The organism is Pseudomonas sp. Wu6 (assembly GCF_019891515.1).
GTDB lineage: Bacteria > Pseudomonadota > Gammaproteobacteria > Pseudomonadales > Pseudomonadaceae > Aquipseudomonas > Aquipseudomonas orientalis_A.
The window spans coordinates 57,672-115,342 of record NZ_JAFLXH010000001.1; the positions used below are offsets into that span (position 1 = coordinate 57,672).

49 protein-coding genes and 1 riboswitch (2 of these 50 cut by a window edge) are annotated in these 57,671 nt (G+C 61.9%); of the genes, 15 read left to right on the top strand and 34 right to left on the bottom strand.

The features are described 5' to 3' along the window. The 3 genes in view from J1G34_RS00220 to J1G34_RS00230 are tightly spaced (at most 15 nt apart) and all read right to left on the bottom strand, a layout consistent with a single transcriptional unit that may run on beyond the window. Positions 1-1,265 carry the 5' portion of an N-acetylmuramoyl-L-alanine amidase gene (locus J1G34_RS00220; protein WP_065886524.1) on the bottom strand. The gene continues 157 nt to the left of window position 1, outside the view, so 1,265 of the gene's 1,422 nt are visible here — the first part of the coding sequence; its start codon is at positions 1,263-1,265; the stop codon falls past the left edge of the window. A gap of 15 nt (positions 1,266-1,280) precedes the next feature. Then, a complete protein-coding gene (gene tsaE / locus J1G34_RS00225; protein WP_065894498.1) occupies positions 1,281-1,751 on the bottom strand; it encodes a tRNA (adenosine(37)-N6)-threonylcarbamoyltransferase complex ATPase subunit type 1 TsaE in 471 nt (156 codons plus the stop codon). Continuing rightward, on the bottom strand, positions 1,739-2,599 hold the full coding sequence (locus tag J1G34_RS00230; RefSeq protein WP_065894496.1) for an NAD(P)H-hydrate dehydratase: 861 nt from the start codon (positions 2,597-2,599) through the stop codon (positions 1,739-1,741). Before J1G34_RS00230 ends, tsaE begins: the two co-directional genes overlap by 13 nt. A 63-nt stretch (positions 2,600-2,662) precedes the next feature. Here J1G34_RS00230 and queG point away from each other — a divergent pair, with 63 nt between their 5' ends. After that, positions 2,663-3,727 carry a tRNA epoxyqueuosine(34) reductase QueG gene (queG, locus tag J1G34_RS00235; RefSeq protein ID WP_065937000.1) on the top strand — a complete coding sequence of 355 codons (1,065 nt, stop codon included), beginning with the start codon at positions 2,663-2,665 and terminating at the stop codon, positions 3,725-3,727. Here the strand turns inward: queG and J1G34_RS00240 are convergent. Both J1G34_RS00240 and orn read right to left on the bottom strand, forming a co-directional pair. Then, the gene (locus J1G34_RS00240) at positions 3,724-4,341 is read right to left on the bottom strand and encodes a trimeric intracellular cation channel family protein (RefSeq protein WP_170827587.1); all 618 of its coding nucleotides are present in this window, start codon (positions 4,339-4,341) and stop codon (positions 3,724-3,726) included. The genes queG and J1G34_RS00240 overlap by 4 nt on opposite strands. Before the next feature lie 622 nt (positions 4,342-4,963). Continuing rightward, entirely contained in the window at positions 4,964-5,506 is a 543-nt protein-coding gene (orn, locus tag J1G34_RS00245) for an oligoribonuclease (RefSeq protein WP_065886529.1), read from the bottom strand. Between the two features lie 108 nt (positions 5,507-5,614). Between orn and rsgA the strand changes: the two genes are divergently transcribed. Continuing rightward, the gene (gene rsgA, locus J1G34_RS00250) at positions 5,615-6,646 is read left to right on the top strand and encodes a small ribosomal subunit biogenesis GTPase RsgA (protein WP_065886530.1); all 1,032 of its coding nucleotides are present in this window, start codon (positions 5,615-5,617) and stop codon (positions 6,644-6,646) included. A gap of 286 nt (positions 6,647-6,932) precedes the next feature. Next, entirely contained in the window at positions 6,933-7,328 is a 396-nt protein-coding gene (locus J1G34_RS00255) for a type II toxin-antitoxin system PemK/MazF family toxin (protein ID WP_083203225.1), read from the top strand. A 60-nt stretch (positions 7,329-7,388) separates the two neighbouring features. Here the strand turns inward: J1G34_RS00255 and motB are convergent, their stop codons facing one another. Continuing rightward, positions 7,389-8,411, bottom strand: a complete 1,023-nt coding sequence (motB, locus tag J1G34_RS00260; protein ID WP_065894492.1) for a flagellar motor protein MotB — start codon at positions 8,409-8,411, stop codon at positions 7,389-7,391. A 3-nt stretch (positions 8,412-8,414) separates the two neighbouring features. Then, complete coding sequence (gene motA, locus J1G34_RS00265) at positions 8,415-9,266, bottom strand: flagellar motor stator protein MotA (RefSeq protein ID WP_065886533.1); 852 nt, start codon at positions 9,264-9,266, stop codon at positions 8,415-8,417. Between the two features lie 167 nt (positions 9,267-9,433). Between motA and J1G34_RS00270 the strand changes: the two genes are divergently transcribed. Genes J1G34_RS00270 through asd form a run of 3 tightly spaced genes read left to right on the top strand, consistent with a single transcriptional unit; the run spans position 9,434 to position 12,718 of the window. Next, complete coding sequence (locus J1G34_RS00270; RefSeq protein WP_065894490.1) at positions 9,434-10,969, top strand: HDOD domain-containing protein; 1,536 nt, start codon at positions 9,434-9,436, stop codon at positions 10,967-10,969. A gap of 57 nt (positions 10,970-11,026) precedes the next feature. Next, positions 11,027-11,842, top strand: a complete 816-nt coding sequence (rhdA, locus tag J1G34_RS00275; protein WP_065894488.1) for a thiosulfate sulfurtransferase — start codon at positions 11,027-11,029, stop codon at positions 11,840-11,842. 15 nt (positions 11,843-11,857) lie between these two features. Beyond that, positions 11,858-12,718 (top strand): archaetidylserine decarboxylase, encoded by an 861-nt coding sequence (gene asd / locus J1G34_RS00280; RefSeq protein WP_222992993.1) that lies wholly within the window; start codon positions 11,858-11,860, stop codon positions 12,716-12,718. A gap of 45 nt (positions 12,719-12,763) precedes the next feature. Here the strand turns inward: asd and serB are convergent, their stop codons facing one another. Next, positions 12,764-13,978, bottom strand: a complete 1,215-nt coding sequence (gene serB, locus J1G34_RS00285; RefSeq protein WP_065886537.1) for a phosphoserine phosphatase SerB — start codon at positions 13,976-13,978, stop codon at positions 12,764-12,766. Positions 13,979-14,111: 133 nt separating this feature from the next. Here serB and J1G34_RS00290 point away from each other — a divergent pair, with 133 nt between their 5' ends. Further along, a complete protein-coding gene (locus J1G34_RS00290) occupies positions 14,112-15,647 on the top strand; it encodes an AhpA/YtjB family protein (protein ID WP_222992995.1) in 1,536 nt (511 codons plus the stop codon). A 486-nt stretch (positions 15,648-16,133) separates the two neighbouring features. On the opposite strand, the gene J1G34_RS00295 is transcribed toward J1G34_RS00290, so the two are convergent. The 8 genes from J1G34_RS00295 to J1G34_RS00330 all read right to left on the bottom strand — a co-directional run bounded on the left by J1G34_RS00295 (position 16,134) and on the right by J1G34_RS00330 (position 25,054). Beyond that, the gene (locus J1G34_RS00295) at positions 16,134-16,844 is read right to left on the bottom strand and encodes a PqiC family protein (RefSeq protein WP_065894482.1); all 711 of its coding nucleotides are present in this window, start codon (positions 16,842-16,844) and stop codon (positions 16,134-16,136) included. A gap of 173 nt (positions 16,845-17,017) precedes the next feature. Continuing rightward, positions 17,018-19,282: a DNA topoisomerase IV subunit A gene (gene parC / locus J1G34_RS00300; RefSeq protein ID WP_065886541.1), complete on the bottom strand. Its 2,265-nt coding sequence runs from the start codon at positions 19,280-19,282 to the stop codon at positions 17,018-17,020. 70 nt (positions 19,283-19,352) lie between these two features. Further along, positions 19,353-20,348 carry an esterase-like activity of phytase family protein gene (locus J1G34_RS00305; protein ID WP_222992997.1) on the bottom strand — a complete coding sequence of 332 codons (996 nt, stop codon included), beginning with the start codon at positions 20,346-20,348 and terminating at the stop codon, positions 19,353-19,355. Continuing rightward, positions 20,348-22,252 carry a DNA topoisomerase IV subunit B gene (gene parE / locus J1G34_RS00310; protein ID WP_065886543.1) on the bottom strand — a complete coding sequence of 635 codons (1,905 nt, stop codon included), beginning with the start codon at positions 22,250-22,252 and terminating at the stop codon, positions 20,348-20,350. The genes J1G34_RS00305 and parE overlap by 1 nt, the downstream gene beginning before the upstream one ends. A gap of 45 nt (positions 22,253-22,297) precedes the next feature. Continuing rightward, positions 22,298-22,906, bottom strand: a complete 609-nt coding sequence (locus tag J1G34_RS00315) for a YqiA/YcfP family alpha/beta fold hydrolase (protein WP_122462091.1) — start codon at positions 22,904-22,906, stop codon at positions 22,298-22,300. Positions 22,907-23,086: 180 nt separating this feature from the next. Continuing rightward, positions 23,087-23,899: a 3',5'-cyclic-AMP phosphodiesterase gene (cpdA, locus tag J1G34_RS00320; protein WP_128875829.1), complete on the bottom strand. Its 813-nt coding sequence runs from the start codon at positions 23,897-23,899 to the stop codon at positions 23,087-23,089. Between the two features lie 97 nt (positions 23,900-23,996). Then, positions 23,997-24,446 carry a DUF1249 domain-containing protein gene (locus J1G34_RS00325; RefSeq protein ID WP_065886546.1) on the bottom strand — a complete coding sequence of 150 codons (450 nt, stop codon included), beginning with the start codon at positions 24,444-24,446 and terminating at the stop codon, positions 23,997-23,999. Continuing rightward, on the bottom strand, positions 24,437-25,054 hold the full coding sequence (locus J1G34_RS00330; protein ID WP_065886547.1) for an NUDIX domain-containing protein: 618 nt from the start codon (positions 25,052-25,054) through the stop codon (positions 24,437-24,439). The genes J1G34_RS00325 and J1G34_RS00330 overlap by 10 nt, the downstream gene beginning before the upstream one ends. A 194-nt stretch (positions 25,055-25,248) precedes the next feature. Between J1G34_RS00330 and J1G34_RS00335 the strand changes: the two genes are divergently transcribed. Continuing rightward, positions 25,249-25,995 carry an RsiV family protein gene (locus tag J1G34_RS00335; protein WP_122482458.1) on the top strand — a complete coding sequence of 249 codons (747 nt, stop codon included), beginning with the start codon at positions 25,249-25,251 and terminating at the stop codon, positions 25,993-25,995. On the opposite strand, the gene cytX is transcribed toward J1G34_RS00335, so the two are convergent. Then, complete coding sequence (gene cytX, locus J1G34_RS00340; protein ID WP_222992999.1) at positions 25,964-27,253, bottom strand: putative hydroxymethylpyrimidine transporter CytX; 1,290 nt, start codon at positions 27,251-27,253, stop codon at positions 25,964-25,966. The genes J1G34_RS00335 and cytX overlap by 32 nt on opposite strands. A gap of 135 nt (positions 27,254-27,388) precedes the next feature. Beyond that, the gene (gene thiC / locus J1G34_RS00345; protein WP_222993000.1) at positions 27,389-29,293 is read right to left on the bottom strand and encodes a phosphomethylpyrimidine synthase ThiC; all 1,905 of its coding nucleotides are present in this window, start codon (positions 29,291-29,293) and stop codon (positions 27,389-27,391) included. Positions 29,294-29,440: 147 nt separating this feature from the next. After that, positions 29,441-29,546, bottom strand: a riboswitch (TPP riboswitch). A gap of 194 nt (positions 29,547-29,740) precedes the next feature. On the opposite strand from thiC, the gene J1G34_RS00350 reads away from it, so the two are divergent. After that, a complete protein-coding gene (locus tag J1G34_RS00350) occupies positions 29,741-31,180 on the top strand; it encodes a TolC family outer membrane protein (protein ID WP_065886551.1) in 1,440 nt (479 codons plus the stop codon). A 122-nt stretch (positions 31,181-31,302) separates the two neighbouring features. Here the strand turns inward: J1G34_RS00350 and waaA are convergent, their stop codons facing one another. Continuing rightward, positions 31,303-32,580: a lipid IV(A) 3-deoxy-D-manno-octulosonic acid transferase gene (gene waaA / locus J1G34_RS00355; protein WP_222993002.1), complete on the bottom strand. Its 1,278-nt coding sequence runs from the start codon at positions 32,578-32,580 to the stop codon at positions 31,303-31,305. Positions 32,581-32,603: 23 nt separating this feature from the next. Then, positions 32,604-33,494 (bottom strand): LysR family transcriptional regulator, encoded by an 891-nt coding sequence (locus tag J1G34_RS00360; RefSeq protein ID WP_065937255.1) that lies wholly within the window; start codon positions 33,492-33,494, stop codon positions 32,604-32,606. A gap of 102 nt (positions 33,495-33,596) precedes the next feature. On the opposite strand from J1G34_RS00360, the gene J1G34_RS00365 reads away from it, so the two are divergent. The 4 genes from J1G34_RS00365 to J1G34_RS00380 are packed head-to-tail and all read left to right on the top strand — an operon-like array spanning position 33,597 to position 36,982. Further along, positions 33,597-33,932, top strand: coding sequence for a DMT family transporter (locus J1G34_RS00365; RefSeq protein WP_057724331.1), 336 nt, complete (start codon positions 33,597-33,599; stop codon positions 33,930-33,932). A 55-nt stretch (positions 33,933-33,987) separates the two neighbouring features. Beyond that, a complete protein-coding gene (locus J1G34_RS00370) occupies positions 33,988-35,163 on the top strand; it encodes an NAD(P)/FAD-dependent oxidoreductase (protein ID WP_065894467.1) in 1,176 nt (391 codons plus the stop codon). After that, on the top strand, positions 35,160-35,972 hold the full coding sequence (locus J1G34_RS00375; RefSeq protein ID WP_065894465.1) for an aldo/keto reductase: 813 nt from the start codon (positions 35,160-35,162) through the stop codon (positions 35,970-35,972). Before J1G34_RS00370 ends, J1G34_RS00375 begins: the two co-directional genes overlap by 4 nt. 41 nt (positions 35,973-36,013) lie before the next feature. Beyond that, positions 36,014-36,982, top strand: coding sequence for a metal ABC transporter ATPase (locus tag J1G34_RS00380; protein WP_065886556.1), 969 nt, complete (start codon positions 36,014-36,016; stop codon positions 36,980-36,982). Positions 36,983-37,013: 31 nt separating this feature from the next. Here the strand turns inward: J1G34_RS00380 and J1G34_RS00385 are convergent, their stop codons facing one another. The 3 genes from J1G34_RS00385 to msbA all read right to left on the bottom strand — a co-directional run bounded on the left by J1G34_RS00385 (position 37,014) and on the right by msbA (position 42,108). Beyond that, positions 37,014-37,949 (bottom strand): NAD-dependent epimerase/dehydratase family protein, encoded by a 936-nt coding sequence (locus J1G34_RS00385; RefSeq protein WP_065894463.1) that lies wholly within the window; start codon positions 37,947-37,949, stop codon positions 37,014-37,016. After that, positions 37,942-39,366 (bottom strand): bifunctional D-glycero-beta-D-manno-heptose-7-phosphate kinase/D-glycero-beta-D-manno-heptose 1-phosphate adenylyltransferase HldE, encoded by a 1,425-nt coding sequence (gene hldE / locus J1G34_RS00390; protein WP_065886558.1) that lies wholly within the window; start codon positions 39,364-39,366, stop codon positions 37,942-37,944. Before hldE ends, J1G34_RS00385 begins: the two co-directional genes overlap by 8 nt. Positions 39,367-40,302: 936 nt before the next feature. After that, complete coding sequence (gene msbA / locus J1G34_RS00395; protein ID WP_065886559.1) at positions 40,303-42,108, bottom strand: lipid A export permease/ATP-binding protein MsbA; 1,806 nt, start codon at positions 42,106-42,108, stop codon at positions 40,303-40,305. Positions 42,109-42,266: 158 nt separating this feature from the next. On the opposite strand from msbA, the gene J1G34_RS00400 reads away from it, so the two are divergent. Next, on the top strand, positions 42,267-44,123 hold the full coding sequence (locus J1G34_RS00400) for a bifunctional O-antigen ligase/aminoglycoside phosphotransferase family protein (protein WP_222993004.1): 1,857 nt from the start codon (positions 42,267-42,269) through the stop codon (positions 44,121-44,123). Between the two features lie 55 nt (positions 44,124-44,178). On the opposite strand, the gene J1G34_RS00405 is transcribed toward J1G34_RS00400, so the two are convergent. The 6 genes from J1G34_RS00405 to J1G34_RS00430 form a co-directional block, all read right to left on the bottom strand. Further along, positions 44,179-45,060 (bottom strand): glycosyltransferase, encoded by an 882-nt coding sequence (locus tag J1G34_RS00405; protein ID WP_222993006.1) that lies wholly within the window; start codon positions 45,058-45,060, stop codon positions 44,179-44,181. Continuing rightward, positions 45,057-46,205 (bottom strand): glycosyltransferase family 4 protein, encoded by a 1,149-nt coding sequence (locus J1G34_RS00410; protein WP_065894455.1) that lies wholly within the window; start codon positions 46,203-46,205, stop codon positions 45,057-45,059. The genes J1G34_RS00405 and J1G34_RS00410 overlap by 4 nt, the downstream gene beginning before the upstream one ends. A 54-nt stretch (positions 46,206-46,259) precedes the next feature. Continuing rightward, complete coding sequence (locus J1G34_RS00415; protein WP_222993009.1) at positions 46,260-47,660, bottom strand: PIG-L deacetylase family protein; 1,401 nt, start codon at positions 47,658-47,660, stop codon at positions 46,260-46,262. Beyond that, complete coding sequence (locus J1G34_RS00420; RefSeq protein ID WP_222993011.1) at positions 47,657-48,553, bottom strand: antimicrobial resistance protein Mig-14; 897 nt, start codon at positions 48,551-48,553, stop codon at positions 47,657-47,659. Before J1G34_RS00420 ends, J1G34_RS00415 begins: the two co-directional genes overlap by 4 nt. Continuing rightward, entirely contained in the window at positions 48,554-50,311 is a 1,758-nt protein-coding gene (locus tag J1G34_RS00425; protein WP_065886565.1) for a carbamoyltransferase family protein, read from the bottom strand. Positions 50,312-50,444: 133 nt separating this feature from the next. Beyond that, positions 50,445-50,780, bottom strand: coding sequence for a YceK/YidQ family lipoprotein (locus tag J1G34_RS00430; protein ID WP_122737299.1), 336 nt, complete (start codon positions 50,778-50,780; stop codon positions 50,445-50,447). 205 nt (positions 50,781-50,985) lie between these two features. Here J1G34_RS00430 and J1G34_RS00435 point away from each other — a divergent pair, with 205 nt between their 5' ends. Continuing rightward, a complete protein-coding gene (locus tag J1G34_RS00435) occupies positions 50,986-53,067 on the top strand; it encodes a TonB-dependent receptor family protein (protein ID WP_222993013.1) in 2,082 nt (693 codons plus the stop codon). A 170-nt stretch (positions 53,068-53,237) separates the two neighbouring features. Here the strand turns inward: J1G34_RS00435 and J1G34_RS00440 are convergent, their stop codons facing one another. The 5 genes in view from J1G34_RS00440 to J1G34_RS00460 are tightly spaced (each overlapping or abutting the next) and all read right to left on the bottom strand, a layout consistent with a single transcriptional unit that may run on beyond the window. Continuing rightward, positions 53,238-54,689 carry a lipopolysaccharide kinase InaA family protein gene (locus tag J1G34_RS00440; RefSeq protein ID WP_130138737.1) on the bottom strand — a complete coding sequence of 484 codons (1,452 nt, stop codon included), beginning with the start codon at positions 54,687-54,689 and terminating at the stop codon, positions 53,238-53,240. Further along, positions 54,689-55,441: a lipopolysaccharide kinase InaA family protein gene (locus J1G34_RS00445; RefSeq protein WP_065896706.1), complete on the bottom strand. Its 753-nt coding sequence runs from the start codon at positions 55,439-55,441 to the stop codon at positions 54,689-54,691. Before J1G34_RS00445 ends, J1G34_RS00440 begins: the two co-directional genes overlap by 1 nt. Then, entirely contained in the window at positions 55,438-56,172 is a 735-nt protein-coding gene (locus tag J1G34_RS00450; RefSeq protein ID WP_065886570.1) for a lipopolysaccharide kinase InaA family protein, read from the bottom strand. The genes J1G34_RS00445 and J1G34_RS00450 overlap by 4 nt, the downstream gene beginning before the upstream one ends. Then, on the bottom strand, positions 56,172-56,978 hold the full coding sequence (gene rfaP / locus J1G34_RS00455; protein ID WP_065886571.1) for a lipopolysaccharide core heptose(I) kinase RfaP: 807 nt from the start codon (positions 56,976-56,978) through the stop codon (positions 56,172-56,174). The genes J1G34_RS00450 and rfaP overlap by 1 nt, the downstream gene beginning before the upstream one ends. Next, positions 56,975-57,671: the 3' portion of a glycosyltransferase family 4 protein gene (locus tag J1G34_RS00460; RefSeq protein WP_130138738.1), read on the bottom strand. The gene runs 428 nt beyond the window's last position; 697 of the gene's 1,125 nt are visible here — the last part of the coding sequence; its start codon lies off the right edge, out of view; its stop codon occupies positions 56,975-56,977. The genes rfaP and J1G34_RS00460 overlap by 4 nt, the downstream gene beginning before the upstream one ends.

The following is a 57,671-nucleotide window of genomic DNA, read 5'->3' on the forward strand; positions in this document are numbered from 1 at the left end:
CGCGGGCCCTGGGCAATTTTGCCGGAATCACGTAACCAGGCAATGTAAGTGCCCGGGGGCGGGTTCTGTTGGAAGAACTGACGCACACCGGCGCTGATCGAGCGCGCCAAGGCCTGCTGGTGGCTGGCACTGGCGAGCTTGGATGCCTCGTTGGCGTTGGAAATGAATCCGGTCTCGACCAGGATCGACGGGATATCCGGCGACTTCAGCACCATGAACCCGGCTTGTTCCACGCGCTGTTTGTGCAGCGACGTGACCCGGCCGATATTGCTCAGGACCTTCTGGCCGACGTTCAGGCTGGAGGTCAGCGAGGCGGTCATCGACAGGTCGAGCAGTACGCCGGCGAGCATTTTGTCCTTGTCGTCGAGGGACACGTTGCCGGCCCCGCCGATCAGGTCGGAACGGTTTTCGCTGTCGGCCAGCCAACGGGCGGTCTCGGACGTGGCGCCACGATCCGACAGGGCAAACACCGACGCACCGAAAGCGGCGCTGGAAGGTGCGGCGTCGGCGTGGATCGAGACGAACAGGTCCGCGCCCTTCTTGCGGGCGATTTCAGTACGCCCGCGCAACGGAATGAAGTAGTCGCCGGTACGGGTCAGTTCGGCGCGATAACCTTTCATGCCGTTGACCTGGCGTTGCAGTTCGCGGGCGATGGCCAACACCACGTCTTTTTCATGCTGGCCGCGCGAACCGGAGGCGCCCGGGTCTTCGCCACCGTGACCGGCGTCGATCACCACGATAATGTCGCGCTTGCCTGCCGGAGCGGGCGGCGGCGGTGGCAGCTTGACCTGCGGTTGCGAGGGGTTGACCGGCACCGCAGGCACCGTCGCCACGCTGGGCGTCGGCACAGGCGGCGGCGCGGCATCGGCAGGGTTGTCGAACAGGTCGACCACCAGGCGGTTGCCATATTGAGCGTTGGGCGCCAGGGAAAAGCTTTTGGGGGTCACGGCCTTTTTCAGGTCGATGACCACGCGCAGGTCGGTCGGCGTGCGCTGGGCCGAACGCATGGCGGTAATGGGTGTATTGGCGGTGGAGACCTTCAGCGGCGCAGCCAGGCTCGCACCGTTGATGTCGATCACCAGGCGATCAGGCGCCGTGAGGGTAAAGACGCTGTGCTGGACCGGGCCAGACAGGTCGAACACCAGTCGCGTGTTATCCGGCGCTCGCCACAGGCGAACACTTTTCACCTGTGAAGCAGCCAGAGCATTGACAGTCATTGCCGCAAGCAACACCCCCACGACAGCAACCAACGCGCGAAAGCGCATACCTAACCCCACCAATTATTTGAATTCCAGTGCCAAAGCGGCGCACCACGACTGGCCGCGCACGCTCTGGGGCAACAACTTCAACTGACGTCCGTGCTCATGCGGCGTAATGGTAATGGTCATGTCCGGCTTTGGCAAAAAGCCTGTGCCTTTATTTGGCCACTCGATCAGGCATAACGCGTCTTCGTCGAAATAATCACGGATGCCCATGAATTCCAGCTCTTCAGGGTCCACCAGGCGATAGAGGTCGAAGTGGAAAGCGCGAATATTACCGATCTCATAGGGTTCGACCAGGGTGAACGTCGGACTTTTTACCGCGCCGGCATGCCCCAAACCGCGAATGATGCCCCGGGACAGCGTGGTCTTGCCCGCCCCCAGGTCGCCCTCGAGGAAGATCAGCCCCGCCCCGGCCGTGACCTGGGCAATGCGCCGGCCGAGGTCGACCATGGCCTCTTCATCGGCCAGGAAAAAAATCACTTCAGACACGGCGACTGCTCCTCCAACAATTGACGAATGGCCGGTATCAGATCACTGGCGGCCAGGCCGCGGCCAAACGTGCCCTGGCGATCCCCTGCCGTGGCGTGCAACCACACGGCCAGGCAGCTTGCCTCATAAGCGGGCATGCCCTGGGCCAGCAGTGCGCCTACCAGCCCGGCCAACACATCGCCCAGCCCTGCCGTCGCCATCGCGGGATGGCCTTGGTCACAGCGCGAAACACGTCCGTCCGGGCTGGCGATCAAACTGCCGGCCCCCTTGAGAATAGTCACCGCGTTGAATCGCTGGCTCAACGCGCGCGCCACCTTAAGGCGGTCGGCCTGAACCTCGGCTGTCGAAATGCCCAACAGGCGCGCGGCTTCGCCCGGATGCGGGGTGATCACGCAGTTGGCCGGCAGGCTGACGCTGCCGGTCGCCAGTTGATTCAAGGCGTCGGCGTCCCAGACTTGCGGCTGCGGCGCGTTGGCGGCGACGGACAGCAGGCTTTTACCCCAGGATGCGTCACCCAGACCGGGCCCGATAACAATGACCGAGATCTTTTCCAGCAGGCCCATCAGCTGATTGGCCGAACTCACGCCCTTTGTCATCACCTCCGGCAGACGCGCCAGCGCGGCGGGAACATGCTCCACGCGTGTCGCCAGCGACACCATCCCCGCCCCACTGCGCAATGCACTTTCGGTACTGAGCAGCGCTGCCCCGCCAAAGCCTCGGTCGCCGCCAATCACCAGCAGGTGGCCAAACTGACCTTTATGCGCGTCCAGCGAACGCGCAGCCAGTTGCGGCAAGTGGCCCGGCAACAACAGCTGAACGTCGGTTATTTCATGTTTTGTCTGAGGCATGCGTCTTCAAGCTCCGATGTCTGGCAGAATTATACGCATCTAACCTGTGGTTTCCCGTGTCTCATGCCCGCTATTACCTCCGATCTGCCCGCCCTCGCCCAATCGATCAAAGACTGGGGCCGCGAGCTGGGCTTCCAGCAAGTCGGCATCAGCGGCCTGGACCTGGCCGAGCATGAACAGCACCTGCAACGCTGGCTCGACGCGGGCTACCACGGCGAGATGGACTACATGGGCGCCCACGGCAGCAAACGTTCGCACCCCGACGAGCTGGTGCCGGGCACCTTGCGCGTGGTGTCGCTGCGCATGGATTACCTGCCCGGCGACACCCAGATGGCGCAACTGCTGGCCCAGCCGGAAAAAGCCTATATCTCGCGCTACGCCCTGGGCCGGGACTATCACAAGCTGATCCGCAAGCGCGTGCAGCAACTGGCCGACCGTATCCAGGCGCAGATCGGGCCGTTCGGCTTTCGTGCCTTCGTCGACAGCGCGCCGGTCCTGGAAAAAGCCATCGCCGAACAGGCCGGCCTCGGCTGGATCGGTAAAAACACCCTGGTCCTCAATCGCAAGGCCGGCAGCTATTTCTTCCTCAGCGAACTGTTTGTCGATTTGCCATTGCCGGTGGACCCACCCCACGCCACCGAACACTGCGGCCGCTGCACCGCGTGCCTGGACATCTGTCCTACCAACGCCTTCGTCGGCCCCTACGTGCTGGATGCCCGGCGCTGCATTTCCTACCTGACCATCGAGCTCAAGAGCGCCATTCCCGAAGACCTGCGCCCGCTGATCGGCAACCGTGTATTTGGCTGCGATGACTGTCAGATCGTTTGCCCGTGGAATCGTTTCGCCCGCACCACCGCCGAAAGCGATTTCAAGCCACGGCACAATCTGGATAACGCGGAACTTGCCCAATTGTTTATGTGGGACGAGGATAAATTCCTCAGCAGCACCGAAGGCTCACCTTTGCGCCGCGCCGGTTACGAGCGCTGGCTGCGCAATTTGGCGGTGGGCCTGGGCAATGCGCCGTCGAGCATTGCGGTGCTGGAAGCGTTGAAGGCGCGGCGCGATTACCCGTCGGAAATGGTGCGTGAACATGTGGAGTGGGCGCTCAAGCAACACGCCGCACGCTAGTGGACGTCGTCGTTGTAGACGAACTTGGGCATTTCCCAGTGAAAACGGATCGCCAGCAGGCGCAGTAGAAAGCCGCTGAACAGGGTCAGCAGAATCGCCTGTTCGCTGGGCAATTGCAGATACAGGCACAGCAAGTAGAACCAGGCGGCCAGGAACGACACGCTGGCGTACAGCTCACGGCGAAAGATCAGCGGGATGTCGTTGCAGAAGATGTCTCGCAGGATGCCGCCAAATACGCCGGTGATCACGCCGCTGACCGAGGCCACCAGCATGCCATGCCCCATTTCCAGGGCGGTCATGCAGCCGATCAGGGTGAACGCCACCAAACCCAAAGCATCCAGCGCCAGGAACAGCGAGCGCAGGCGGCGCATCAGCGGTGCGATAAAGATGGTCACCAGCGCGGCCACCGAGGTCAGCACCAGGTATTCAGGGTGCTTGACCCAGGTCAGCGGGTAATGCCCCAGCAGCACATCGCGCACCGACCCGCCACCCAGCGCCGTCACGCAGGCAATCAGCACCACGCCAAACCAGTCCATGCCGCGTCGACCGGCGGACAAGGCGCCGGTCATGGCTTCGGCGGTGATGGCGATGAGGTAGAGCATCAACAGCATGATGGCGATCCTTGCAGGGAGGTCGGCAGTCTAATCATTTGCTGATGGCACCAAAAGGGGGCGCTCCGAGATAAACCCGGTCGCCCTTCAACACTTGGATTTGCAAATCCATTCCAATGTGGGAGGGGGCTTGCCCCCGATGGCGGCCTCAGGGCCGACCAGGATGTTGAATTGGGTTGAGTACATATCCGTTTCTGCGGTCACGGCTGCTAATGGTTCCGCTTTTACAGCGGCTCACTTTTGAAAAGCGCAAAAGTAAGCAAAACGCTCTTGCCCCACCACTCGGCACCTCGCCTGGGCTCGGTGTGCCCTCTCTCCGGCTTGAATCCGTGGGCCGCCGCAATGGGCCATCCTTGGCCCAGTGCGGCTAACCCGGCGTCCTGCCGGGTTACCCACGGATTCAAGCCTGCGTTCGGCCAGCGTGGTTTAACGGGGCGCCTGAGATCAAAAGCAGATCAAGATCAAGGTCAAGAGCGGCTCGCTTCGCATCGTGGTTACGGTTGAGCGCTACAGAGTTGTGTAGATACCTATGCCCCGATAAGGGAGTGTCAGTCAATGCATCCGGGCCTGACACACCGCCATCGGGGGCAAGCCCCCTCCCAAATGTCCAGCGGTCGCGTCGATTTCACGCCTTGATGAAATGCTTGCGGTAGTGCTGCAATTCGGCGATCGACTCGCGGATATCGTCCAGCGCCAGGTGCGTGCTGCCCTTATGGAAGCTGTCCTTGACCTCCGGCGCCCAGCGCGCGGCCAGCTCCTTCAAGGTCGACACGTCCAGGTTGCGATAATGGAAGTAGCTTTCCAGCCCCTTCATATGCGTATAAAGGAAGCGCCGGTCCTGGCAGATGCTGTTGCCGCAGATCGGCGACTTGCCCCTGGGTACCCATTTTTCCAGGAAGGCGATGGTTTCGGCTTCGGCCTCGGCCATGCTGATGCGGCTGTCGCGTACCCGCTGGGTCAGGCCCGAGTTGCCATGGGTGCGGGTATTCCACTCATCCATGGTGGCGAGCACGGCATCGCTGTGGTGAATGGCGATCACCGGACCTTCGGCCAAGGTGTTGAGGTTGCTGTCGGTGACAATGGTCGCCATCTCGATGATGACGTCGGTGTCGGGGTTCAGACCGGTCATTTCCAGATCGATCCAAATCAGGTTCTGTGGGTTTTGCATGGCTTGATTCTCTTGGCACCTTGGCGTAGCTGCGCAGTTTAGCAGGCGGCGCCGTGCTAGACTCGCGACCGTTTTACCCAACTTTTGCATTATCGACACGGAACACCAATGGCCAAACGCCAGCTCAATCGTCGCCAAAACTGGCGCATCGAAAAGATTCAAGGTGAACGCGCAGCGCGCGCCGCCAAACGTGAATCCTCCGCCGTGGAAGCGCTCGAGGGCGGCGACCTGGGGCCCGAACAAACCGGCCTGGTGATCGCGCACTTCGGCGTGCAGGTCGAAGTCGAGGCGCTGGAAGGCGAACTCGCAGGCACGGTGTCCCGCTGCCACCTGCGCGCCAACCTGCCCGCGCTGGTCACGGGCGACAAAGTCGTGTGGCGCGCCGGCAACCAGGGCATCGGCGTGATCGTCGCCCAGTTGCCACGCAGTACCGAACTGCGCCGCCCCGACAGCCGCGGTCAGCTCAAGCCGGTGGCGGCCAACGTCGACATGATTGTGATTGTGTTCGCGCCGCTGCCCGAGCCCCACGCCAACCTGATCGACCGCTACCTCGTCGCCGCCGAGCATGCCGGTATCCGCCCGCTGCTGCTGCTGAACAAATTCGACTTGATCGATGAACAGAATGCTCCGGCGCTCAACGCTTTGCTGGCGGTCTACCGCACCCTGGGCTACCCGGTGCTGGAAGTGTCGGCCCATCACGGCAACGGCATGGAACAGCTGCAACAGCAGTTGGACGGGCGCATCAGCGTGTTTGTCGGCCAGTCGGGCGTGGGCAAGTCGTCGTTGGTCAACAGCCTGCTGCCGGAAGTCGACACCCGCGTCGGCCCGCTGTCGGAACTGTCCGGCCAGGGTACGCACACCACCACGACCGCACGGCTGTTCCACTTCCCCGGTGGCGGTGAACTGATCGACTCCCCGGGCATTCGTGAATTCGGCCTCGGCCATGTCAGCCGCAGCGACGTGGAAGCAGGCTTCATCGAGTTCAACGACCTGATCGGCACCTGCCGCTTCCGCGACTGCAAACACGACCGCGAGCCGGGCTGTGCACTGCTCAAGGCGCTGGAGGATGGCCGTGTGCAGCAGCAGCGGATGAACAGCTATCGGTCGATTATTGCGAGCTTGCCTGAGAGCAGTTATTGACGGTCAATTTCTTGATACACATAAACCAGGGTGCTGAACGCCCTAGCCCATTGATTTAACAGGAGCAGGCATCAAGAATCCGGGTCAACTGGGTGGCTGATACACACACGCCAGCTTGTATTCGGATTTCCTGATGCCCATAATTGCTCCGTCACCAGCGAAAGCTGGCAGGAGTCTGGATCCTTTTCGGAGTTGATCCAGCGGCGCAGAAGGGGCGAAGCAAGCTCCGCTGCGTGTCGAATGAAGCCGCCTTCGGGCGGCTTTGCTTTTTGTGGGGAATTAACAGTTGGCTCTCTACTATCACCCCAAACAAGGCGATGTACTGCTGTGTGACTTCACACGAGGTTTTGTAGCGCCAGAGATGTTGAAGATCCGTAAGGTCGTAGTGATATCCCCAACCTCTACACATAATCGCAAGCTGTGCACCGTTGTGCCGATTTCCTCGACCGCACCAGAAATCCAGTACGACTGGCACCCTCTACTACGCGCCAACCCACTTCAATCCGACGGTTATAAAGAGCTGTGGGTGAAATGCGACATGATTTACACCGTCAGCTTCGAACGCCTCGACAAATTGCATAGAAAGACTCGCGCCAAGGGTCGAGAGTACTTCGTACCACGCCTGTGCGCTGATGATATGCGCGGCGTAATCGGTGGTATCAAAGCGTACCTGCCACTCTGACCACACATGAAAAAGCCCCGAATGATCGGGGCTTTTTCATGTGTGGCTTATAGAAGCCGCTTACGACCCCGGCGCCGGCGCAGGCACCGTCGGGTCCTTCACCCCACCGTCATCAAACAGGTTCAGCTTTTGACGCAGCTCATGGGCCGGCAGCGGCTCCTGACCTGGCGGGAGCGCGTTCGGGTCCGCCGGCACTTCACCGGGGGCGCCCTCACCCTGTGCAGGCGGTGGCGGCGGCTGATCGCCCTCAATCGCACGCTGGGCCTTTTTGGTCAACACAACGATATCGATACGCCGGTTGATCGGGTTGAACGGATCTTTCGGATCAAACAACTGCGATGACGCAAAGCCCACCACCCGCGCCACTTGCGGGTCCGGATAGCTGCCGGCCACCAGCGCGCGGCGGGCGGCGTTGGCGCGGTTGGCCGAGAGTTCCCAGTTGCCGAAGTCGCCCTGCCCCGCATAGGGCTTGGCATCGGTGTGGCCGCTGACGCTGATCTTGTTCGGCACCGCCTTGATGGTGTCGGCCATGGCCAGCAGGATATCTTCGAAGTACGGCTTCAAGCGCGCGCTGCCGGAATCGAACATCGGCCGGTTGGCGGCGTCGGTGATCTGGATACGCAAGCCTTCCGGGGTGATCTCGAAGGAAATCTGATCCTTGAATTTCAGCAGTTGCGGGTTTTCCTCAACCTTGTTCTGCAGTTCCTGCAGCAACAGCTCAAGTCGCTCTTTCTCGACCTGTTCGGCCATGGTTTCGACCTGATCGCGCTCGATCGGGATTTTCTCCTGAGGCGATTCGGTCTCAACTTCCGGATTGATGGTGCGCTCCGGCGCCAGCTGCGGCGAGCCGCCCAGATCGATTACGAAGGGTGTACCACTTTCCGAAAAACCAATCGGGTCCTTGAAGTAACCCGCAATGGCGATCTTCTGTTCAGGGGTGGCGGTGGACATCAGCCACAGCACCAGGAAGAACGCCATCATCGCAGTCGCGAAGTCGGCGAAAGCGATTTTCCAGGCGCCGCCGTGATGCCCCGCGGCGAAGCGCTTGACGCGCTTGATGATGATCGGCTGGTTGTTTTCCATGGCTTAGCGACCGCGAACCGCTTGTTCCAGCTCGGAGAAACTTGGGCGATGTTTCGGGTACAAGACCTTGCGCCCGAACTCCACTGCCAGCGACGGCGGCATGCCCGACGCCGAGGCGACCAGGGACGCCTTGATCGCTTCGTAGAGGTTGATTTCTTCCTTGGCGTCATGCGCCAGGGAGGTGGCGAGCGGACCGAAGAAACCGTAGGCCGCCAGGATACCGAAGAAGGTGCCCACCAGCGCCGCACCGACGTGCATGCCGATGGCCGCCTGATCGCCCTCGCCCAGGGAGGCCATGGTCACCACGATACCCAGTACCGCCGCGACAATACCGAAACCCGGCATGCCGTCGGCAATCCCGGTCACGGCGTGGGAAGGATGCTCCAGCTCTTCCTTGAGGCTGAACAGCTCCATGTCGAACAGGCCTTCGAGCTCATGGGGCGCCATGTTGCCGGAGGACATGATGCGCAGGTAATCGCAGATATACGCGGTCATGCGCTCGTCCTTGAGCACGGCCGGGTACTTGGCGAAGATCGGGCTGGCGGCGGCGTCTTCGATATCCCCTTCGATGGCCATCATGCCTTCGCGGCGGCTCTTGTTGAGGATCTCGTAGACCAGCCCCAGCACTTCCAGATAGAACGTGTGGGAGAAGCGCGAGCTGAACATGCCCAGCGACTTCTTGATCACGTGCATGGTCATGTAGCCCGGATTGGCCTGCAAGAAGGCACCAAAGGCGGCGCCGCCGATGATCAACACTTCGAAAGGCTGAATCAGCGCGGCAATTTTACCGTGGGACAGGACGTACCCGCCGAGCACACTTGCGATGACGACAATGATGCCGATAATTTTAGCCATAGGGGATCTGTACTTGCGCCGTCGGGTTCATGGACATAGTGGGTGCAGCTGAAAAACTCTTGTTCTACTTATCGGCGAAACTGCGCCAGACTATAGCCCGTTAAGGCGAAAAGCCAATTCAGCCCGTTACGGGTGTGTTGAACACATATGATGATCGCGCCCCAATCATGGCTAATGAAACGACAGTCCCAACTGCAAGACCCACCACCCTCGCCGCCTGGATCCAGCGCCTGGACGACGTGCTGCTGCCCGTTCCCCAGGCCAGCCATGAGCGCGTGTGCAAAGCGATCCGCGACAGCCGCAGCTCATTGAGGGACATCGCCGAGCTGATGCAAGACAGCCCGGCCCTGGTGCTCAGCGTGATGCGCGAGGCCAACAGCCACACCCACGGCAGCCTGGCGGAACCGGCGGAAAACCTCGAAGTGGCGCTCAATCGCCTCGGCCTTAAACGCGCCGAAGAACTGCTGGTGCGCCTGCCGTCGGTGCCGGCCCGCGAGATTCCCGTCGCGCTGCGCCAACTGCTGCTGGTCAGCCAGCACGCGTCCCAGCAAGCCAACGGCCTGTTCGGCAGCCGCCTGGCGCGCCTGTGGCAGGATATCCATTGGGGCAGCCTGCTGTTTCTGTCACCGTTGTGGCCGATGGCCGTGGCCTACCCCAAGCTGCTTGAGGAATGGGAGCTGCGGGTGATCCACAAGGGCGAGTCGGCGCGCAAGGTCGAGCAGCAAGTGTTCGGCGTGCGCCTGCTGGACCTGTGCCTTGGCCTGACTGCGGCCTGGCACCTGCCGATCTGGGTATCCCAGGGCTATAACCTGCTGCTGGGCGAGCGGCGTCTGCTGGTCAAGGCATTGCGTATCGCCCGCGAAGACGACCCGCTGCGCCACCAGCAGTTACTCGACGCCGAACCCAACCTGCGCCGCTGGCTGAATCAGCCGGCCAACACGGTGCTGTTGGCCAACGGCCTGGCGCTGTCGGCGCAGGAGTCCTGGACCTGCCCGCACACCGAGCGCTGGCAATACCTCACTGCGCTGTACCTGCAAGAGCCACTGGGCGATGTGCAGCAGCAGGTTCACCAGCAAGCGGTCACCAGTGCCCGCAGCACCCTGATGCCTGATCTCTGGCACCCGGCGCTGTCGCTGATCTGGCCGTGGCACGTGCAAAAAGTCCATCGTGGCTTGCTGCCCGCGCCACCGCCCACGGCTGAAGCACTGGCGCTGTGGCGCAACCGTTGCACGGAGCTGCTGGTCGAGCCGAGCCGCTTTGCCAATGCGATGCACCTGACCACGTGCGCCAAGGAAGCCCTGGTCGCCAGCGGCATGCAGCGCGTATTGCTGTTCATGGCCGATCGCGCCTTGAGCACCTTGCGTGTGCATCAGGCCGATGGCTTGCCGAAGGACGCCGCCAACCTGAGCCTGGATGTGGTCAACAGTACATTGCTGCAACGCTTGCTGGAAAAGTCCGCCCAGGTGCGTCTCGGTCCTGACAACCATGCGCAGTTCGCCGCCCTGCTGCCACCGATCCTGCGCCGCCTGTTTACCGGCGAGCACCTGCTGTTGCGCTCGCTGAGCTGTAATGGCCGCGTGGTCATGCTGATGGTGGCGGACCAGGGTGGCGGGCCGTTCTCGGAAACCACCGTGCAAGCCTTCGGCAAAACCGCGCAATGCGTCGAAAAAGCCCTGCACAGCTTTACCAACCGCAGCGCCTGATGCTTGCGCTACAATCGCCCTCCTTTATCGCCAACATTTGTGCCCAGGAGACCTCACATGCCTGACTTCTCTGGCTTGCCGCTGGTGATCGAATGCAGCGACCTGCAAGGTCGCCTTGATGCCGAACACCTGATTCTGGTGGACCTCACCAGTGCCGCCCGCTACGCCGAAGGGCATATCCCCGGCGCGCATTTCGTTGACCCCAGGCGCACCCAGTTGGGCCAGCCGCCCGCGCCGGGCCTGCTGCCAAACAAGGCCGACCTGGAAAAACTGTTCGGCGAGCTGGGCCACACACCCGATGCCACTTATGTGGTGTATGACGACGAAGGCGGCGGCTGGGCCGGGCGTTTTATCTGGATGCTCGACGTGATCGGCCATCAGAAATACCACTACCTCGACGGCGGCCTGCTGGCGTGGCTGGACGAGAAGCACCCGTTATCCACCGAGGTGCCGCCCCCCGTCGGCGGCCCGGTCAGCCTCACCTTGCATGACGGTCCCACCGCCACCCGCGAATACCTGCAAAGCCGGCTCGGCGCGGCCGACCTGGCTATCTGGGACGCACGCGGCCCGCTGGAATACTCCGGTGAAAAAGTCCTCGCGGCCAAAGCCGGGCACATCCCCGGCGCCGTGAACTTCGAGTGGACCGCCGGCATGGACACGGCGCGCAGCCTGCGCATCCGCCGCGACATGCCGCAAATCCTCGAAGACCTCGGGCTGACCCGCGATAAAGAAATCATCACCCACTGCCAGACCCACCACCGCTCTGGCTTCACCTACCTGGTGGCCAAGGCGCTCGGTTATCCACGAGTCAAAGGTTATGCCGGTTCCTGGGGCGAATGGGGCAACCACCCCGACACCCCCGTTGAGATTTAAGGTTTAAGGACAGTTATGAAAAAGCAGTTGTTTATCCTCAGCCAGTATTTGCTGCCACACCACTTGCTCTCGCGCCTGGCCGGCTGCATTGCCGAGTGCCGCGTGCGCTGGTTCAAGAATGCCTTCACCCGCTGGTTCGCCAAGCGTTACCAGGTGGACATGTCCCAGGCGCTGGTTGAAGACCTGACCGCCTACGAGCACTTCAATGCCTTCTTCACCCGCGAACTGAAAGACGGCGCGCGCCCATTGGATCAAACGCCGGGCGCCGTACTGAGCCCGGCCGACGGTGCCGTCAGCCAGCTCGGCCCGATCGAACATGGCCGTGTGTTCCAGGCCAAAGGCCACAGCTTCAGCGTGCTGGAACTGCTGGGCGGCGACGCTGCGCTGGCTGCGCCGTTCATGGGCGGCGACTTCGCCACCATCTACCTGTCGCCCAAGGACTACCACCGGGTGCATATGCCACTGGCCGGTACCTTGCGCGAGATGGTCTATGTGCCAGGGCGAATTTTCTCGGTGAACCAGACCACCGCCGAGAACGTACCGGAACTGTTTGCGCGTAACGAGCGGGTGGTCTGCCTGTTCGACACCGAACGCGGGCCGATGGCGGTGGTATTGGTGGGCGCGATGATCGTGGCCTCGATTGAGACCGTATGGGCCGGGCTGGTAACGCCGCCCAAGCGCGAACTGAAAACCTTTCGCTACGACGAAGCTGCCCGTGCGCCGATTCACTTGGAAAAAGGTGCGGAGCTGGGGCGCTTCAAGCTGGGTTCGACCGCTATCGTGCTGTTCGGGCCGGATCAGGTGAAATGGACCGAAGCATTGTTGGCGGGCTCGCCCGTGCAGATGGGCCAGGGTATCGCAACACCCAAGGCCTGACGCAGAACCAAGCCCCCTCCAACATTTTTGAGCGCATTTCGTCAGTTAGAGCTGCCCATCACGGTCGCGCAAGCCCAGCAGATACAGCACCCCATCCAACCCCAAGGTCGAAATCGCCTGCTTGGCCGACTGCTTGACCAACGGCTTGGCGCGGAACGCCACCCCCAGCCCGGCAATCGCCAGCATTGGCAAGTCGTTCGCGCCGTCGCCGACCGCAATGGTCTGTTCCAGGCGCAAGCCTTCCTTGTGCGCCAGCTCCCTGAGCAGGTCCGCCTTGCGTTGTGCGTCGACAATCGGCTCCACCGCCACGCCGGTCACTTTGCCATCCACCACTTCCAGCTCGTTGGCAAACACGTAGTCAATGCCCAGCTTGGCCTGCAGCTGCTTGGCAAAATAGGTGAAGCCACCGGACAGGATGGCCGTTTTGTAGCCCAGGCGCTTGAGCTCGGCGAACAGGGTTTCGGCGCCTTCGGTCAGGCGCAGGGAAGCGCCGATGGAGTCGAGCACGCTCACGTCCAGGCCCTTGAGCAACGCCAGGCGCTCCTTGAAGCTGGCGCGAAAATCCAGCTCGCCCGCCATCGCCCGCTCGGTAATCTCGCTGACCTGTTCACCCACACCCGCCGCCTTGGCCAGCTCGTCGATGACTTCGGCTTCGATCAGGGTCGAGTCCATGTCGAACACCGCCAGACGACGATTGCGCCGGAACAGCGAATCTTCCTGGAAGGCGATGTCGACATTCAGCTCCTGGGCCACGCTCAGGAATTCAGCGCGCAGCGCTTGCGCATCGGCCGGCTCCCCGCGCACCGAGAACTCGATGCAGCCCTTGCCTTTGTCCGCCGGCGTGTCCAGCGGCATACGTCCCGACAGGCGGTCGATATGGTCGATGTTCAACCCGTAATGCGCCGTGATCGAGCTGACGCGCTGCAGTTGTTCGGCCGTTACCTTGCGGGTGAGCAACGTCACGATATGGCGCTTTTTGCCCTGGCCTTCGACCCAATGCTGGTAATCGGCTTCGGACACCGGCGTGAAACGCACCTGCTGATCGAGTTTGTAGGCCGTGAACAGAATGTCCTTGAGGACAGACGATGCCTGCTCGGTGCTGGGAATTTCCACCAGGATGCCGAACGACAGGGTGTCGTGGATCACCGCCTGGCCGATGTCGAGAATGTTCACACCACCCTGGGCCAGAACACCGGTAATGGCAGCGGTGAGACCCGGTCGGTCAAGACCTGTGATGTTGATCAGGACAATTTCGCGCAAAGCGCACCCCCAGGCTGGAAAAAAACCGCATTCTACCCACTTTCAGTGACCATCGGGCGCAGCCAGCGCTTTGCCGGTCATGGGCCTGTCGCTATACTGCGCGTCAACTTCACGGACCAAGAGCCGAGCGCAAGTGAACCGGCCCACGCCAGTAAAAACCGATAACTTCTTCCTGCTGATCTTCCGGGCACTGCGCCACCGCCGTGTACCGATCGCATTACGCATCGCCAGCCATAACGTGATCCTGGTCGCTCTGGCCCTGGTGATCTACGCCTGCGTGATGGGTTTGCAGTTCAAGCAGGCCATGCATGAGCAAGCCGACGCCCTGGGCGAGAGCCTGACCACCCAGACCGCCACCTCGGCGACTGAGTTGCTGGTGTCCAACGACATTCTCAGCCTCAACGTGCTGCTCAACAACCTGACCAAGAACCCGCTGGTGGCCCACGCTGCTATCTATAGCGTGGACAACCGGATCATGGCCGAAGCCGGGCAGCGCCCGAAAAACGGCCTGCTGGGCGAAGCCGAGGGCCTGTACCAGAGCAATATCACGTTTCAGGATGTGAAAGCCGGCCAATTGCGCATCAGCCTGGACATGCAACAGTTCCAGCAACCGATGACCATCAGCCTGCAAAGCATGGGCATCCTGAGCGCGATCCTGTTGGCCCTGGCCCTGGCCTTGAGCTTGCGCCTGGGCCGGCATATCTCAACGCCGTTGATGCAACTGCGCATCTGGCTGCGCGATATCAACGAACATACCCCGGCCACCGACCGCCAGGACGAAATCGGCGACCTCGCGCGCCAGCTGCATGCCAGCTTCGCGCCGGAGCCGACGGTACCTGAGGTTGAACCCGAGCCGGAGTACGACGAGGCCGACTACAACGACGACGAGCCTGAGTTTGAAGTGCGCGACCTGCGTGACCCAGGCTTTGACGAAAGCGCTCCGGTGGCGGGTTTGAAGCCTGCGCCACGGCATGTGATCAAGGCCGAAGAAGACGAGCTGGATGACGAAGACCCGTTTGCCGACCTGCGCGATACCGCAGACACCGCGCCTGCCGTAGCGCCGAAAGCGGCTGCGGCCAAGAGCACCGAGCCCCAGTACAGCGCCGTACTCGCCGTGCAGCTCGGTGCTCAGGAGCAACTGCGCCGCCTGCCCCGCGCCCGCTTGACGGAATTGCTGGAACGCTACCGCGACTGTCTCGACCAGGCGGCCTCGCTCTACCAGAGCGAACTGCACACCCTGAACGACGGCAGCACGTTGATGCTGTTCCACAGCGAAGACAGCGGCGAAGATTACCTGACCAACGCCATCTGCTGCGGCGAGTTGCTGCGCGCCCTGGGCCATGCCTTGCAGATCGAAGTGGCGGACAGCGGCATTACCTTGCAATTGCAGTTGGGCCTGACGGTGGGCGATGACCTGTTCGGCATCAGCCAGATCGACCTCTTGCTGACCGAGATTGCCCAGGATGCCCTGGCCTTGTCCCAGCACAGCCGCAACCTGCTGCTGGTGGAGCGCAAGATCAGTGAAGACACGCTGATTCGCCAGCGCGCACGCATCCGCCCGATTGCCAGCCCTGAGGGCGCCAGCTGTGTGGAGCGTTTGATGGAGCCGTATCCGTCGATGCTGGAGCGCCAGCTGGCGCGGATGCATGAGACCCGTAACAAGAATTGAAGAACACCGCTAAACCCAATGTGGGAGGGGGCTTGCCCCCGATGGCGGCCTCTGGGCCGACCAGGATGCTGGATCAGACCGAGTACATATCCGTTTCTGCGGTAACGACCACTTAGGGTTCCGCCCTGACGGCGGCTCACTTTTGAAAAGCGCAAAAGTAAGCAAAACGCTCTTGCCCCACCACTCGGCACCTCGCTTAGGCTCGGTGTGCCCTCTCTCCGGCCAGCGTGGTTTAACGGGGCGCCTGAGATCAAAAGCAGATCAAGATCAAGAGCGGCTCGCTTCGCATCGTGGTTACGGTGGGGGCTACAGAGTTGTGTAGATACTTATGCCCCGATAGCGCTAGTCCAGTCAGAGATGCATTAACTGACCCACCTCAATCGGGGGCAAGCCCCCTCCCACAGTTAATTTGTGGCGCAGCTTAAATTGCAGCCCAAACAAAAGGCCCGCTTACTCAGCGGGCCTTTTGTTTGCCTGGCATTCAGATCAAAACCTGAACACTTCCAGATCCGTACGAATCGGTGTTGCCATCGGCATCTTCGGTTTTTCCGGGGTTGCGGGCTTGGCTTGTGCCGGTGCCTGCTTGCGCGGTGCCTCGGCAATCGGCGGCTGGTTGGCCAGCGGCTTGAGCGCCACCGACAGCTGCTGCGCCAGGTGCTGCAACAATACGCCCTGGGCCTGGACCTGGGACGCGGTGGTGCCGGCATGTTCTTCCTGCAGGTGCACGATACGGTTGTCCCGTACTTGCCCGCGACGGTCGATCAAGCGCCACTGTGCATCCAGGATCGCCGGTTGCGACTTGCCGGAGTCAAGCCGTGTGATGGTCAGCAACACTTGCACATCCGGGGAAAACCCCGATGGGCCTGGCGCCAGGACCACGCGCTGACTGTCCAACTGACCGGCCACCTGACGCAACATCAACTGGTTGATATCGGAAGAAAGGCTACCCGCCCAACGACCATCCGTGGAACCTTGCAGGCTTCCGTCGTTCTGACGTTGGAGCAGGGTCTCGCGTTGCAGGTAATCAGCAACGATGACCGGACCCAGCAGGACCGCCATGCCGGCGGTTTGTGCTGGCTGAGCCGGACTTCCGCTGTCCAGCTGGTACAGCGACACCGGCTGGTGCGTGCTGCAACCCGCCAGCCCTAATAGGCCAGCGAGCATCAAAAATAGAGGAAGGCGTGGAGCAGTCATCATCCCATCCAGGTGGCTGCCACAAGGCGAACCACAATGTAATACTAAAAATAACCTAAACACGCTCGGCCACGCCGGCGCTGGAAAGGCCATATCATCCGTGAATATGCGCCATGACTCCAGCGCCAAAGCGTCGATCTACGCGTTAAATCGTAGATCGAGGCCTCTAGTACGCCTTAAGCAGGCGTTTCTACCAACAAAGCATCCACCCGCTGGAAGCCTCGAGGCAGTTTGTTGCCGCGTCGACCGCGCTCGCCCTTGTAGTGTTCAAGGTCGTCTGGGCGCAGCGACAACGTGCGCTTGCCGGCCTGAAGCACCAGCGTAGCGCCTTCGGGGATCACGGCGATGTCGGTCACGTACTCTTCGCGACTGGCCACACGCTCGCCCGGGATACCAATGATCTTGTTGCCTTTGCCCTTGCCCAGCTGCGGCAGGTCGCTGATCTTGAACACCAGCAGACGCCCTTCGGTGGTCACCGAGGCCAGCCAGTTGTGCTCACGATCCTCCACCGGTCGCGGCAGGATCACCTTGGCATTGTTCGGCAGGCTCAGCAGCGCCTTGCCCGCCTTGTTCTTGGCCTGCAGGTCTTCACCCTTGACCACGAATCCGTAACCGGCGTCGGAGGCGATGACATACAACGAATCATCGTCCGGCAGCAGCACACATTCGAAATTCGCCCCCGGTGGCGGTGTAAGGCGCCCGGTCAGCGGCTCGCCCTGCCCTCGTGCGGAAGGCAGCGTGTGGGCCGGCACCGAATAACTGCGCCCGGTCGAGTCGATAAACACCGCAAACTGGTTGGAACGTCCGGCGGCGGCGGTTTTGAAGCCATCACCGGCCTTGTACGAAAGCCCGGTGGCGTCAATATCATGCCCTTTGGCGGAGCGAACCCAACCCTTTTCCGACAGAACGACGGTAATTTTCTCGTTAGGCAGCAGCTCGGTTTCTGTCAGAGCTTTCGCTTCCGCACGCTCGACAATCGGCGACCGGCGGTCATCGCCGTAGGTTTCGGCGTCCTTGATCAGCTCGCTGCGCACCAGCTTCTTGAGCTTGGCTTCACTGCCCAGCAGCGCTTGCAGCTTGGCTTGTTCCTTGAGCAGTGCGTCCTGCTCGTCGCGCAGCTTCATTTCTTCCAGTCGCGCCAACTGGCGCAAGCGGGTGTCGAGGATGTAGTCAGCCTGGATCTCGCTCAATTCGAAACGCGCGATCAACTCGGCTTTCGGGTGCTCGGCGGTACGGATGATATGGATCACTTCATCCAGGTTGAGGTAGGCGATCAACAAGCCGTCCAACAGGTGCAGGCGGCGCTCGACCTTATCCAGGCGAAATTGCAGGCGCCGGCGCACGGTCTGTACGCGAAACTCCAGCCATTCCACCAGCAGGTTGCGCAGGTTCTTGAGCTGCGGCTTGCCGTCCAGGCCGATGATGTTGACGTTGACCCGATAGCTGGACTCCAGGTCGGTGCTGGCAAACAGATGCTGCATCAGCACTGCATGATCCACCCGGCTGTTGGTCGGGATGATCACGATGCGGCAAGGGTTCTCGTGGTCGGACTCATCGCGCAAGTCGGCGACCTGCGGCAGTTTCGACGGCTTGGCCTGCATCAGCGCGGCGATCTGCTCCAGCACCTTGGCGCCGGACACCTGATGCGGCAACGCGGTCACGATAATGTCGCCGTCTTCGACGTGATACACCGCGCGCATGCGCACCGAGCCCTTGCCGGTTTCGTACATTTTCAGCAGGTCGGCGCGCGGCGTGATGATTTCCGCTTCGGTCGGGTAGTCCGGGCCCTGGATATGCTCGCAGAGCTGCTCGACCGTGGCTTTTGGCTCATCCAACAGGCGAACGCAGGCGGCGGCGACTTCGCGCAGGTTGTGCGGCGGCACATCGGTGGCCATGCCGACAGCGATGCCGGTGGTGCCATTGAGCAGAATATTCGGCAAACGTGCCGGCAACACCAGGGGTTCGTCGAGGGTGCCGTCAAAGTTGGGCCCCCAGTTCGCGGTGCCCTGGCCCAGCTCGCTGAGCAATACTTCCGAATAACGCGACAGACGCGCCTCGGTGTAACGCATGGCGGCGAAGGACTTGGGATCATCCGGCGCGCCCCAGTTACCCTGGCCGTCGACCAGGGTGTAGCGGTAGCTGAACGGCTGGGCCATCAGCACCATGGCTTCGTAGCAGGCCGAATCGCCGTGGGGGTGGAACTTGCCGAGCACGTCACCGACGGTACGCGCCGACTTCTTGTGCTTGGAATCGGCGTCCAGGCCCAACTCACTCATGGCGTAGATAATGCGCCGTTGTACCGGCTTCAGGCCGTCGCCGATATGCGGCAGGGCACGGTCCATGATCACGTACATGGAGTAGTTGAGGTAGGCATTTTCGGTGAAGTCAGCCAGCGATCGGCGTTCTACGCCATCTAAGCTGTCTGCGAGGATGTCACTCATGCGGGCCTCATCGTTGGGTAAGGCGCAGCGGAACTGCCGCTGCGCTGATTCAATTCAAAAAAGTCGCGGCTCATGGCTGGGCACTCCAGCCACCGGCCGGGGCGGCAAACCGATAGACCACCGGACGCTTTTCACCGTCGGCACGCGCGCCAAAATTATTGTCGATACCAATCCAGGCGCCGTCGGCGTCCACCACCAGGGCTTCGGCCAGGCCATAAGGTTGGGGGTAACGCCGTTCGGGCGTCAGGGTTTCGTCGGCAAACGACCAGCACAGCTCAACCTTGGCCGTCACCGTATCGCGTCGGCAAATCTGGAATGCATTGCGCTCCAGGGTGAACAGCTTGTCGTTGAACAGCGCCAGGTCGGCAAAATCCTTGGACACGGCCTTGGCGTTGGTGAACTGCGCCGGCTGCACTTCCAGCCCGGCCTCGCTCAACAATACGCAAGCCCCCTCGCAATCCCACACGCTCTGCCCGCGCTTGATCGAGATCAGGCCACGGCGCTCACGCTCGGCGGCGAGCCAGATCTGATTGCCTTGCGGGTTCACCGTCAGGCCTTCGAACAACGCATTGAAGTGCAGCAACATGCCGCTGGCCCGCGCCTCGCGCACCATGCCCGGGGCGATTTTCAACCACTCGGGCGCACCGGCTGCCGGTACCTGCAACACCGCCGCATGGGCTTCGCTGACGATGTAGCGGTTGCCTGCGGCATCACAGCTGATGCCTTCGAAATCCAGGTCTCCACCGCGAATGAACGAAGCCGCCTTGGTGCGCGAGCGCAACCCCCACGGCAGGCCGGATTCGGGCACCGGGGGGACGTCGATCGTCAATGCCTCGGCGTTCCAGGTCGGCTCGCGGGTGTCCAGACGATAAATCCGGTCATCATCGCGGTCCGATACCGTCCACAGGTCCTTGCCGCACAGCGCCAGGCCCGACAGGTTGCCGCCGCGCATGCCGTCTACCGGATGTTCCGACACCAACTTGAGCTCAGCCACAGGCGCGGCCACCCCATCGGTGGCTGCCAACCCGCACACCATCAGGATCGCCAGGGCGAAGCCTGTGCGCATCAGCCCAATACCTCGGCCAGGTTGCCTTTGGATTCGAGCCAGGCCTTGCGATCCGGCGCACGCTTTTTCGCCAGCAGCATGTCCATCATTTCCGAAGTGCCGGCGAAGTCTTCCAGGGTCAACTGCACCAGACGCCGGGTGTTCGGGTCCATGGTGGTTTCGCGAAGTTGCGGCGGGTTCATTTCACCCAGGCCCTTGAATCGCGTGACCTGTGGCTTGCCGCGCTTCTTCTCGGCCACCAGGCGATCGAGGATGCCATCGCGCTCGGCTTCGTCCAGGGCGTAGAAAATCTCCTTGCCCAGGTCGATGCGGTACAGCGGCGGCATGGCGACGTAGACGTGACCGGCATCCACCAACGGGCGGAAGTGCTGCACGAACAACGCGCACAGCAAGGTGGCAATGTGCAAGCCGTCGGAGTCGGCATCGGCGAGGATGCAGATCTTGCCGTAGCGCAGCTGGCTCATGTCCGCTGCGCCAGGGTCGACCCCAATGGCCACGGCGATGTTGTGCACTTCCTGGCTGGCCAGCACTTCGCTGCCATCGACTTCCCAGGTGTTGAGGATCTTGCCGCGCAACGGCAGGATCGCCTGGAATTCCTTGTCCCGCGCTTGCTTGGCGGAACCGCCGGCGGAATCACCTTCCACCAGGAACAGCTCGGAGCGCATCGGGTCCTGCCCGGCGCAATCGGCCAGCTTGCCGGGCAATGCCGGCCCCTGGGTGATGCGCTTGCGCTCGACTTTCTTGCTGGCCTTGAGGCGACGACCGGCGTTGTTGATCGCCAGCTCCGCCAGGGCCAGACCCAGTTCCGGGTGCTCGTTGAGCCACAGGCTGAAGGCATCCTTGACCACACCGGAGACAAACGCCGCCGCCTCGCGGGAGGACAGGCGCTCCTTGGTCTGGCCGGAGAACTGCGGCTCCTGCATTTTCATCGACAGCACGAATGCAATGCGCTCCCACACGTCTTCCGGCGCCAGCTTCACGCCGCGCGGCAGCAGGCTGCGGTATTCGCAGAATTCGCGCATGGCGTCCAGCAAGCCCTGGCGCAAGCCATTGACGTGGGTGCCGCCCTGGGCGGTGGGAATCAGGTTGACGTAGCTTTCCTGCACGCTGTCGCCGCCTTCGGGCAACCACAACAGCGCCCAGTCGACGGCTTCCTTGTTACCGGCCAGGCTGCCGCAGAACGGCGCGTTGGGCAGGCGCTCGAAGTCGCTGACCGAATCTTCCAGGTAGGAGCGCAGGCCGTCTTCGTAGTGCCACTCGACCTTTTCGCCGGTGCCTTTGTCTTCAAAGCTCACCAACAGGCCCGGGCACAGCACGGCCTTGGCCTTGAGCACATGCTTGAGACGGCTGATGGAGAATTTCGGCGAATCGAAGTATTTCGGGTCCGGCGCGAAGTACACGCTGGTCCCGGTGTTGCGCTTGCCGACAGTGCCGACCACTTCCAGCTCGGTGGCTTTGTAGCCATCGGCGAAGGTCATCTGGTATTCGTTGCCGTCACGCTTGACCTTGACCCTGACCTGCGTGGACAAGGCGTTGACCACGGAAATCCCCACGCCGTGCAAGCCGCCGGAGAACTGGTAGTTCTTGTTGGAGAACTTGCCGCCGGCGTGCAGCTTGGTGAGGATCAGTTCAACGCCCGATACACCCTCTTCCGGGTGAATGTCCACCGGCATGCCGCGACCGTCGTCGGACACTTCCAGGGAGTGGTCGGCGTGGAGAATGACCTGCACCGACTTGGCGTGCCCGGCCAAGGCTTCGTCGACACTGTTGTCGATGACTTCCTGGGCAAGGTGGTTCGGCCGACTGGTGTCGGTGTACATGCCGGGGCGTTTGCGCACCGGGTCGAGGCCCGAGAGGACTTCGATGGCGTCGGCGTTATAAGAGCTAGCGCTGGGAGTGGCCATGGGGTCTCGTCGTGAGTCGTTCGATTAAAAAATGACCTGCGATTTTTACAGTGACGAAAAATCGAAGGATTGATACTGATCAGCGCCAATGCCGGCAAAGCTCAACAATGCCGGCAATTGCTGGGCGAACCCTTGGTAACCGTGGTCGCCACCGGCATGGATGCGCAAGGCACAGGCCCGGTAATACTGCTGGGCCAGGCGATAATCCAGAGTTTCGTCCCCGGTCTGCAACCACACCTGATAACGCGCGGCGTCCTGAGGAGCCGGTACTTCCAGCTCGGCCAACGCCGTGACGTGGTCGAGGGTCAACTCCCAGCTTTCGTCGGTGTAGAGGTTCTTCTGGGTCCCCAGGTAGCCGTCAAACATCCGATGGGGGCTGACCGCCGGGTTGACCAGCAGCGCCTTGAGGCCATGGCGTTCGGCAAGATGGGTTGCATAGTAGCCGCCCAATGAACTGCCGACCAGCAGCGGCCTGCCCAGTTCTGCGATGGCCTCCTCCAATTGAGGAATCGCCTGACGCGGATGATGATGCAGCGCCGGAACACGCAGCTGCTCGGACAGGCCAAGCTTGCCCATTACGGTGATCAACTGGCTGGCCTTGTTGGAAGCCGGCGCACTGTTGAAACCGTGAATATAGAGGATCGAAGCGGACATGCCGGGCTCTCCGTGACTCAGCCAAAGAGGCGCAGTTTACAGGGATAAGGGGTCTGTGTGAGAACCCATGTGGGAGGGGGCTTGCCCCTGATGGCTGAGTGTCAGTCAGCACATGTGGCAGCTGACACACCGCCATCGGGGGCAAGCCCCCTCCCACCTTTTGATCAGCGTTTACAGCTATTAATAGCCGTTGCTGCCGTAGTCGACGGTAAAAGCGAAATCCTTGACCCGCTCCACCCCGGTCTCCAACCGCCCGTCGGCATGCAAACGCAGCCAGCGATAGCCTGGGGCCTGGTCGCTGACCTGGAAGTCCTCACTCCCGGGCGCGAACTGGATGCAGGTGGACGGCGAAGCCAGCAGGCGCACGCCGTTGCGCTCGCTGTCGATTTCCTGGTGCACATGCCCCCACAAAACCGCTTTCACTTGGGGGAAGCGGTCAAGCACGGCAAACAGCGCATCCGGATTGCGCAGGCCGATAGGCTCCATCCAGGCGCAGCCGATCGACACCGGGTGATGATGCAGGCACACCAGGTGATGCCGGTTCGGCGCTTCACTCAAGGCCTGGACGAGCAGTTGCAGCTGCTGGTCCTGCAGGTAGCCGGGCACGGAACCGGGGACGGCGGAGTCCAGCAAGGTCACGCGCCAGTTGCCGACGTCAACCACCGGCTCCAGCAGGTCGCTGTGCACGGCAGCGTGGGCCATGATCTGCGGCTCATCGTGGTTGCCGGGCAGCCAGCGCGCGGGAGCGCCCATCGGCGCGGTCATGTCGCGAAATTGCTGGTATGACGCCAGTGTGCCGTCCTGGGACAGATCCCCCGTGGCCAGCACCAGATCGACAGGCGGCTGCTGCTCGCGCACAAGATCAATCACCCGCTGCAGGCTGTCGCGGGTATTCATGCCCAGCAGCGTGACGTCTGCATCGGCAAACAAATGGCTGTCGGACAGTTGCACCAACAGCACAGCGTCAGGGTTCATGGCGGATACGCTCGGCAAGGCGCTCTCCCTAGCGGTCACAGGAATAGACAGGTGGGGCAATTATGCTGGGGCAGGACACAAAGAGGAAACCCAGGGAAACAAACGCAGTTCACATCTACCGCACGACTTCGAACTCATGGCCCAGGGCCAGGCAGTGACTCAGCCATTCGCCGAGGAACACATTGAGCTGGGCTTTCTCATCGGGCTGGTGCATGAACACATTCGGGTAAGGATAGATGCTGCGAAAGCGTCGCGCATGTTCGGCGCTGATCACTTCGGCCATGCGTGCATCGTGGTACACCTGCACTTCCAGCTGCGGCACCGGCAGCCAGGGCAGGCTGTGCTCCTGGCGCACGCGCAGGGTGGTGGTGTACGGGCAATTGACGATGACTTCCAGGGTCAGCACGCCCAGCATCTGGTCGCCGTGGGTCACGGCAATGCGCCGCGCCTGGGGCGTGTGGCGCATGTCGGGGAGCAGGCGCATCAGCCGCGCATAGTTGGCCTCGCACGCGGCTTGCAGCCCGATCAGGTCAACCCGGTAACGTTCCCGTGCCTTTACTGCCATAGCCCCCTCACTTCCGCGCGATTAAGCGCAAGCCATTGCAGGGCGATAATGCTGGCTGCATTGGAAATCCTGCCGTCGCGCACAGCCTGGAAGGCATCTTCGAATGCCCAGGTGGTCACGCGGATATCTTCGGCCTCTTCTTCCAATCCATGGATACCACCGGCCTGTGAGCTGTCGCAACGGCCCAGGTACAGGTGGACGAACTCGGTACTGCCGCCAGGCGACGGGAAATACTTGGTGATCGGCCACAGCGCGGAGAACGTCAGCCCAGCTTCCTCTTCGGCTTCGCGGTGTGCAACCTCCTCGGGTTGCTCGTCCTTGTCGATCAGGCCGGCGACCATTTCCACCAGCCACGGGTTGTCGGCACGCCCCATGGCGCCGACGCGGAACTGCTCGATCAGCACCACTTCATCGCGCTGCGGATCGTAGGGCAGTACGCACACCGCATCATGGCGCACAAACACTTCACGATTGATCACGCGGCTCATGCCGCCGTCGAACTTCTCGTGGCGCAGTTGCACCCGATCGAGCTGATAGAAGCCCTTGTAGGCAGAGTCGCGCTGAACAATCTCGATATTCTTCGGCGTCGACTTCGTAAAGTCCGTCATATTCTTCCTCGTCATAAGCCGTGCAGTGGGCGCCATCCTAACGCGCCCAAGTGGCTCGGCGCAGCCCCTTTCCGGTTGCCGGGATAGACGGCGGGCGTCAAACTCACACTAATCAGTCTAGTGGCGAACTGGCGGCCCTGTTGGCAGTCCAAGCGCTACTCTTTTCGCTTTCCATCGATTTACGAAGGACACACATGTCGCTTTTAAAAATCGCCTCCATGGCTTGTATTGCCTTGACCCTGGGTGCCTGCCAGAGCCTGTTCCAGCCCGGCCAGCTCAAACCGCTGGACGTCACCACCGACAAGTCGGAGCAGATCAAGCCCGGCTGCGGCAGCCCTGATTGTCCGCTGGTGAACATCGACACCGTGCATTTCCCCGCCGACCCGCAACTGGACAAACTGGTCGAGCAGCGCCTGCTGCAGATGACCCGCACCACGCCGGGCGCCAGCGTCCCTGCGACCCTGAATGCCTACCGGGACACATTCCTGCGCGAATCCCCCGACCGCCACAGCATGTACTTGCAGGCCAAGGTACGTGAGCAGCATGACGGACTGGTGATCGTTGAAGTGTCCAGCTATCTGGACACCGGCGTGGCCCACGGTGAACCTGGCCGCGGTTTCATCAACTATTCACGGGTGCTGCACAAGGAATTGGGCCTGGCCGACATGCTGTTGCCCGGCCAGGAGCAGGCCTTCTGGAATACCGCAAAAGTTGCCCACAACAGCTGGTTGATCAACACCAAGATGGACCGCGACCCGGAGTTCGTGAAGAACTGGCCGTTCCAGAAAACCCCGAACGTGGCCTTGACCAGCGGCGGCGTGGTGCTCAAGTACAACGTCACCACCATCGCCCCCTACGCCCAGGGGCTGATCGAAATCACCATCCCCTATGCGCGCCTGACCGGTGTGATCAAGCCTGAGCTGATGCCCGCGCGCCACTGACCGCCCGCCCCAGGATAAACTGCAGCAACCCTGCCAGCAGCAATGCCGGCAGGGTTGCGCCGATATCCGGATAGAGGTGCGCCAGCAGGTGGTAGGTGCCGATGCCGCCCAGCCACGCCAGCAGCGCCGGCCAATGCAGTTGGGTCACCGTGCCCTGGCGCCGACGGCGCAGGATGAAGTGATCCACCAGTACCACGCCGAACAGTGGCGCAAACACTGAGCCGATCAGCAACAGGAAGTTCTGGTATTGCGCCAGGGGCGCCAGGCAGGCAATCACGGTGCAAATCACACCGATGGCCAACGCCAGGTGCTCGACTTTCAAACGCAGCAGCATCCCGCTCGACACCGCCGCCGAGTGAATATCGGCAAAGGCATTTTCCGACTCGTCCAGCAGGATCAGCAACAGCGGAATACCCAGGCCGGCGCCGGCCAGGGCCAGCAGCAGCGCATTGACTTCAGCGCTGGGCGCAAAGGCCAGGGTGTAGGCCACCCCCAGGCTCATCAGCCAGAAATTACCGATAAAGAACCCCAGCGCGGTGCCGCCGAACACGCTTTTCGCGCGCTTGCCAAAGCGTGAGTAGTCGGCGATCAGCGGCAGCCACGACAGCGGCATGGCGATGGCAATGTCAAAGCCCACCGCAAACGGCATCGAGCCGTCACCGGCCTGGGCCCACAGCGCGACGAGGTCGGCCTTGGCAAACAGGTTCCAGGTCAGCCACAGACAGGCCGCGAGCAGCAGCCAGATGCCCCATTTGCGCAGGATTTGCCGCACGAAGGTCAGCGGGCCACTCACCGCCAGCACGGTGGCAAGGCCACCAAACAACACGGTCCACAACAAGGGGCTCGCCAACAGGCTGCCCTCGCTGAACGCACGCGTACCCAACAAGCTGGCGGCATCGCGCATGACGATGATTTCGAACGAACCCCAGCCAATCAATTGCAGCAGGTTCAACAGCGCCGGCAGGCTCGCACCGCGGCTACCGAGGCTGAGCTTGAGCGCGGCCATGGCGGACAGCCCAGTGTCGCTGCCGATCACGCCGACGGCGGCCAGCAACAGCACGCCGACCAGGGTGCCGAGCAAGATGGCCAGCAATGAACCCGACAGCCCCAGGCCCGGCGCCAGCAAGGCGCCGGTTTGCAGGACCATCAGGCCGATGCCGAGGGAGAACCACAGGGAGAACAGGTCGCGGGCGCCGAAGACGCGCTTGTCCTGGGGGACTGCAATGTCCGGCGAATAGGTGCTCGGTTGAATGCTCAAGGGTGGAATCTCTGAGGGGCTGATCGTTCCCACGCTCTGCGTGGGAATGCCGCGTTGGACGCTCTGCGTCCGCCTTTGTGACGCAGAGCGTCACGGGATGCATTCCCACGCAGAGCCTGGGAACGATCATGGGTTTCAGACTTTCTTGTAGAGCTGACTGCCTTCCTGCCTGAACCGCTCCGCCTGCTCGGCCAAGCCCTTGGCTACGTCCACATCCACCGCTTCAATGCGCTGGTTGGCCGCGTACTCACGCACTTCGTGGGTGACTTTCATCGAGCAGAATTTCGGCCCGCACATCGAACAGAAATGCGCGACCTTGGCGGACTCTTTCGGCAGGGTCTCGTCGTGAAACGCCCGCGCGGTGTCCGGGTCCAGGCCCAGGTTGAACTGGTCTTCCCAACGGAATTCGAAGCGCGCCTTGCTCAGCGCGTTGTCGCGAATCTGCGCGCCCGGATGGCCTTTGGCGAGGTCGGCGGCGTGGGCGGAGATCTTGTAAGTGATGATCCCGGTCTTCACGTCATCCTTGTTCGGCAACCCCAGGTGTTCCTTGGGCGTGACGTAGCAGAGCATGGCGCAACCGAACCAGCCGATCATCGCCGCGCCGATGCCGGAGGTGATGTGGTCATAGCCCGGCGCGATGTCGGTAGTCAGCGGGCCGAGGGTGTAGAACGGCGCCTCGTCGCAGCATTCGAGCTGCTTGTCCATGTTCTCCTTGATCAACTGCATCGGCACGTGGCCGGGGCCTTCGATCATGGTTTGCACGTCGTGCTTCCAGGCGATCTTGGTCAGCTCGCCAAGGGTTTCCAGCTCACCGAATTGCGCGGCGTCGTTGGCGTCGGCCACCGAGCCCGGACGCAAGCCGTCACCCAGCGAAAAGCTGACGTCATAGGCTTTCATGATTTCGCAGATTTCTTCGAAATGCGTGTAGGCGAAGTTTTCCTTGTGGTGCGCCAGGCACCATTTGGCCATGATCGCGCCGCCACGGCTGACGATGCCGGTGACGCGGTTGGCGGTCAGCGGCACATAGCGCAGCAATACACCGGCATGGATCGTGAAGTAGTCGACGCCCTGTTCGGCTTGCTCGATCAGGGTGTCGCGAAACAGTTCCCAGGTCAGGTCTTCCGCCACACCGTCGACTTTCTCCAGTGCCTGGTAGATGGGTACGGTGCCGATCGGCACCGGCGAGTTGCGGATGATCCACTCGCGGGTTTCGTGGATGTGCTTGCCGGTGGACAGGTCCATGATGTTATCGGAGCCCCAGCGAATGCCCCAGGTCATCTTCGCCACTTCTTCTTCGATGGACGAGCCCAGCGCACTGTTACCGATATTGCCGTTGATCTTCACCAGGAAGTTACGGCCGATAATCATCGGTTCCAGTTCAGTGTGATTGATGTTGGCCGGGATGATGGCGCGGCCACGGGCGATTTCTTCACGAACAAATTCGGGCGTGATGATCTTTGGAATGCTGGCACCAAAGCTGTGTCCCGCATGCTGCTGCTTGAGCAGGCCGGCGGCGCGGGCTTCTTCAAGCTTCATGTTTTCGCGGATGGCCACATATTCCATTTCGGGCGTGATGATGCCTTTGCGCGCATAGTGCATCTGGCTGACGTTGGCGCCGGCCTTGGCCCGTCGTGGATTTTGCAGGTGGGCAAAGCGCAGGTAGGCCAGGTCCGGGTTATCCAGGCGTTCCTGGCCGTAGCGTGAGCTCAGGCAAGCCAGTCGCTCGGTATCGCCGCGCTCTTCGATCCAGGGCGAGCGCACGTCGGCCAGGCCTTTGCGCACGTCGATGATCACGTTGGGATCGGTATACGGACCCGATGTGTCGTAGACCACCACCGGTGCATTGATTTCACCGCCGAACTCGGTGGGCGTCACATCCAGGCTGATTTCGCGCATGGGCACGCGAATATCGGGACGCGAGCCCTGTACATAGATCTTCTGTGAGCGGGTAAACGGCTGCACGGAACCGGAGTCGACCTTGGCCGATTCACTCAAGTGCACGGTGTTTTTTGATTTTTGGCTTTTTAATTCGGTGCTCATCAGGGCTCTCCAACTTATCCGGGCGGTGGATTGTTGTCGGAGCGAACCTGTGACGGACGGACGCACTGAAACCAGTGCTGTGCTTGCGCACGAGGGCTGTTCGATTGTCGAACAACTTCCCGGACGAAGCACAAGAGGACTCGCCGGGTGACGAGAAATCTTGTTCCCTACGCAGGCGCTAACCTGATCAGGTTCAACGGGATCCGGTATTTACCGATCTCAGCCTTCCAACAAGGCACCCCGACAAGAACCTGGCCAGTCTAGACCATGGCGTGGGCAAATTGCCAATGACACTGTCGTCAGGATGATAAATGGCGTAATTACAGGATTGTTGTGCCGAGGCCCGCCCACTACACTCCTGAGCTGCCTTAGGCTTGACGCTCCCTCTTTGCCACCGTAGCCTTGGGCAATAAATTATCATCGTAATATTTACTCAGGGATCGCCTCATGCTGCGCAAACTTTCACTGGCAATTGCCGTGTCTTGTGCGACCAATGGAATGGTCTGGGCAGCTGAAGCGCCCTTGTCCGCCAACACCGACCTGGTCAGCGTCTATCAGGAAGCGGCGAGCAACAACGCCGACCTGGCCGCTGCCCGCGCTCAATATGGCGCGCAGAAAGAAGTGGTGCCCCAGGCGCGCGCAGGCTTGCTGCCGAACCTGTCGGCCGGCGCCGACAGTAACAACGTGCGCACCCAGATCGACCAGCCCGCCGCCACTGCCAGCCGCGACGCGCACTCCTGGCGCGCCACCCTGAGCCAGCCGCTGTTTCGCGCCGATCGCTGGTTCCAGCTGCAAGCCGCCGAAGCCGTCAGCGAGCAAGCCTCGCTGCAACTGTCGGCCAGTGAACAGAACCTGATTTTGCAAAGTGCCGAGAGCTACTTTGCAGTCCTGCGCGCGCAAGACAACCTGGCCTCCACCAAGGCCGAAGAAAATGCCTTCAAACGCCAGCTCGACCAGTCCAATGAGCGCTTCGATGTGGGCCTGTCGGACAAGACCGATGTGCTGCAATCCCAGGCCAGCTACGACACCGCTCGCGCCAACCGCATCGTGGCCCAGCGCCAGGTGGACGACGCCTTCGAGGCGCTGATCACCCTGACCAACCGCCAGTACAACTCGATCCAGGGCATCGTCCATACGCTGCCGGTGCTGCCGCCGGCGCCGAACGACGCCAAGGCCTGGGTCGAAACCGCCGGGCGCCAGAACCTCAACCTGCTGGCCAGCAATTACGCAGTGACAGCCGCCGAGGAAACCCTCAGGCAGCGCAAGGCCGGCCACTTGCCGACGCTCGATGCGGTTGCGCAATACGAAAAAGGTGACAACGATGCCCTGGGGTTCAGCAACCCGAACCAGTTGCCCATCCCGTATGGTGGCGATGTGTCGCAACGCACCATCGGCTTGCGGTTGAACATCCCGATCTACAGCGGCGGCCTCACCAGCTCGCAAGTGCGTGAATCCTATTCACGTCTCGATCAGTCCGAGCAGCAACGCGAAGGCCTGCGCCGCCAGGTGGTGGAAAACACCCGTAACCTGCACCGCGCCGTCAACACCGATGTGGAACAGGTGCAAGCACGCCGCCAGTCGATCATCTCCAACCAAAGCGCGGTGGAAGCCACGGAAATCGGCTATCAGGTGGGCACGCGCAATATCGTCGACGTGCTGGACGCACAGCGCCAGCTCTACTCGTCGGTGCGCAACTACAACAACAGCCGCTACGACTACATCCTCGACAACCTGCGCTTGAAGCAGGCAGCGGGCACGCTGAACCCGGGGGATCTGCAGGACCTGACGCGCTACTTGAAAGCCGACTACAACCCGGATAAAGACTTCCTGCCACCGGACCTGGCCAAGGCCGCCGCCGAGCAGCTCAAGGCCCGCCCGGGTTCTTGAAAACACCATAAACCAATGTGGGAGGGGGCTTGCCCCCGATGGCAGTGGGTCAGCCAACCTGTTGGGTGACTGACACACCGCTATCGGGGGCAAGCCCCCTCCCACATTTGAATTGTGTTGAATCAGTGAGTCATCAACCTGTCCAGTCCGTCCAGCAAACGCTCAAGCGCTCCCTGATTGGCCTGCATCACTTTCAATCCCGCCTCTGCCATCCTGCGCGCATCCCGCGGCAGCTCGAACAATTGGCGCACCGCTTCTGCCAAACCTTCTGCGTCATCCACTTCGCGCAACGCCCCGGCCTCGCGCATCATCGCGCTGATTTCCAGGAAGTTGAACAGGTGCGGCCCCATGATCACCGGCTTGCCCAGCGCCGCCGGCTCCAGCGGATTGTGCCCGCCGGTCGGTACCAGGCTGCCGCCGACAAAGGCGCTGTCGGCCAACGCGTAGAGAAACAGCAACTCGCCCATGGTGTCGCCCAGCAGCACTGAAGTATCGGCATTGACCGCTTCGCCACTGGAGCGCCGCACGGTAGCAAAGCCTTGCTGCACGCACCGATCGAACGTTGGCCCGAAGCGTTCCTGATGACGGGGCACCAGAATCAGCAGCGCATTGGGATAGCTGGCCAGCAACTGACGATGGGCGTCGAGCACGACTTCGTCTTCGCCCTCGTGGGTGCTGGCGGCGATCCACACCGGGCGTTCGCCGGCGCCCCATTGTTCGCGCAAGGCGGCGGCGCGTTCCGGCAGTTGGGGGTCGATGGTCAGGTCAAACTTGATCGAGCCGGTGACTTCAACGGTTTCAGGTCGCGCGCCCAGGCTGCGGAAACGCTCGGCCTCGGTTTCGGTCTGCACGGCGAACCAGCTCATTTCGGCCAGCATCGGCGCGGTCAGTCTGGCGAAACGCGCATAGCCCTTGGCCGAGCGTGCCGACAATCGCGCGTTGGCCAGGGCCACCGGAATACCGCGTTGGGCGCAGGCGTGAATATGGTTAGGCCACAATTCGGTTTCCATGATCACTGCGAGCCTTGGCTGTACTCGGTCAAGAAAACGCCGGGCAGCGCAGGGCAAATCGTACGGCAGATAACAATGCTGGACGCGCGGTTCATCGGCAAACAGCGCCTGGATTCGCTCGGAACCGGTGGGCGTCATGCAGGTGACGGTCATCGGCAACTGCGGGTAACGCGCCAGGAGGGCCCGGATCATCGGCGCGGCGGCAATGCTTTCGCCCACCGACACCGCATGCACCCAGATCCCACCCGGCTGCATCACAGGCAAGCCATAGGAAAATCGCTCGCCCACGCGCTTGGCATAGGCCGGCGCCTTGCGCGCGCGCAGCCACAGACGTAAAGCCACCAACGGCAGCGCCAGGTAAAACAGACAGGTGTAGAGAGTTCTATTCATGGCGGCGGAGTTTATCGGCTTTTTCAGTCGATCGCCTGCAAGCACTCGGCAAAACGTTCAGCCACAAAGCGTGCCGCAGGCCCGAGGTGCTCATCGCGACGCCACACCAACTCCACCACCAGCGCCGGCGGGGTCCATTCGCTGCGCAGTTCAACCATCTGCTGTTGATAGGTGGGATATTGCACGATGTGCCGTGGCAACCAGGCCCAACCCAGGCCGCTCATCACCCATTCGGCCAACACATAGAAGCTGTCGGCCCGCCATACCTGCGGGCTGGCGGCTTCACTGCCGGGGTAGACGCTGGTCTGGGTCGACATCAGCAACTGGCGATACTGCGCCAACCGTTGGCAGTCCACGTACTGCTCCCTGGCCATGGGGTGATTGACACCGCACACCGTGACCATCTCCACACTGCCCACCACCCGCCGCTCAAGGGCTTCGGGAATCTGGTCGTGATAGAACAACAGACCCAGGTCGGCCTGGCGTTCCACCAGCTTGCGCGCCACATCGCCTTGCGCTGCGCTGGACAACTGCACTTCCAGCAATGGATAGCGCACCGCCAGCGCCGCAAGGCTGTCGAGCACCGGTTGGAACAACATCGCCTCGTCCTGAGCCAGGCGCAGACATGCTTCCTCGCCACGGGTCAGCGACAGCGCCCGCCCCGTCAGGCGCTCGCACTGGCGCAGCACTTCACGCGCTTCCTCCAGCAACACACTGCCGGCTTCGGTCAGGCGCGGCTGACGGCCACTGCTACGCGCGAACAGGCTGACGCCCAGGTCCGCCTCCAACATCGCGATCGCGGTGCTGACGGCCGACTGCGCCTTGCGCTGCCCACGCGCCACGGCGGAAAACGAGCGCTGTTCGGCGACGCTGACAAACAGGCGCATCTGTTCCAGATCCCACTGCACGCTCATGGCTTAACCTATCTTCAATTCGGATAGGTAATGACTTTACCCCATCTGTTGAACCTCTAGAATGCCGACCTATCAAACCCGCTCCACCTTGAGGATTGCACCATGAACGCCGCCTACTGTTACCTGGCCATCGCCATCTGCTCGGAGGTGATCGCGACCGTTTCCATGAAAGCCATCAAGGGGTGGAGCACACCGATTCCGCTGTTGCTGGTGATCGTCGGTTACGGCATCGCGTTCTGGATGCTGACGCTGGTTGTGCGCACCGTGCCGGTCGGCGTGGCGTATGCCGTCTGGGCCGGCATGGGCATCGTGATGGTCAGCATTGCCGCGCTGTTCATCTACGGGCAGAAGCTGGATATCCCGGCCATGCTGGGGATGGGACTGATTGTGCTGGGCGTGGTGGTGATTCAGCTGTTCTCGAAAACCGCGGGTCACTGACCGCCCCTCAACAGCCTGTATACTGCGCCCCTTGTCTTGAACATTGAGGTCGCCGATGCCATCCGTTATTTCCACCGACGTTCTGATTGTCGGCGCCGGGGTTGCCGGCCTCTGGCTCAATGCGCGCCTGCGCCGCCAGGGGTTTTCCACGGTACTGGTGGAAAGCGCGACCCTGGGTGGCGGGCAAAGCGTTAAGTCCCAGGGAATCATTCACGGCGGTGCGAAATACGCCCTGCACGGCGCCCTCACCGGCGCCTCCGAAGCGATTGCCGACATGCCGCGTCGCTGGCGTGAAGCCCTGGCCGGCAATGGCGAGTTGGACCTGTCCGGCGTGCGCCTGCTCTCTGAAGCCCACTACCTGTGGTCCCCCGGCACCCTCGCCGGCAATCTCACCAGTTTTTTTGCCAGCAAGGCCGTGCGCGGCCGTGTCGATCAGGTCAAGGGCGACGAACTGCCGGTCGCGCTGCAGGATCGTCGCTTCAAGGGCAAGGTCTACCGCCTGGCAGAATTGGTGGTGGATGTGCCCAGCCTGATTGAACGCCTGGCGCACCTGGCCGGTGACGGTCTGCTCGCGGGCCAGCACATCGAACCGCTGCGCGAAGGCGACACGCTGGTGGGCTTGACGGTCGATGGCCGCGAAATCCGCGCTCAGCGCATCGTATTGAGTGCCGGCGCGGGCACCGCCGATCTGCTGGCGGCCCTGGGCTTGAGCCAGCCGGCGATGCAAACCCGCCCGTTGCACATGATCCTCGCCAAAGGCCCGGGCCTGAAGCCGTTGTATGCCCATTGCCTGGGCGGCGGTACCAAGCCGCGCCTGACCGTGACCACGCACCCGGCCGCAGACGGCAACTGGGTGTGGTACATCGGCGGCGATATCGCCGAGGCCGATGGCGTGGCCCGCACGCCGCAAGAGCAAATTGCCACCGCGCAGAAAGAACTCGCTCAGCTGTTGCCATGGATCGACATGAGCCAGACCCAGTGGGCCACCTTGCGCGTCGAACGCGCCGAGCCACTGCAATCAGGCCTGAGCCGTCCCGACAATGCCTTCCTGGCCGAACAGGGCCGCCTGTTGGTGGGCTGGCCGACCAAGCTGGCCCTGGCGCCGGACTTTGCCGACCGGGTCATCGACAGCCTGGAACGCGCCGGCATCCGCCCAGGCGCCAGCGACCCCCTGCCCGACCTGCCCAAACCCGCGATCGGCCAACCCGCCTGGGAGCACCTGTTGCCATGAGCCTGCCAACCCTGCACGAACTGTATCGCCCCCTCGGCAGCACCGGCCTGCTGGTGTCGCCCCTGGGCCTGGGCACCGTCAAGCTGGGTCGCGACCAAGGGGTCAAATACCCCAACGGCTTTCAGATTCCAAATGACGACGAGGCGCGAATGTTGCTGCGCCAGGCGCGCCAGTTGGGCATCAACCTGATCGATACCGCACCCGCCTACGGCCGCAGCGAAGAGCGCCTGGGGCCACTGCTGCGTGACCAGCGCAAGGATTGGGTGATCGTCAGCAAGGTCGGCGAAGAATTCGAGGACGGCATGTCCCGCCACGATTTCAGCGCCGCCCATACGCGGATGTCGATCGAGCGCAGTCTGAAACGACTTGAAACGGATTTTATCGATCTGGTGCTGGTGCACTCCGATGGCAACGACCTGCACATCCTCAACGACTGCGAGGTTTACCAGACCCTGGCGGAGTTGAAAAAAGAGGGCAAGATCCGCGGTTTCGGCTTCTCCGGCAAGACCGTTGAAGGCGGCGTGAAGGCGCTGGAGCAGGGTGATTGCGCCATGGTGACTTACAATCTGAACGAACAGGCCGAAAAAGCCGTCATTGATTACGCGGCGGCCCATGGCAAGGGCATCCTGGTGAAAAAAGCCCTGGCCAGCGGCCACGTATGCCTGGCGCCTGGAATGGATCCAATTCAGGCGAGTTTCACGTTGTTGTTTGCGCAAACGGGCGTCGCCAGTGCTATTGTCGGGACCATCAATCCGCTGCACCTGGCCCATAACGTGGCAACCGCTGCCCGAGTCATCCGTCAACTCTGATGCCGCCCACGCGGCCGACCCCGTCGCACAAAGGAGCCGACATGCCGCGTACGCTCATAAGAAAGAACCCCAGCAACTTCAAGACACTGCCGCTGCACGTGGAAGCCACCCCCGAAGGCCTGAGCTACCAGAGCGTCGGCATGCCGCTCAACTTCGCCCAGACCCTGCAACGGCGCAAGCCGGTCGAGGTGCCGGACGCCGAACGCTTCGCCCTGGAACTGGCGAACCTCGGCGTCTCGGTGCGCCTGACCCTGCACTGGCAAAACAAGGATTACTGGGTGCTGGTACGCCAGCGTCGCCAGGATCGCGGCGACGTGGTGCTCAAGCTGATCTCCGGCTACGTCCCCGCCCATGAACTGAACCTGCCGCTGCACACGGCTATTCAGGAAATTGCAGAGGAATGCCTGCTGGAAACCCCTGAAGGCTGGCTCGGCGGGCGCTTCAACGATACCTGGCTGCCGGCGCCCTACTCCGCCGCGCTGCATTACCGTGAAGCCCTGCCGTTTCGCCTGAGCCCGCTGTCCGGCGCCGCGCGTCCGGTGCGCTGCGCCACCACCCAGCTGATCGAGCGTCCACGGGCCTATGTGCACCTGCCGACGGCGTCACTGCAGCTGATTTACGACCTGCGCCTGGAAGTGCCGAAGGAAGCCAAGTCCCTGAGCCTGTTCCATGTGGATGAGCGCCTGGAAGGTGACCAACTGGTCGCACGCCTGGATCGCAAGCGTCCGGACCTGTACCTGATGCCGCTCAAGGACGGCGAGCCCCTTGCCGAGTTGTACACCGTCAAGAAGGACCAACTGTATCCAGCGAGCACACGGGGTTTGTACCTGGCCGAAAGCTTCGCCCGGCAGGACGGCTGGCTGGTGCGTGATGAGCGGATTCGCTGGAAGGACTGGCTCAGGCAGCAAGGCCTGGCACAGCCGGAAAAAGAGTCAAAGCTCAAGCGCTTGACCGGCAAGGCGCAGCAGATGCTGCGCAAGATCGTGCCGAAGAAAAAAGCCAGGGGCTGACGCACACCCGATATCGCTATCGGCGTGCGGCTCAGCCTTTGAGCAAGCGCTCCAAGCCGACCTTCAACGGGGTAGGTTCAGGCAGGGTGAAGCTTGCCAGCAGGCGCCGATTGTCGGCCCGCGAATGGCGAATATCCCCCAGGCGCGCCGGTCCATAAGTAATGACCGGCAATGCGCCCACCACTTGCTCCAGTGCCTGCAGCACCTGCTTAAGCGTAGTGGCGTGGTTCCAACCGACGTTGATTGCCCCTGCGGGAATAGTCGGCAACTCGATGGCCTGCACCAGCACATCCACCAGGTCTTCCACATACATGAAGTCACGGGTTTGTTCGCCATCGCCAAACACGGCAATGGGCAGGCCCTGCTGCACACGCTCGCTGAAAATGCTGATCACACCGGAATACGGCGATGACGGGTCCTGGCGCGGACCGAAGATATTGAAGAAGCGGAAAATGACCGGCTCCAGGCCATGCTCACGACGGTAGAAGTCGAAGTAGTGCTCGCTGGCCAATTTGTCCGAGGCATAGGGTGTCAGCGGCGCCTTGGTCGTCTCTTCGTCGATGGAGGCACCCTCGCCGTTGTTGCCGTAGACCGCTGCGCTGGAAGCGTACACCACACGCTTCACGCCGGCCTTGCGCATGGCTTCGCAGATATTCAAGGTACCGATGAAATTGCTCTGGTGCGTGCTGACCGGATCGTCCACGGATGCCTGGACCGACGCCACGGCCGCCAGGTGGACCACCGCCGACGCGCCAACGACCACTTGAGCCAAAAGCTCGGCGTCGGCCACATCACCTTCCACCAGTTGCACGCGCGGGTCATCCAGGGGCAGGTTGCTGCGCTTGCCGGTAGACAGGTTATCCAGCACCCGCACCGAATAGCCCTTGGCGAGCAACGCGTCAACCAAATGCGAACCGATAAAGCCTGCGCCTCCGGTGATCAACACCCATTTATCAGCGTTATTCATTGTTACGTATTTTCTCGACGATGGCCGTGGTCGAACTGTTTTCTACCAACCCCAGCACTTTGACGGTGCCGCCGTAGGCGCTGACGATGTCCGCACCGACCACCTGGTCGACGGAATAGTCACCGCCCTTGACCAGCACATCAGGCTTGACCTGGGCCAACAGGTTTTCCGGGGTGCCTTCAGAAAAGCTGATCACCCAGTCCACCGCACCCAACCCGGCCAGGACCGCCATGCGCCGGTCGACGCTGTTGATCGGTCGGCCCGGGCCTTTCAAGCGGCTGACGGAAGCATCATCGTTGACCGCGACGATCAGGCGATCGCCCTGGGCGCTCGCCTGCTCAAGGTAGGTCACGTGACCGGCGTGCAGGATGTCGAAACAGCCGTTGGTGAACACGATGCTTTCGTTGTGGGCGCGTGCGTCGTCAATCGCCAGCAGCAATTGCTCGAGCCCCAGCACACCGCGCTCCGAACCTTCGGAACGCTGGATGGCGCGACGCAACTCAGGGGCGCTGATGGCCGCGGTGCCCAGTTTACCCACCACAATGCCCGCCGCCAGATTGGCCAGGGCTACGGCATGGGGCAGTTCCTCGCCGGCGGCGATGGACGCGGCCAGGGTGGAAATCACCGTATCACCGGCGCCGGTGACGTCGAACACTTCCCGCGCACGCGCCGGCAGGTGCATCGCCGGGTGGCCGGGACGCAGCAGCGTCATGCCATGTTCGCCACGGGTCACCAACAGGGCACCGAGTTCAAGGTCGGCCATCAGCGCCGCGCCCTTGCTGACCAGTTCATGCTCATCGGCGCAACCACCGACGACCGCTTCGAACTCGCTGAGGTTGGGCGTGATCAGGCTGGCGCCCCGATAAATCGAGAAGTCCTTGCCCTTGGGATCGGCCAGCACCGGAATGTTGCGGGCCTTGGCGGCCTGGATCAGCACCTGGTGATTCTTCAGGGCGCCTTTGCCGTAGTCGGACAACACCAGCACCTTGATGCCTTCGAGCAACGCGTTGACCTGGTCACCGAGGGCCAGGGCGTCGGTGGCGAAGGGTTCTTCGAAATCGATACGCAGCAATTGCTGGTGACGGCTCATGACCCGCAGCTTGACGATGGTCGGCTGATGAGCGATGCGCTGGAACAACGCGCGCACGCCGGCACCGCGCAGGCTGTTGGCCAGGCTGTCGGCGGCTTCGTCGTCACCGGTCACACCCACCAGGGAGGCCGGGGCGCCGAGCGCGGCAATATTGAGGGCAACGTTGGCAGCGCCACCTGGACGGTCTTCGATTTGCTCGACCTTGACCACCGGTACCGGCGCCTCAGGGGAAATCCGTGAGGTACCACCATGCCAGTAACGGTCGAGCATGACATCGCCGACCACCAAGACAGGGGCTTGATTGAATCGCGGCATGGACAACTTCATGGAGCAACCCACATACAAAATGAACAGGGGCGCGATATTAGCACAGGGTTTGCGACGGCTTGCGCCCACCGCAGGGCAAATGTGGGAGGGGGCAAGTCCCCGATGGCATAGGTATCTACACAACTCTATGACGCCCAACGCTAACCACGATGCGCAGCGAGTCGCTCTTGATCTTAGGCGCCCCTTGAAACCACGCGGCCGAGCGCAAGCTTGAATCCGAGGATAACCCGCAGAACGCCGGGTTAGCCGCACCGGGCCAGGGATGACCCATTGCGGCGGCCCAGAGGCCGCCATCGGGGGCAAGCCCCCTCCCACATTTGGACCGGGGTCGACACAAAATACCGGTCGGCTCTAAGGCCGCCGCGCTTTTGATCTTGATCTTAGGCACCCCGTTAAACCACGCTGGCCGAACGCAGGCTTGAATTCGTGGGTAACCCGGCAGGACGCCGGGTTAGCCGCACCGGGCCAGGGATGACCCATTGCGGCGGCCCAGAGGCCGCCATCGGGGGCAAGCCCCCTCCCACATTTGGACCGGGGTCGACCAGAATACCGGTCGGCTCTAAGGCCGCCGTGCTTTTGATCTTGATCTTAGGCGCCCCGTTAAACCACGCTGGCCGAACGCAGGCTTGAATTCGTGGGTAACCCGGCAGGACGCCGGGTTAGCCGCACTGGGCCATGGATGGCCCATTGCGGCGGCCCACGAATTCAAGCCTGCGTTCGGGCACACCGAGCCTGGGCGAGGTGCCGAGTGGTGGGGCAAGAGCCCTTTGGTTACTTTGGGGCTTTTCCAAAGTGACCCGCCGTCAGGGCGGAACCAATAGCAGCCGTTACCGCAGAAACGGATATGTACCCGGTCCGACCCAACATCCTGGTCGGCCCAGAGGCCGCCATCGGGGGCAAGCCCCCTCCCACATTCGAGCCGTGGCGCCTGTTGGATCAGGTGATGTCGGCCGCTACTGGCGCATCCAGGCCCATGGCATGCAGGCGCGCGTAGTAGCCGTTCTGCGCCAGCAGTTCACCATGGGTGCCGCGCTCGACAATGCGCCCGTCGTCCATCACCAGGATCAGGTCGGCCTTCTCGATGGTGGACAAGCGGTGTGCAATCACCAGCGTGGTGCGCCCCTGCATGACCTTGTCCAGCGCGGCCTGGATATGCCGCTCGGACTCGGTGTCGAGGGCCGAGGTGGCCTCGTCGAGAATCAACACCGGTGCGTTCTTGAGCAGCGCACGGGCAATCGCCAGGCGCTGACGCTGGCCACCGGAAAGCAGCACCCCGTTCTCGCCGACCTGGGTATCGAAGCCCTTGGGCAACTGGTCGATGAAGTCCTTGGCGTTGGCATCCGTCGCCGCCGCTTCAACGTCTTCGCGTGGCGCGCCGGCCAGGTCGCCATAGGCGATATTGTTGGTCACGGTGTCGCTGAACAGGGTCACATGCTGGGTGACCTGGGCAATGTGCTTGCGCAGGTTGAGCAGTTTGTAGTCTTCGATCTCGATGCCATCAAGCAGGATTTCACCGCTCTCATGGTGATAAAACCGCGGGATCAGGCTGGCCAGGGTCGACTTGCCACTGCCCGAACGCCCCACCAGGGCGATCATCTGCCCGGGTTCGGCGGTAAAGCAGATGTCCTTGAGCACATGGCGTTCGGTGCCGGGGTAGGTGAAGTTCAGGTTGCGCACTTCCAGGCGACCGCTGACCTTGTCGCGTTCGAGGGTGCCGTGGTCGACCTCCACCTCTTCGTCCAGCTGTTCGAAAATGCTTTCGGCACCGGCCACACCCTTCTGAATGGTCGAGCTGACTTCCGACAGTTGGCGGATCGGCTTGGGCAACAGGCCGGCCAGGGTGATGTAGGCCACCATGTCGCCGGCCGACGCATCGCCGCGCAGATACAGCACCAGGAACATCAGCACCGCCATCGCGGAGTAGATCACCAGTTGCAGCGCCGGGGTGTAGATCGCCCCGGTGCGGGTCATGCGCAGTTGCTTGTTGGTATTGCTCTGGCTGGCCTTGAGGAAACGCTTCTCTTCATAGACCTCACCACCGAAGCTGCGCACCACGCGGTAACCCTGGATGGTTTCCGAGGCGACGTGGGTCACGTCACCCATGGCCACCTGGATCTTCTTGCTCTGCTTGCGGAATTTCTTGCTGGCCGTGCTGACCATCACGGCAATCAACGGCAGGATGGCAATCATGACCAGCGTCAGGCGCCAGTTCATGAACAGCAGCGAGGCAAACAGGAAGATCACCGTCATGCCTTCGCGGATCACCACCTTGATCGCATCGGTCGCCGCCCCCGTGACCATGGTCACGTTGAAGGTGATGCGGGAAATCAGGTGCCCGGAATTGTGGTTGTCAAAGTAACGGTTAGGCAGCGTCAGCAGGTTGTTGAACAACTGCACGCGCAAATCGTGGACCAGGCCCAAGGAGACCTTGGCCAACAGGTAGTTGCCCAGGAATGAGCCCAGGCCCTGCCAGGCCGCGATCAGAATGATCAGCAGCGGCACCGCCTGCAGCAACTGCAGGTCGCGCAGGAACGGCACGGTCGGAAACAGCACGGCTTCGGGATTGGAAAGGCCGTCGACGAAGTATTTGAGGATGTAACCCAGCATCGGTTGGGTCGACGCGAAAATCAGAAATCCAAGGATACTCAGCGCGAACAAGCCCATATAAGGCTTAACGTAACTGAGCAGGCGGAAGTATATTTTCAAGCTCGAAGGGCTTGCGCTCGGACTGGAGTCGGTCATATCACGCGGCGTTTTGAAAAAGGAGGCTGACTTTAGCACAGCTTCTCTGTTGTACTTGCACCCGGCGTACGCCACGACCCGGCAGGATCAGGCGGGCGACATTACATGGCCACCTCCTCGGGAGGGTCGGCTTTCTCTTTCCGGAATGGCTCTATCGTATGCACTCCAAGCGCCTTATCTATGGCTCGAATCGCGTTTTTGACTTCCTGGTCCTGTGGATTTTGCCTGTTGGCTTGCTGTTGCTCTTGAGTGCACTGTTCTTCGTCGGCAACCGTAATGTACTGCACAAGTTTTATTACGGCCTGTTCAGTGCACCAACTCTTCTGCTGTTGTGCTTGCGCCCAAGGGAGCTCAAGGAAGCCTTCCGCGAGCCTGTAATCCTTGCTTTCGTGGTGTTTTCAGCGTGGGCGTTGACCAGTCTTTTATGGAGCCCTGAGCATCACCCCGACACTGATCTTTTTAAGAGACCACTGCATACGTTCATGCTGCTGGCCGGCTGCGGCATGTTGCTGCATTACCGTAACGAGTTGTTCAAGCCGATCCTCTTCAGCGCGGCGCTCATCGCGCTGGTCGCCACTTTCTTAGACGTCGCGCATTTCATCAATGGTTTTGAGCCCGGAATGCGCATGATTGGTGGGCGCGGTGCACTGGATAACCCACTGCTCAGTTCTCACCTCTTTGGTTTCTTTACTATCTACTGGCTGTTCATCTGTTTAACAACCCGTCAACTCAAAGCCCTGTGGTTCGCGGCCCCAGCGTTTGCCATTATGCTTGCGGCCATATTGGCGACAGGTTCAAGGACGCCCTTGGTCGCGCTGGTGATTACCGCCTTCTGGCTGTCGCTCTCTAGCCCCAATCGCCGCTCGGCCCTGATGATTGCGAGTCTGGCATTTGGCTTTGCGGCGGTCATGGTGATGGCCCCTGAAATGATCACTGCACGCGGCGACTCTTCACGCTTGGACCTCTGGCGGTTGTCGCTGGAGCGTATCGCCGAGCATCCGTGGATTGGCCACAGCTACGATTCCGAGCTCTACCTTTACTTCGGATGGGGTGAAACCCTGCGCGAACCTCACAGTTTTGCCCTTGGCGTGCTGTATTACGTCGGCATCATCGGCTTTATCCCGTGGATCATCATGATCGGCTGGGGTTTTTACATCAGCTTCCGACACCGTGCTCAACCGCTTTTCATCCTCGCCTCATCACTGTTGGCATACGGGGTCGGTGCCGGCCTGACCGAGGGGGGCGGCATTCTTTCGCGCCCTAAAGAGCACTGGTTTCTGTTGTGGATTCCGCTGGCGCTGATCGCCGGCCTGAGTATTGCCCGGCGCCGGGGCAGTCTATTGCGACTGCCAGTAGTAGCAATCAAGCGCCCGGCATTTGACCAGCTGTGCAGCAATGCCCAGGTGATTGAAGCCGATGGCCTGGGGCCAAAAGTCCTGCGCCTGGAAGACGGCAGCTTTCTCAAGCTGTTCCGCCCGCGCCGTTGGTACACCTCCGGCAGCTTCAACCCGTATTCCGAGCGTTTTGCCAGCAACAGCGAACAGTTGCGCAGCCTGGGCATTCCCACCCCGCACATCCTTGGCCTCTACCACTTGCCCGACGCCAGCGGCGCCGTGGCCTATACCCCGCTGCCCGGCCTGACCCTGCGCCAGGCCATGCAAAGCCTGGACAGCAGCCTGCGCGAATCGCTGGTCGAGCGTTTCGGCCGGTTCATGGCGCAACTGCACGAACGCGGTGTGTACTTCCGCTCGCTGCACCTGGGCAACGTGCTGCTGATGGACGACGGCGAGTTCGGCCTGATTGACGTCGCTGACCTGCGCATCTACCCCTCGCCCCTGCGCTACGCCTTGCGCCAGCGTAACTTGCGTCACATGCAGCGCTATCCGCAGGACCGCAACTGGCTGTTCGAAACGCACTTCGAGCAGTTGGTTAAGGGCTATGCGACGGTTGCCAGCCCGACGGCCACGGCGAAACTCCGCGAACAAGTACATAGCCTGGCCAACCCGGCCAGTTGATAAAAAAAGGCGACTATCACTGCCGTGATAGTCGCCTTTTTTACCTCCCTCGTCTTCAGCTCCTCAGCGGCGTCAGATACAGCCGCACCAAGCCACGCAAGGTCTTGCGCCCCCAGAATTTCAGCGGGATCTGCTTGAGAATCTCCCGCGCCAATGGCCGGTCACGGTCGGCGGTCTTGAGGAACATCGAGTTCAGGAAGTTGTAGCGCACCGCATCGTAGGCCGGGTGATCGCTGAACTTGGCGTAGGTATTGAGGATGTTCTGGATCATGTAGCGATGGTTTTTGTAGGTATTGCTGGCGTGCTGTCGGTACTGCGCCATGACTACGTCAAGCGCATCGATGGTGTAGCCCGCCGCGGTTATCTTCAATTGAATCAGCAGGTCTTCCAGGGGAATCAGCGGATCGAAACCACCGACTTCCTCCAGCGCTTCGCGGCGGATCAACATGGTCGGCGCGGGTGGAAACGGCTTGCGGTCCATGAACATGTCGTCGAAGTCGAGACTGCGAAACGGCACATCACGGCGTTGTTTTTTCTCCGGATGCAGGTTGCCATCACCGTCGATCAGCTCGATGTTGCCGGCGCAGATCCCCACCCTGGGCTTGCCTTCCATGTAGGCCACCTGGGTCGCGATACGGTCGGGCAGCATGATGTCGTCTGAGCCGAATGGCGCGATCAGGCTGCCTTTGGCGCGGGCAAGCGCGTTGTTCAGTGTGGCGGTCAGCCCCTGGTTGTGTTGCACCTGGAAATCAAACCCGTGCTCGGCCTGCAGCCGCCGGATGCATTCGACGCTGTCATCCTTGGAGCCGTCGTCGATCACCAGCAATTCGATATTCGGGTAAGTCTGGCCGAGCACACTCAGGATGCTCTGCTCGATGTACCGAGCGTGGTTGTAGGACGCGATAATCACCGAGACCAACGGTTGTTGCGCTGTCATGCTCTACCTGCTTCTTTCAAACCGGTTTCGATCAAATCCAGATACTTGCCCTGGAACTCAGCCAAGGCGTGGTTTGCCTCCAGGTAACGGAAGACCTGCTCACCCTTGGCGCGTAACTGTTCATCACTCATGGCCAGGTAAGTGTCGAGCGCCGCAGTCAATTGCTCCACATTGCCGGGCTCATGAGACAAGCCGCCCGCCCCTTCAACCAGCGGCAGCATGGCCGGCCCGTTGGAGGCGATCACCGGCAGGCGCCCGCTCATGCCTTCCAGCAACGCCAGGCCCAAGCCTTCAAGCAGGGACGGCATGGTCCAGATATCGAACGCACGTACGTACTGCAGACCGTCCTCACGAAAGCCCAGCAAATGCGCACGCCCCACGAGCCCAAGACGCTCAATGTCCGCCCGCAGGTCAGCTTCGGCGCGGCCGGAACCGATGATACCCACCTGAGCCTCAGGATATTTGTCCTTGAGCCGTGCAAACGCCTGCAACAGATGCGTGTGCCCCTTGATCGGCACCAGGCGCCCCAGGGCACCAATCATCCGTGCCTCCAGAGGCAAGCCAAGGGCCTGCCGCGCTTGCTCGCGCGGCAACTGCAAGGCCTCGGCCTGGGGGATGTCGATCGCGTTGGTGACAAAGGTGGTGTTCTCGTGGGTAAAGCCACAGTTCAAGCCCACCAGGTAATCCCTCACCGCCGCCGACACCCCGACAAACCGCCAGGCCGGGCTGACCATGCGGCGCATCTGGCGCCGACGATAGGCCCGCTCGTATTCGCCGAAACCGTGGGAGATGCCGATGCACAGGGGAATCTTCAACCAGCGGTTGAGCGCCAGCATCATGTTCACCGACTTGAAGCGGTTACAGATGACCACGTCGAACTTCTGCTCACGGCAATACTTGTAGATTTCCCACATGGCCCGCAGACGAATGCCCTTCAGGGCTTTCTCGGGAAATTCGAAATATTTGGAGTGGTCGGCCACGCTCAGCGGCTGGCCCGGCTGGGGGCGTCCACTGAGGAAGGCCGATGTGACCTCGAACCGTTCAACCGGCAACGACTTGACGATCTGCTCACCGAGGTCAGCAAAATCATGGAGTTTGACGTTGTAGTCCGGCTGTAGCTGCAAAACCTTGAAACGAGGCTTCATATTGCTCCATGAGGCAATCGGGCTACTGCGCGCAGCCCGACGTAAAAATCAACTTCAGTCCTGCTTGAGCACCCAAAGCAGTTCATGACGGCGCACGGCCTTGCGAAAAAACTCATTCTCGCCGTAAGGCGATGGACAACGACCCGCGAGCAATTGTTGCAGCAGACGGCGCACGCGCCGCTTGAAGGGCGGCCGGGGTTGCAGGTCATGCATCATGCCCAGCGCCATGGCCTTGTCCTGCTGCTGGCTCACGCTCAACACACGGCAATAGGGTTCGAACACCTGGCCCGCATCGAACTGCGGCGGCAACGCCACGCCGGCGCCCGAATTGCCCATGGGCCAGCGGTCGTTATCATGCAGGTGGTTGGCGTACCCGAGCAATGTGCTGGGTTGCAACTCCAGCCCTTGCAACGCTTCGATAACGGCGTTGTAGGCGCAGATATGATCCGGGTGAGGGTCAAGGAGCGGTGTCGGCAACACGATCACCTCGGGCCGCGCCTTGAGCAGCACCGCACGTAGATCGGCAATCAGATTGACCCACGTCGGTGCACCGTCCAGATCGCCGGGCAGCGCCAGGCTGTTGAACCGGCGGAACAGCCGCGTATCGTCCAATTGCGCCTCGCGGGACGCCTGGGGCTGATCCGGCGCGGCCTGCATGGCCGGCAGTTGCAGGCAGAAGTAGCCCAATTGCACGCACTGTGCTTCGGGAACACCGGCCCAGCGCGGCACGCAAATGCTGTCCCAGGCACGCAGGCGTCCCTTGAGTCGAGCGGCATCGGCTTTCGCCAAGCCCATCTGCTGATAGTGCTCGGCTTCGATTTCGCCTGCAGTGAGGGTCACGATCCAGCTTTCATCCGCCTGGGCATAGAGGCCAAAGGCGGCCAGTTCGGCGTCGTCGGCGTGGGGGGCGATCACCATGACCCGCTGACGGGCGTGATCCGGCTGACGGAAAATCCACAGACTGGGCTGGCCGACCACGCGGCACAAGCGGCCGCGCAGCGTCAACTCGCCCGCCGCCAGCGTTGCGGCAGAACCGGTCAGATTAAGGTAGCGCTTGCCCGCCACACCGCGCTCGAACGCCTGACAATCCCCCGCCAGCTCGACCGCCGGGTCAAGGAAACGCCCGAGCCAACCGCTCTTGAGCTGCACTTCAAGGATCAGCGTCTCGTCACCTGCCAGTTCCAGCGGCGTCTGCGGCACCCATCGCCCGTTATCCAGGCGCAGGCCAACCTGCTGGCCGCTCGGGGCGAAGTGGTACTGATAGTCGTCATTGGGCGAATAAAACAGATGATCGGCGAACCAGGCTTCGTGAGCCACCCACAGCAGCAGCGCAAGGATCAGCGGCAGCCACCAGGCGACCAGCACACCGGTCGCAACCAGTATCAGCAGGCAGATCAATAGCGCGACACGCTTGTTGCGCCGATGACGCTTGAGCAATTGCTGTTTGCGGCTCATACGCTGAACACCGGCACCGGGTTGCACCAGCGCTCTTTATATTCACGGTCGGCACGCCCGAAAGAGAAGCGCAACGGCAAATCCTGCGCGCGCGCATGTTCCCAGGCACTTTGTGTATTAAGGAAGCTCAGCACGCTCCCCGGGCTGAACGCACGGGTCTCAGGGTCGACGCCACCGTTGACGTACTCAACGCTTATCCATTCGGGCGCTTGAACGCGATACACCACCTGCACGGCAATCGGCGCGTCATTGAGAAACAGCACCGAACCGATCAGGAACGTCTTGAGCAATTCCAGCACCTCGGCCAGTCGCTCGGCACCGGTGGCGGGAAAGCCCCAGCGCCGCTGGAACAGATCGCAATAAATCGCCGCCAGCTCCACGCCGGAAAACTCGCTGACCGGTCGCACCACGCCGCCCGCTTCCTCGAGCAAACGCAATTCACGGCGCTGGTTGTAGCGAAATTTTTTCGACAGGTCTTCGGGAGTGCGCGCCATGGCCAATTGCTCGGCCTGGGGCTTGAGGGTACTCACGCGCCCCTGGTTCAGCGCCGACAAATAACGGCCACGATGACGCAGCGGCACCTGCGCATCAGCGGCTATCGGCAGGATGATCTCGGCATTGCCCAGGTCAAACAGGCCCTTCTTGCCGGTGCGCTTGAGCACGTCCTTGGAAAGAGCCAGGTCGCGTCCCCAGGTGGCGATTGCCCCCTTGAGTTCACCTCCTTGCTCCCAGCCCAGGTAACGCACCGGAATCTGCGCCAACCCCGCCAGGCGTTCGATCACCTGGGGATGGGTCGCCACGCTGCCGCCGTAACGCTGCCAGGCCTGGGCGTAAACGTCGGCGTCGACAGGCGTCCAGCCACGTTCACGCCAACCCTGGAAGCGGTTCAGCATTTAAACCACAGCGTCATAAGGGTCCACACCATCCTTGACCACCAGGATGTCTTCCATGATCAGGTACTGCAGGTCGGAGCCGAAGAACATGTTCAGCGCGTCGGTCGGCGAGCAGATCATCGCTTCGCCACGACGGTTGAGCGAGGTGTTCAGGGACACGCCGTTGCCGGTCAATACTTCCAGCTCTTTCATCATGTCGTAGTAGCGCGGGTTGTACTCGCGCTTGAGCACCTGGGCGCGGGAGGTGCCGTCTTCATGCACCACTTCCGGCACGCGGGTCTTCCATTCTTCCGACACTTCAAAGGTGAAGGTCATGAACGGCGCCGGGTGGTCGACCTTGATCATGTGCGGGGCCACGGTGTCGAGCATCGACGGGCAGAAAGGCCTCCAGCGCTCGCGGAACTTGATCTGGTGGTTGATACGGTCGGCCACGCCGGTGGCGCTCGGGCAACCGATGATCGAACGACCGCCCAGGGCACGCGGACCAAACTCCATGCGGCCCTGGAACCAGGCCACCGGGTTGCCGTCGACCATGATCTTGGCGATGCGCTTGGGCATGTTTTCGATCTTGCGCCAGTTCGGCTTGCTTTCATGTTTGGCGCAGGCGGCGATCACGTCTTCGTTGCTGTAGGACGGGCCGAGGTAGACGTGTTCCATCTTCTCCACCGGCACACCACGCGCGTGGGACACATAGGCGGCCGCACCCACGGCAGTGCCGGCATCGCCGGACGCCGGCTGCACGAACAGCTCCTTGACGTCATCGCGGGCAATGATCTTCTGGTTCAGCTTGACGTTCAGCGCGCAGCCGCCGGCAAAGGCCAGCTTGCCGGTGTCCTTGAGGATGTCGCCCAGGTAATGGTCGATCATCTGCAAGGCCAGTTTCTCGAACAGCGCCTGCATGCTGGCCGCGTAGTGGATGTACGGCTCGTCGGCGATATCGCCTTCGCGCTTGGGACCCAGCCACTCGATCAGTTTTGGCGAGAAGTAGAACCCCTTGCCCTTCTCTTTATAACGGCGCAGGCCGATGACGTTGGCGTAGTCGGTGTTGATCACCAGCTCGCCGTTCTCGAAGGAGGCCAGGCGCGAGAAATCGTACTTGCTGGCATCGCCATACGGCGCCATGCCCATGACCTTGAACTCACCGTCGAGCATCTCGAAACCGAGGAACTCGGTGATTGCGCCATACAGGCCGCCCAGGGAGTCCGGATCGTAGAATTCCTTGATCTTGTGGATCTTGCCGTTTTCGCCATAGCCGAAGAACGTGGTGGCGTACTCACCCTTGCCGTCGATGCCCAGGATCGCGGTTTTCTCCTGGAAGCCCGAGCAGTGGTAGGCGCTGGAAGCGTGGGCCAGGTGGTGTTCAACCGGTTCGATCTTGATTTTCTTCGGATCGAAGCCCAGTTGCTCCAGGCACCAGACAATCTTGTTGCGATAGCGCTTGTAACGGCGATTGCCCATCAGGATCGCGTCGAGCGCGCGGTCCGGGGCGTACCAGTAGCGTTTGGCGTAGTGCCAGCGCGCCTCGCCGAACAGGCTGATCGGGGCGAACGGGATCGCCACCACATCAACGTCGGACGGTTTGATGCCGGCCTGTTCCAGGCAGAACTTCGCCGACTCGTAGGGCATGCGGTTCTTTGCATGTTTGTCGCGTACGAAGCGCTCTTCTTCGGCGGCCGCAATCAGCTTGCCGTCGATATACAGGGCCGCGGAAGGATCATGGCTAAGGGCGCCGGACAGGCCAAGAATCGTCAATGCCACTGGGGTCTAGCCTCTTTTAGTCTGCATGCAGGCGCAGCGCGCCTGAAAAAAGTGTGCCTCCCGCCCGGGCGGGAAACAGCTAAAGGGCGGGATTATAACTTAAAAGCAGCAGGAAGCTGTTAGCGGCAAGGGGCTAGCGCAGGTCGATGCTGCCGTCGGCGCTTTGCCGGTAGACGGTGTAGGGCAGCAAGAGCGTGTCCATGACGCCTGACAGCGGCACATCAATGAAGGTCCAGGGCACGCTATTCAGCGCCAGGCTGCTCCCCGTACTCGGCGGCCCGTGCAGGACACACAGGTTATACGTCACCCCACTGTAGATACGCGGCACGGACTGGCAATAGGTTTTATCCGCCTTGAGCGCTCTCACGGTGGCGGCATCTTCACGCATCACCGTGGTGACGGTCCCGCAGCCAACCATCATCGACGCACTCCACGCCAGCACCAGCAACTTCATATTTGTTGTGAACATGCCCAGCTCTTCTTTTTTGAATGAGGTCGAAAATCTAGCATCGCCCATCCAACGGTCCAGGCGCCTGGCACCGTCGCTTTGTGTGGGAAACTTCCTGTTCAGCCAAACGGCAATCAGGTTCGGCAAAATCGAGGGGAATCGTTAAACTTGCGACATTTGCGCCTACGCCACTCAACATGCGTTGCGCCACGGACTCGGCCTCTTCATGACCCTACCCGCTCCCACTCCCCTCGCCCTGCTCCTGCTGGGCCTGTGCAGCACCGTCCAGGCCGAAGAAACGCCGTTGCTGCTGGACCCCAGCGTGGTCACCGGCTCGCGCAGCGCCAGCCCGACCTTCGACCTGCCGTACTCGGTGGACGCCATCGACCGCGAACAGATCAGCGACGGTCAACTTGGCATCAACGCCTCCGAAGCCCTGTCCCGCGTGCCTGGCCTGGTGGTGCAGAACCGCCAGAACTATGCGCAGGACCTGCAGATTTCTTCCCGTGGCTTCGGTGCCCGCTCGGCGTTCGGGGTGCGCGGCATCAAGCTGGTTGCCGACGGCATCCCCGCCAGCACCCCGGATGGCCAGGGCCAGGCGGCAACGTTCAACCTCGACACCGCCGAGCGCATCGAAGTCCTGCGCGGCCCGGCAGCGACCCTGTACGGCAGCAACGCTGGCGGGGTGATCCAGATGTTCTCCCGCAACGGCGAAGGCCCGCCACGCATTGGCGCCGAAACCCTGGTGGGCAGCGACGGGCTGAGCAAAAACCACCTCACCGCCGAAGGCGCAGCCGAGGGTGCAGGCTTTGTGCTGGACGCCTCGCGCATGGACACCAATGGCTACCGCGACCACAGCAGCGCACGCCGTGACCAGACGTTCGCCAAGCTCAACTTCCAGCCCGATGACGACAGCAAGCTGGCGTTGATCTACAGCAGCCTGGAGCAGAACGGTACGCAGGACCCGCTGGGGCAGACCTGGGCGGCGTACAAGGCTGACCCGCGCTCGGTGAGCACCAATGCACTGACCTACAACACGCGTAAAAGCATCGACCATCAGCAACTGGGCATGAACTACGAGCGCTACATCGGCGATGCGACGCTGCAGGTGAATGCGTATACGGGGCGGCGCAGTGTGATTCAGTACCTGTCGATCCCCAGGGGCACCCCCGCCAACGAGCGCGGCGGTGGCGTGGTGCAGTTTGACCGCACGTTCTACGGTGGCAGCGCGCGCTGGATGCAGCCTATCCAGAGCGCGCCGGGGGAGTTGACGATCATCGCGGGCCTGGACTTCGACCAGAGCGAAGACAGCCGCCACGGCTATCAGAACTACAGCGGCGCCACCCTGGGCGTGAAAGGCCAGTTGCGCCGCGATGAAATCGACACCGCGCGCAGCCTCGACCCTTACCTCCAGGCCAACTGGGCCCTGGACCGCTGGACCCTGCAGGCCGGCATTCGCCACAGCACGATGGAGCTGGAGGTGCACGATCAATTCCTCGGCAACGGCGACGCCAGCGGCAGCAAGACCTACCAGAAGAACACGCCGTCGATGAGCGTGATGTATGCCTTCACGCCCGACCTGCACGGTTACGTCAGTGCCGGCAAAGGCTTCGAAACGCCCACCCAGGCCGAGCTGGCCTATGCGCCGGGTAACGTCGAGGGTTTCAACTTTGGCTTGAAGCCGTCGCAAAGCACGCAATATGAAATAGGGTTGAAGGCACAACTGAACAACACCCGCATCAACGCTGCGCTGTTTCAGATCACCACTGATGACGAACTGGTGGTGCAGCAATCCATCGGCGGTCGCACCAGCTATCAAAATGCCGGTCGCACGCTGCGCCGTGGATTCGAACTTGGGGTCGAGAGCCAACTCAGCGAGCAGTGGAGCGCCAACCTCGCCTACACCCGCCTGCAAGCCACCTACGACAGCGACTTTGCCAGCGGCGCGAACACCATCGACAAAGGCAACTACCTGCCCGGCGTGCCGCAAACCACGCTGTTCACCGAGCTGAACTGGAAACCACGGGACTGGGTCAGCACCGCCATCGAAGGCATGTACCGCAGCAAAGTCTATGTCGAAGACACCAACCGCCAACACGCCGCACCGGGCTACAGCGTATTCAACTGGCGCGCACGGTTTGAGCAGAAGATCGAGCACTGGACATTCCACCAGACCTTGCGCCTGGATAACCTGCTGGATCGCCAGTATGTGGGCTCGGTGATCGTGGGGGACGGCAATGGGCGCTACTACGAAGCGGCGCCGGGGCGGTCGTGGTATGCAGGCGCTGGGGCTGAATACCAATTCTAATGTGGGAGGGAGCTTGCGCCCGATAGCGGTGGGTCAGTTACACAGGCATTCACTGACCCACCGCATCGGGGGCAAGCCCCCTCCCACATTGGACTGTATTTACACATCTGAAGGTGTGAACACCGTCAGTGTGGGAGGGGGCTTGCCCCCGATAGGGCCGAAGGCCCGCTTCACCCGGCGACGCTGACCTCTTTGGGCAACCGCTGATCAATCACCCGATACAACGCACTGTCCTGCGGCCAGTTGCGCATGAACCGCGCACGGTCTTTGGCATACGCCGCAGCAAAGCTGGCAACCGAGCTGTGTTGGCACATGGCGTCCAGGTCGATCATCGCCCAGCGCCCTTCGCTCCAGAACAGGTTATGCCCCTTGAAATCCCCATGGCTGATGCGCGCCTCGATCAACTCGGCGAACAGCCGGTCCAGCGCCAGCAGTTCATCTTCCGGCGCGTCGCCGCGTTCGACATAGGGCGCAAAGCGCTCGATGATGTCCGGCCCCGGCAGGTATTCGGTGACCAGATAGGCACGGCTGCGCAACCAGAAAAAGCGCTTCTCCAGGACCGCCAGCGGCTTGGGCGTAGCAAAGCCGAGGAACGCCAGGCGATTGCCTTCGCGCCAGGAATGCCAGGCACGGCTCGGGCGCCAGAAGCGTTTGAGCCAGTGGGTGAAACCCTTGATGTTGTAGCGCTTGATCACCAGAGGCCGGCCGGCCACTTCGACCCTGGCCACGCTCGCGGCGCCGCCGGTCTTGTACAGATGGCCCTGGTCGAGCAGCGCATCGGCCTTTTCAAGCACTGGCAGCATGGCCGCCTCTTCCTCACGGCGAATCGCGCGCAGACCAAAGGCGCCACGTACCACACTGAACAGGGTGCACTCGCGGCCGACCTTGTTCAGGTAGTCGCGCAAGCGCCAGGCGCTGACTTTGCGCACCTGCTTTTCCAGAGCCTCCAGCGGCAAGGCATGTTCGCCGTTGGCCAGCAGGTAATACACCAGCAATTCTTCGGTAAACGGCGCGAGGTTTTTCGGCAACTGGGCAAAGAACACCCCGAGGTTTTCCAGCACGCGATTGCGCGACAGCGGCTTGCCCGCCTCTTCGACACGAATCCCCGCGCCATCAATCAGATACAGCTTACCGCCCTGGCGCAGCAGGTTGTCCAGGTGCAGGTCTTCCTGCCACAAGCCCTTGGCATGCATCTGCGCAATCGCGCCCAGCGCGTCGGCGAGCACGGCGGTTTGTTCGTCGGCCAATGGCGGCAAGCTTTCGACAGCGCGCCAGGCGTCGGCCAGGCTGAGGGCGCCTTCAAGAAACTCGAACAGCAGCCAGCCACCCTCGCCTTCCTGCAAACCGTCGGCCAGCAACAGCGGCGTGGTCAGGCCTTGTTCGGCCAGCAAACGCACCCCGCTGCGCTCACGCTGGAAATGCCGCGCCGCCGAGTTGCCAACCAGCAGCTTGGCCAGCACCGGGCGACCGCGCCATATTGCGGCGCCGACGTAGCGCTGCCCCGGCAAAACCCGCAGCAGGCTGAGCAGTTGCAATTGCCCCGGGCCTGCCGCATCGACCAGGTCGAGGGTCAGCGGCAGGCTGGGAATACGGCCGGCATTCTTCAGCTCGGACAAACGCATCAGCGGTTTTCCTTGTGACTGCGGCGCGCGGTAAGACGCTGATACCAGGTGGCGACCAGCGCACTGTCTTCAGGCTGCTCAAGATACGCCGCCAGCAGCTGTCGCACCTGCGCATCCGACCATTGCGGCGCGCGGCGCAGCAGGGGTTCGAGGTCCTTGACCCGGTCACGCCAGCCGAACAACAAAGGGCGGGTTTTCTCAAGGTCGATCAACTGCGCGGCGTAACCGTCAGCGGTGGCCTGCAGGAAAATATGCTTGGGATAAAAACAGCCATGCACCTGCCCCACGCTGTGCAACCGACGCGCAAGCCTGCCGCAGGCCAGCAGGATGGCGCGCTGCTGTGCGTCGCTCGACTGCGACCAGTGTTCCAGCAACGAGTCCAAATCGTTCCAACCGTCCAGGGCGCGGGTAAGCAACATCGCACGGCGCTCGCCCTTGACCTTGCGCTCGCCGAAGAACACCGCCTGCAAGGCAGGAATGCCCAGCTTGCGGTACAGGCTGATATTACGAAACTCACGGGCAAAACTTGGCTCGCCGAACGGCCGGTACAAGGTACGCGTCAGGTAGTTGCTCTGGCGCTTGAGGTAGTAACCCTGACCCTCAAGTTCCAGGCGATACACGCTGCTCCATCCGTCGCCGCTGGTGTTGGGCTCATCCACCGCATCCAGTTGCTTGGCCCACAACGTATCGAAGCTGGCCAGGCCGTTGCGCTCAAGCAAAGCGCGGTCTTCGACCGCGAGGAAGTCACTCATTCACGCCCCTCGAAAAACTTCACCACATGGCGAATCCGTTGTTTGTCTGACGTCGTCAGGTGCGTGCGTTGGCGGTATTGCATGTAGAAACGCAGGCGCTGGGTGGCCGACAGATGATACTTGGCGACCTTGTCCAGGCAGGCCAGGTCTTTGGTAATGCGGTATTTGAGCCAGAAGCCGCGCCAGAAATCGCCGTTGGGACAGTCGATCATGTACAGGGTGCGCTGATCGTCCACCAGCAGGTTGCGCCACTTCAAGTCGTTATGGGTGAAGCGATGGTCGTGCATGGTCCGCGTGTACTCGGCGAGCTGACGGCTGATACCGTCGACCCAGCGAGGGTCTTTCAGACGCGGGTCATTACGTTCGGCCAATACCGATAAATCCTCGGTCCTGGGCAATTCCCGGGTAATCATTGCACCCCGGTCATAGGCCAGGCCCTTGCGATCCAGGCCCCAGGCCACCACATCGGCGGTCGGAATCCCCCATTTGGCGAAGCGCTTGAGGTTCTGCCATTCGGATTTCACCCGCGGCTTGCCCAGGTAGCGGCGCAGGCCTTTGCCGGCGCCGACGTACCGCTTGACGTAATAATTGATCCCGCCGCGCTCCACCCGGATGACTTCCGACAGCGGGTCGCGGGTCAGGCGCTCGCCTTGCAGGGCGAACACGGCTTCCAGGCTGCCAAAGTCGTCCGCGAGCGCAGCGTAAGCGGGTTCCAGATTCCAACCCGCCATCAGAGTGCATCCCCGTAACGCTGTTTGCGCGCGTAGAGCTTGTCGGCCTTGCCTTGCAGCCACAGCAACAGAGCGCTTTCCTCGGCGAGGATCTGGCGCAGCGGCTGCTGGAAATAGCCCTTGAGAAAGCGCAGCTTGTCGCGACGGGTCAGGCCGATGTCCAGCGCCGAGAAGTACAGCGCCGCCAGGTCCTTGTCACGCCAGCGATGGCTGATTTTGTCGCGCGTCTGGGCGCGGTGCAGGTCGATGATCGAGAGCTTGAAGTTATCGGCCGTCACCGGCGTATCGGTGTGCAGCAGGAAGTGGCAGATGTAGCAATCACGGTGGTTGACGCCGCCGCGATGCATCATGCCGGTCATGCGCGCCACTTCAGCGATCAGCGCGCGCTTGAGACGCGGCTGCGGCGGCTGCTTGAGCCAGTCGATACTGAAGTCTTCCAGGCTGACAGTCGGCGCCAATTCTTCGGTAATGATGAAGGAGTGCTGATCGGCCGGGTTGCTGCCGCGCTCGCCATAGGCCACGGCGGTCATGGTCGGCACGCCCAGTGCCTGCAGGCGCTGGATCGCCAGCCATTCCTGACCGGCGCCCAGCACCGGCAGCTTGGCGGTGACCAGGTTCTTGACGATCTCGCCCCAGCCGATCCCACGGTGGATCTTCACAAAGTAGCCGCGGCCATCCACCTCGGTACGCAGCGTGCGACGCGCCTCCAGTTCACGGTAAACCTCGCCTTGCAGGCGCTCGACTGCGGCGAACGCATCCTGCCCGGCCCAGAGGGTTTTGAACGGTTCGGCAAGCATCAATTTCATCGTTTTGGCTCCGCCAGAATCACATCCGCAGCGTGCTGCGGCATGCTATAGAGGTCGGCCGTCTCGGCGAAGGCCAACCCATTGCGGCCCCAGGCCGCGCGCTGTGCAGAATCAGACAACATCCGCGCCAGGTACCCGTTGAGCTGCGTCTGTTCGAACGGCTCATCCAGGACCAGGCCACTGTCGGCTTCGGCGATGTAATGGGCATAGCCACATACCGCCGAGACCAGCACCGGCAACCCGGCCACCAGGGCTTCGAGCAAGACCGTGCCGGTGTTTTCGTTATACGCCGGGTGGATCAACAGGTCGGCGCCCAGCAGGAAACGCGGGATATCGCTGCGCCCCTTGAGGAACTGCACGTTATCGCCCAAACCCAATGTGGCGCTCTGCAATTGGAATACTTTGGGGTCGTCCTGGCCGATTACAAACAGACGGGTGCGTTTCTTCAATTGCGACGGTAACGCCGCCAGCGCCTTGAGGCTGCGGTCGACGCCCTTGGTCTTGAAGCCCGAACCGATCTGCACCAGCAGCAAGTCGTCCTCGCCCAGGCCGAATTCCTGGCGGAACCCTTCGCGTATCATGGCCGCATCCGGCGGCGCACGGCGATCCTGGGCAATGCCCGGCGGCAGCAGGTGGAAGCGTTCCAGCGGTGTGGCGTAATGCTTGATGAACAGCGGCTGCTGCACCTCGGAA

Excerpts from the sequence above, each read along its gene's own strand:
- J1G34_RS00230 (WP_065894496.1), bottom strand. The coding sequence starts at position 2,599 with ATGCCTCAGACAAAACATGAAATAACCGACGTTCAGCTGTTGTTGCCG.
- queG (WP_065937000.1), top strand. The coding sequence starts at position 2,663 with ATGCCCGCTATTACCTCCGATCTGCCCGCCCTCGCCCAATCGATCAAA.
- orn (WP_065886529.1), bottom strand. The coding sequence starts at position 5,506 with ATGCAAAACCCACAGAACCTGATTTGGATCGATCTGGAAATGACCGGT.
- rsgA (WP_065886530.1), top strand. The coding sequence starts at position 5,615 with ATGGCCAAACGCCAGCTCAATCGTCGCCAAAACTGGCGCATCGAAAAG.
- motB (WP_065894492.1), bottom strand. The coding sequence starts at position 8,411 with ATGGAAAACAACCAGCCGATCATCATCAAGCGCGTCAAGCGCTTCGCC.
- motA (WP_065886533.1), bottom strand. The coding sequence starts at position 9,266 with ATGGCTAAAATTATCGGCATCATTGTCGTCATCGCAAGTGTGCTCGGC.
- J1G34_RS00270 (WP_065894490.1), top strand. The coding sequence starts at position 9,434 with ATGGCTAATGAAACGACAGTCCCAACTGCAAGACCCACCACCCTCGCC.
- rhdA (WP_065894488.1), top strand. The coding sequence starts at position 11,027 with ATGCCTGACTTCTCTGGCTTGCCGCTGGTGATCGAATGCAGCGACCTG.
- asd (WP_222992993.1), top strand. The coding sequence starts at position 11,858 with ATGAAAAAGCAGTTGTTTATCCTCAGCCAGTATTTGCTGCCACACCAC.
- J1G34_RS00295 (WP_065894482.1), bottom strand. The coding sequence starts at position 16,844 with ATGATGACTGCTCCACGCCTTCCTCTATTTTTGATGCTCGCTGGCCTA.
- parC (WP_065886541.1), bottom strand. The coding sequence starts at position 19,282 with ATGAGTGACATCCTCGCAGACAGCTTAGATGGCGTAGAACGCCGATCG.
- J1G34_RS00305 (WP_222992997.1), bottom strand. The coding sequence starts at position 20,348 with ATGCGCACAGGCTTCGCCCTGGCGATCCTGATGGTGTGCGGGTTGGCA.
- parE (WP_065886543.1), bottom strand. The coding sequence starts at position 22,252 with ATGGCCACTCCCAGCGCTAGCTCTTATAACGCCGACGCCATCGAAGTC.
- J1G34_RS00315 (WP_122462091.1), bottom strand. The coding sequence starts at position 22,906 with ATGTCCGCTTCGATCCTCTATATTCACGGTTTCAACAGTGCGCCGGCT.
- J1G34_RS00325 (WP_065886546.1), bottom strand. The coding sequence starts at position 24,446 with ATGGCAGTAAAGGCACGGGAACGTTACCGGGTTGACCTGATCGGGCTG.
- J1G34_RS00330 (WP_065886547.1), bottom strand. The coding sequence starts at position 25,054 with ATGACGGACTTTACGAAGTCGACGCCGAAGAATATCGAGATTGTTCAG.
- J1G34_RS00335 (WP_122482458.1), top strand. The coding sequence starts at position 25,249 with ATGTCGCTTTTAAAAATCGCCTCCATGGCTTGTATTGCCTTGACCCTG.
- thiC (WP_222993000.1), bottom strand. The coding sequence starts at position 29,293 with ATGAGCACCGAATTAAAAAGCCAAAAATCAAAAAACACCGTGCACTTG.
- J1G34_RS00350 (WP_065886551.1), top strand. The coding sequence starts at position 29,741 with ATGCTGCGCAAACTTTCACTGGCAATTGCCGTGTCTTGTGCGACCAAT.
- waaA (WP_222993002.1), bottom strand. The coding sequence starts at position 32,580 with ATGAATAGAACTCTCTACACCTGTCTGTTTTACCTGGCGCTGCCGTTG.
- J1G34_RS00360 (WP_065937255.1), bottom strand. The coding sequence starts at position 33,494 with ATGAGCGTGCAGTGGGATCTGGAACAGATGCGCCTGTTTGTCAGCGTC.
- J1G34_RS00365 (WP_057724331.1), top strand. The coding sequence starts at position 33,597 with ATGAACGCCGCCTACTGTTACCTGGCCATCGCCATCTGCTCGGAGGTG.
- J1G34_RS00370 (WP_065894467.1), top strand. The coding sequence starts at position 33,988 with ATGCCATCCGTTATTTCCACCGACGTTCTGATTGTCGGCGCCGGGGTT.
- J1G34_RS00375 (WP_065894465.1), top strand. The coding sequence starts at position 35,160 with ATGAGCCTGCCAACCCTGCACGAACTGTATCGCCCCCTCGGCAGCACC.
- J1G34_RS00380 (WP_065886556.1), top strand. The coding sequence starts at position 36,014 with ATGCCGCGTACGCTCATAAGAAAGAACCCCAGCAACTTCAAGACACTG.
- J1G34_RS00385 (WP_065894463.1), bottom strand. The coding sequence starts at position 37,949 with ATGAATAACGCTGATAAATGGGTGTTGATCACCGGAGGCGCAGGCTTT.
- hldE (WP_065886558.1), bottom strand. The coding sequence starts at position 39,366 with ATGAAGTTGTCCATGCCGCGATTCAATCAAGCCCCTGTCTTGGTGGTC.
- msbA (WP_065886559.1), bottom strand. The coding sequence starts at position 42,108 with ATGACCGACTCCAGTCCGAGCGCAAGCCCTTCGAGCTTGAAAATATAC.
- J1G34_RS00400 (WP_222993004.1), top strand. The coding sequence starts at position 42,267 with ATGCACTCCAAGCGCCTTATCTATGGCTCGAATCGCGTTTTTGACTTC.
- J1G34_RS00405 (WP_222993006.1), bottom strand. The coding sequence starts at position 45,060 with ATGACAGCGCAACAACCGTTGGTCTCGGTGATTATCGCGTCCTACAAC.
- J1G34_RS00410 (WP_065894455.1), bottom strand. The coding sequence starts at position 46,205 with ATGAAGCCTCGTTTCAAGGTTTTGCAGCTACAGCCGGACTACAACGTC.
- J1G34_RS00415 (WP_222993009.1), bottom strand. The coding sequence starts at position 47,660 with ATGAGCCGCAAACAGCAATTGCTCAAGCGTCATCGGCGCAACAAGCGT.
- J1G34_RS00420 (WP_222993011.1), bottom strand. The coding sequence starts at position 48,553 with ATGCTGAACCGCTTCCAGGGTTGGCGTGAACGTGGCTGGACGCCTGTC.
- J1G34_RS00430 (WP_122737299.1), bottom strand. The coding sequence starts at position 50,780 with ATGTTCACAACAAATATGAAGTTGCTGGTGCTGGCGTGGAGTGCGTCG.
- J1G34_RS00435 (WP_222993013.1), top strand. The coding sequence starts at position 50,986 with ATGACCCTACCCGCTCCCACTCCCCTCGCCCTGCTCCTGCTGGGCCTG.
- J1G34_RS00440 (WP_130138737.1), bottom strand. The coding sequence starts at position 54,689 with ATGCGTTTGTCCGAGCTGAAGAATGCCGGCCGTATTCCCAGCCTGCCG.
- J1G34_RS00445 (WP_065896706.1), bottom strand. The coding sequence starts at position 55,441 with ATGAGTGACTTCCTCGCGGTCGAAGACCGCGCTTTGCTTGAGCGCAAC.
- J1G34_RS00450 (WP_065886570.1), bottom strand. The coding sequence starts at position 56,172 with ATGGCGGGTTGGAATCTGGAACCCGCTTACGCTGCGCTCGCGGACGAC.
- rfaP (WP_065886571.1), bottom strand. The coding sequence starts at position 56,978 with ATGAAATTGATGCTTGCCGAACCGTTCAAAACCCTCTGGGCCGGGCAG.